Genomic DNA, 57671 nt, shown 5'->3' on the forward strand with positions numbered 1-57671 from the left:
CTGCTACGTAAACCTGTCTTTATCGCTTTTACGCCGCGCCATGTTCACCATGAAAAATGCGGCTGCGGACATCAGCATTTACCGACGCAGGAACAATTGCATAGCGGCGATGACTGGCGCGCGCGACTCATGATCGTACTGTCTATGGGGATGCGGCCCTGTTCCGGCGCGATAATGGTGCTGTTATTCAGTAAAGTGATTGGCGTTTTTAGCTGGGGAATGGCGTCGGTACTGGCGATGGCGGCGGGAACCTCGCTAACGATTACCTCGCTGGCGCTGCTGGTACACACTTTTCGTGCTCTGGCGGTGAAGCTCAGTGGAAACAAAGCGCCGGCGTTATGGCGGCAGGTAGGCTGGTCAACGCTGGCGCTGGCCGGAGGGGTCATACTGCTTGTCGCGGCGCTGGTCATGTGGTTTAGCGTGCCGCAGCCTGTGGGCGGGCTGCGGCCATGGCGTGGTTGATTAGTGCCCGGCGGGTTTGAGATGCATCCGCGCGACGGATTCGTCTTCGGCCCAGTAAATGCGTTCGGCGACCATCGCTTCCGGATTGAGCTGAACGCCGCGCAGTACCCGTTCTTTAAAACGCAGGTAGCCGCCTTTGTCGATCAGATGGCCCATATGGAGATAGATCGGTTTTCCGCCGAGCATCTCTTTTTCAAATTCATACAGGTTAACGATCACCTGCTTTATCACATCTTCAGTCACCCAGTTGAGGAAGAGCTTGCCGACGCGCGGCGTCTTTTTACTGGTGCGTCCGCCCAGACGGACTTGCCAGAGCTGATCCGGCTTACGTTGCCAGGCCAGCGTCGGACAGGCCAGCACGCACTCGCCGCAGCCGATACAGGCGGACTCTTCTTTGACCGCTTTGCCGTTCTTCAGCGCCAGGCAGCCTACCGCGTGGTGACTACAGGCCTTCACGCAGGCGCCGCAACCGATACAGCGATCGGCAGTGAAGCGCATTTTCGCCACGCCAATAATTCCCAGATCTGCCATTGACGCCTTCGCGCAATCATTCGGGCAGCCAACGATGACCGTTTTGAGATGATAAGGGCTGGGATAGACCAGTTTTTCAAGACGACGGGACAGGCCGGTCGTGTCAGTGTTGGCTTTCTGGCAAATGCGGTTCCCCTGACAGGCGACAATATTTCGCCCGCCAATAGCGAGGTAGCCCGCTTTGGTATCCTCAACCTGGACGTCGCACAGTTCTATTTCAATCTCGCGAAGAAACGGCTCCAGCGCAGCGTTCACGTTGTCGATATCTTCGTAACGGATACCCGGCATCGCCAGCTTCTGGCGGGTAGTGAGGTGAATTTGTCCGTTGCCCCAGGTTTCGGCGATGTCACGCGCCACCGTTAGCAAATGCGCGGGCAAAATACCGCCGGGAATGCGGACGCTGATCATGGCTTCGCCGCGCACTTTTGACAGGCGATATTCGTTTTTCGCACGGGCTTTAATGATATCAATATCAATGCTCATGATGTTCTCCTTAATCGGCAAAACGTTGCGCGACGGCGTAGTTAAATATCGGGCCGTCGGTGCAGACATACACTTCGCCCATACGGCAGTGGCCGCACTTCCCGACGGAGCAGGCCATCCGGCGTTCGTAGTCCACCCAGATTTGCTCCGGCTTGAGCCCTTTTTGCAGCAGCATTTTTACGGTAAAGGTAATCATTATTGGCGGCCCAACGACGATGGCCTGCATGGTGTCGATATCGCTAAGCGTCATGTCGGCAAGCCGATCGGTCACCCGACCAATCTGGTAACGGTCATCAGCCTCGCCTTCATCCAGCGTGAGCACCAGATTATGTTTGCCGCGCCACGTTGCCATTTCTTCTTTGTACAGCACGCAATCGCGATTTTTATAGCCGAGAATCATATCCAGTTGACCAATTTCCTGCGGATTCTCAACGAAATAGCGCATTAAGCCTTTCACCGGCGCGACGCCCGTGCCGCCTGCGACAACCAGTAAGGGTTTATGGCGCAGCGTATCGACCGGATAGCCATTGCCATAGCAGCCGCGTAGCCACACGTTGTCGCCTTCTTTCAGCGTAAAGAGGGCGCTGGTCACTTTTCCGACATTACGAATCAGCAGATCTATCCAGCCGTCGCCGTAGTCGGAAACGGAGATGGGCGCTTCGCCGACGCGCGGCAGCGACACCTCAACAAATTGCCCCCAGTGCGCGGGAAAATCGACGGCCACGCGGAAATTCCACTCCAGCGGCGTGTGGCGAGTAATACTGAGGATGCGGTACGCCGCAGGCAGCAAACTGTGCTGCGGTTTATCATGACAGGAACAATGTGTCATGCGTTATGCCTCCTCTGCCAGCGCCTGCCGAACGGCAGCAGTCATTTTATTGATAATCAAAGAAAATTTGATGTATTGTGGGCAGCGATCGTCGCAGCGGCCGCAGCCGACGCACATATGTTCAATGCCGTTGCGCGCTTTGTAGTCATTGACCTTATGCAGGGCGCGGTAGCGCAGACGCTCGCCGGGTTTTTCGCGAAAACCATGACCGCCGGCCATGTCGCTAAAGCCTGGCACCATGCAGCTTGCCCACTGGCGGCGGCGTTCGCCGCGCTGCGGATTTTCATCATAGGCGACGTCAAAGACGCTATAGCAGGTACAGGTTGGGCACCCGGTAGTGCAGCGGCCACAACTGATGCAGCGGCTGTCGTAAGCGTCCCATAGCGGATGGCGGGTGAGAATGTCGCGAATTTTTTGCGGATCGCGGCAAACGCTGTCCGGCGTGACGACGGTTTCCCGGTTTTCGCTGACGAAAGAGGGGGTATAGTCAGCCTCCTGCCCCAGCCCTTGTATCGCCGCCTCGATAAAGGGATCGCGGATGCTGACAAGCGCGCCTTCATCGCTAAAACGCATAGCGGCGCTATAACAGTCAGTTTTATTAGTACCCATTGAGACGCAGAAACAATTTTCGAAGCTTTCTTCACACTCAATAAGGACGAAACGAATATGCTCCCGTAGCAGTTGATAACTGTAATCGGAATTATTCCCATTTGATAAATACATATAATCCAGCCGCGACATGGCGTTAATGTCGCAGGCGCGGGCAAAGACGATTATCGGGGAGGTGTCTGTCTCGGCAATTTGAATGGTGTCTTTATCGAAATAAAAGAGCGTTTCGGTGATAGGGGCAATAATGGTATTCGGCGACATGTGCGATTTCTCGTGCCAGATGAGATCGCGCCAGCCGCTAATTCGTTGATAAATAATGTTGTCAGTGTCGGAAAAACGTCCGCCGCGAAACTCTGCGGACGGGGCAAACACGCGCCATTTTTTGTTTAATCGCTGGATAAGCAAACTAAACTCGTCAGGCGTAATTTTGATAGCCATCACATACTCCACAGTAATATTCAGGAAAAACAAATGAAAATAAATTGTTATAAAAATCAGTTGAATATTACTGTTACGCTAGCGCTAATCCACCGCCTTCGCTAACGGGAAAAAATGGTTTTTACTATCGGTATAATAAATATATTCTTAGTCATAAAATATGCATATATACAGCGTCGCGCTATTTAGCGGATAGCGCGGTCTGAATAAAATTAATCATTGCATCGCGGTAAAGGTTTTCATAACGCCCGGAAAGAGCATCAATGTGATCGCCGCCAGGAATGAAGATTTTTTGTTTGGGCTCTTGGGCGAGGGCATACAATTTCTCACTGTCCTGCCAGGGAATAACATGGTCTGCCGTGCCATGAAGAATCAATACCGGAATGGGGCTGACGCTGGCGATATTGCGATCCGCGCTATAGCGGTCATCAAGCAAATAGCCGCTGCCCGGGATCATCTGGTTGGCGATGGAGGAATAGGATAAAAACGTTGAGTCGAGGATAATCGCACGTATGCCCGCCTGGTCGGCGTAGCGCATATTTGCGCAGCCTACGCAGTGGCCTACGGCGGCCAGTACATTATTGCCGCCCAGGCTCTGCCCCAGCAGTACCAGGCGCTCGGGATTAACGTCGTCGCGATGCCGCACATAATCTATCGCGCTTTTCGTATCGTCCTGTAACCCCTCTTGTGATGGGGTGCCCTCAGATTCGCCAAAACCACGGTAATCAAACATAAACAGGTTTACGTTGCGTTCTGGCAGCCAACTGACTAACGGCCAGTGCGCCGACATATTTCCGGCGTTGCCATGGACATGAATCACCGTCGCGACGGCGTTTTCCGGCCTGCCGAAAGCAGTGGGAATAAACCAGCCGTGCAGATGCGTGCCATCTTTGGCGGTAAAGGTAATGGATTCAGCTTCGGCAGGGGTTGGCCCATAGACTTTATTGTCCGGGTAATAAAAGGCATTGATCGCTACGCGGGGTAGCAGGTAAATACAGACCACAATGATAAACAGAATAAAAAGGGATTTGACGATGCGTCGGGTATGTTGAAGGGTCATGTTCGCTTCCTTGCCGCTTTATGCCAATAGCGGAGCAGGGAGCGATCGTACAAAAACATGCAGGCAAGTAAAGCGATGAGGCTGTGTTTAGGAAAAACGCCTGAAAAGGCACGGCGGATGAGTGGCCCCATCCGCCGAAGAGACTTAGCGCTTCAGCGCATCGCTCAGTTCGTCGCGCATATTCGCCAGCATGGCTTTAACGACGCGCGGATTCCCCGCCACGATATTACCGGTCATCATGTAGTTATGACCGCCGGTGAAATCGCTGACGATACCGCCCGCTTCACGAACCAGCAGTTCACCCGCGGCGAAATCCCATGGACGAAGGCCAATTTCAAAGAAACCATCGACACGACCTGCAGCCACATAGGCCAGATCCAGCGCGGCGGAACCGGTGCGGCGGAAATCGGCGCATTCGGTGAACAGCTTGCCGATAATATTAATGTAGGTGGTCGCGTATTGTTTGGCTTTGAACGGGAAGCCGGTAGCGAGGATAGTGCCGTCCAGATCGCGAGCGGTACTGCCGCGCAGACGGTAGCCGTTCAGTTGCGCGCCCTGACCGCGGGTGGCGGTGAACAGTTCGTTACGCATCGGATCGTAAACGACAGCCACTTCAGTACGGCCTTTAATGCGTACAGCAATGGAAACAGAGAAGTGTGGCAGACGTTTGATGAAGTTGGTGGTGCCATCCAGCGGATCGATAACCCATTGAACATCCTGATCTGTGCCAACGTGCTCACCGCTTTCTTCGGTGATAATAGTGTGTTGCGGGTAAGATTTGCGAATGGTGTCGATAATTACCGCTTCAGCGGCCTTATCCACATTGGTCACAAAATCGTTACTGCCTTTTTGGCTCGCTTCTACAGCGTCCGGAGTTTCATAGTTTTTGGCAATTACATTACCCGCCTTGCGCGCTGCGCGCACGGCGATGGTCAGCATCGGATGCATCGGTCTCTCTCACTGGATGTTAAAGAACGGGAAAACGGCGCAGAGTATAGCAGCGAGATCGGAATCTGTCTTGGTTTTATGGTAAGATGTCAGAATAATCTTTAGCTGAAGAAAGACAATGCTGCAAAACATTCGAATTGTGCTGGTGGAAACCTCCCACACCGGCAATATGGGCTCTGTGGCTCGCGCTATGAAAACCATGGGCTTAACTAACCTGTGGCTGGTAAACCCGCTGGTGAAACCGGACTCCCAGGCCATCGCCCTGGCGGCAGGCGCCAGCGATGTGATCGGTAATGCGCAGATCGTCGATACGCTGGATGAAGCGTTAGCTGGCTGTAGCCTGGTGGTCGGCACCAGCGCCCGTTCCCGCACTCTGCCGTGGCCGATGCTTGATCCGCGCGAGTGCGGCTTAAAAAGCGTGGCGGAAGCGGCAAATACGCCGGTTGCGCTGGTTTTTGGTCGTGAGCGTGTCGGGCTGACTAACGATGAGTTGCAAAAATGCCATTATCACGTCGCGATTGCCGCTAACCCGGAGTACAGCTCGTTGAATCTGGCGATGGCGGTACAGGTCATCGCATATGAAGTCCGTATGGCCTGGCTGGCGACGCAGGAAAACGGCGACGCGGCAGATCATGAAGAGACGCCGTATCCGCTGGTGGACGATCTTGAACGTTTCTACGGCCATCTGGAGCAGACGTTGCTCTCCACTGGCTTTATTCGCGAAAGCCATCCGGGGCAGGTGATGAATAAATTGCGCCGTCTGTTTACCCGCGCCCGCCCGGAAAGCCAGGAGTTGAATATTCTGCGTGGGATTCTGGCGTCTATTGAGCAGCAGAATAAAGGCAAGTAACCGCGTCAATACCGCACGGAACGCTAAATACCTGACTAATTTACTCAAGTAAATAGTTGACCAAATTACTCGGGAATGTCAGACTTGTCCCTGCTATGCAATACCCCCATTTTACAATAAAAAACCCCGGGCAGGGGCGAGTTTGAGGTTAAGTAAGACATGAGACTGACATCTAAAGGGCGTTATGCCGTGACCGCAATGTTAGACGTTGCGCTCAACTCCGAAGCGGGCCCGGTACCGTTGGCTGATATTTCTGAACGTCAGGGGATTTCCCTTTCTTATCTGGAACAGCTATTTTCCCGTTTACGTAAAAACGGTCTGGTTTCCAGCGTACGCGGGCCGGGCGGCGGCTATCTGCTGGGTAAAGATGCTGGCAGTATCGCGGTCGGCGAAGTGATCAGCGCGGTTGATGAATCCGTTGACGCGACCCGTTGCCAGGGCAAAGGCGGCTGCCAGGGCGGCGATAAATGCCTGACCCATGCGCTGTGGCGTGATTTAAGCGATCGCCTGACCGGTTTTCTCAACAATATTACCTTAGGCGAGCTGGTGAATAACCAGGAAGTTCTGGATGTGTCTGGTCGCCAGCACACGCATGACGCGCCGCGCGCCAGTGGTCGTGCGCAGGACGCTATCGACGTTAAATTACGTGCTTAATTAAAATATTACGCCATCTCTTCTGGCGGCCTCATGCGGTGAATGCCGCGGTCGTCTGAAGGATGAAGCGTAAAAAAGAATTCAGAATCAGGCCGGGACGCGGACGTCCCGTCAACACGGTCGTACATCCAGCCGGTTGCCTGATTCCTTGCATTGAGTGATGTACGGAGTTTAAGAGCAATGAAATTACCGATTTATCTCGACTACTCCGCAACCACGCCGGTGGACCCGCGTGTTGCCGAGAAAATGATGCAGTTTCTGACCCTGGACGGAACCTTTGGGAACCCGGCGTCTCGTTCACACCGTTTCGGCTGGCAGGCTGAAGAAGCCGTCGATATCGCCCGCAACCAGATTGCTGAACTGGTCGGCGCCGACCCGCGTGAAATCGTCTTTACCTCAGGGGCGACGGAGTCTGATAACCTGGCGATTAAAGGCGCTGCCAACTTTTATCAGAAAAAAGGCAAGCACATCATCACCAGCAAGACCGAGCACAAAGCGGTGCTGGACACCTGCCGTCAGCTTGAGCGCGAAGGGTTTGAAGTGACCTACCTGGCGCCGCAGCGCAACGGCATCATCGATCTCAACGAGCTCGAAGCAGCGATGCGTGACGACACCATTCTGGTTTCCATCATGCACGTGAACAACGAAATCGGCGTGGTGCAGGATATCGCAACCATCGGCGAAATGTGCCGCGCGCGCGGTATCATCTACCACGTTGATGCCACCCAGAGCGTGGGCAAACTGCCTATCGACCTGAGCCAACTGAAAGTGGATCTGATGTCCTTCTCCGGTCATAAAATTTATGGTCCGAAAGGCATTGGCGCGCTGTATGTGCGTCGTAAGCCGCGTATTCGCATTGAAGCGCAGATGCATGGCGGCGGGCACGAGCGCGGTATGCGCTCTGGTACTCTGCCTGTTCACCAGATCGTCGGCATGGGCGAAGCTTACCGTATCGCGAAAGAAGAGATGGAGACCGAAATGGCCCGTCTGCGCGGTCTGCGTAACCGTCTGTGGAACGGCATCAAAGATATTGAAGAAGTTTACCTGAACGGCGACCTTGAGCAGGGCGCGCCAAACATTCTCAACGTGAGCTTTAACTACGTTGAAGGCGAGTCGCTGATCATGGCGCTGAAAGACCTGGCGGTCTCTTCCGGTTCCGCCTGCACCTCCGCCAGTCTGGAACCGTCCTACGTGCTGCGCGCGTTGGGCATGAATGACGAGCTGGCGCATAGCTCTATCCGTTTCTCTTTAGGTCGTTTTACCACTGAAGAAGAGATCGACTACACCATTGATCTGGTTCGTAAATCCATTGGCCGTCTGCGTGACCTTTCTCCACTGTGGGAAATGTACAAGCAGGGTGTGGATCTGAACAGCATCGAATGGGCACATCATTAATCGGTATCGGAATCAGGAGAATTTATAATGGCTTACAGCGAAAAAGTAATCGATCACTATGAGAACCCGCGTAACGTAGGGTCGTTTGACAACAACGACGATAACGTGGGAAGCGGCATGGTTGGCGCGCCGGCCTGCGGCGACGTCATGAAGTTGCAGATTAAAGTTAACGATGAAGGTATCATTGAAGACGCGCGCTTCAAGACTTATGGCTGCGGTTCCGCTATCGCCTCCAGTTCTCTGGTAACGGAGTGGGTGAAAGGGAAATCCCTGGACGAAGCGCAGGCGATTAAAAACACCGACATTGCAGACGAACTGGAACTGCCGCCGGTGAAAATTCACTGCTCTATTCTGGCGGAAGACGCGATTAAAGCCGCTATTGCGGATTACAAAAGCAAACGCGAAGCGAAATAAAATAGAACGTTAACATTGAGGTTTTGTTATGTCGATTACACTTAGCGACAGTGCAGCAGCGCGAGTTAATACCTTCCTGGCCAACCGTGGTAAAGGGTTTGGTCTGCGTCTGGGCGTGAGAACCTCCGGCTGCTCAGGTATGGCTTATGTACTGGAATTTGTTGACGAGCCAACGGCGGAAGACACCGTGTTTGAAGACAAAGGCGTTAAGGTAGTGGTTGACGGCAAGAGCCTGCAATTTCTGGACGGTACACAGCTGGACTTCGTAAAAGAAGGTCTGAACGAAGGGTTTAAATTCTCCAACCCGAATGTGAAAGATGAGTGTGGTTGCGGCGAAAGCTTCCACGTGTAACCGTGTTCCGCTGTTATACCGAGCATTCGTGCTGCAGAAAAGCGGCAAGCGAGTGAATCCCCAGGCGCTTACTTGAGTAAATGACTGGGGGAACCCGCGCAGACAACGCATCTGCGGCGCGAAGTAAGAAGGTATAACCCCACCGTGGTCGCCTGCGTGTGGGGTTTGTTCTGACAGGCTATCCCTGAGAATGTTATGGATTACTTCACCCTCTTTGGCTTACCAGCCCGTTATCAGATTGACACCCAGGCGCTGAGCCTTCGTTTTCAGGATCTGCAACGCCAGTATCACCCTGACAAATTTGCCAACGGCACTCAGGCGCAGCAGCTTGCCGCCGTCCAGCAATCCGCCACGATCAACCAGGCCTGGCAAACGCTGCGTCACCCTTTGACGCGCGCGGAGTATCTGCTTTCCTTACACGGGTTCGATCTGGCCAGCGAGCAGCATACGGTACGCGACACCGCGTTTCTGATGGAACAACTCACGCTTCGCGAAGAGCTGGACGATATCGAACAATCAAAAGACGACGTGCGGCTGGAAAGCTTCATCAAACGCGTACAAAAGATGTTTGATGCTCGTCTTCAGCAAATGGTGGAACAGTTGGACAACGCCGCGTGGGACGCGGCGGCGGATACGGTGCGCAAACTGCGGTTTCTCGATAAACTGCGAAGCAGCGCAGAACAACTCGAAGAAAAGCTGCTCGATTTTTAACTGGAATCTAACATGGCCTTATTACAAATTAGTGAGCCTGGTCTGAGCGCCGCGCCGCATCAGCGTCGTCTGGCGGCGGGTATCGACTTAGGCACTACCAACTCTCTGGTTGCGACGGTTCGCAGCGGCCAGGCGGAAACTCTGCCTGACCACGAAGGGCGCCACCTGTTGCCTTCAGTGGTTCACTATCAGCAGCAGGGCCATACGGTCGGTTACGCTGCGCGTGACAATGCCGCGCAGGATACGGCCAACACTATCAGCTCTGTGAAACGCATGATGGGACGCTCGCTGGCGGATATCCAGGCGCGCTATCCGCATCTGCCTTACCGGTTTAAGGCAAGCGTTAATGGGCTGCCGATGATTGACACGGCGGCTGGATTGCTCAATCCGGTACGCGTATCGGCTGATATTCTCAAAGCGCTGGCCGCGCGGGCTAGCGAATCGCTCTCCGGCGAGCTGGATGGTGTGGTGATTACCGTTCCCGCCTATTTCGATGATGCCCAACGTCAGGGAACGAAAGACGCCGCGCGGCTGGCAGGCCTGCATGTGTTGCGCCTGCTCAACGAACCGACGGCGGCGGCGATTGCCTACGGTCTGGACTCAGGCAAAGAAGGCGTTATTGCTGTTTACGATCTCGGCGGCGGTACCTTCGATATCTCTATTTTACGCCTGAGCCGCGGGGTGTTTGAAGTGCTGGCGACGGGCGGTGATTCTGCGCTCGGCGGCGACGACTTTGACCATCTGCTGGCGGACTATATTCGCGAGCAGTCGGGAATTGCCGATCGTAGCGACAATCGCGTTCAGCGCGAACTGCTGGATGCCGCGATTGCGGCGAAAATCGCCTTAAGCGATGCCGATACCGTTCGCGTTAATGTTGCGGGCTGGCAGGGGGAGATCACTCGCGAGCAGTTTAACGATCTCATTTCCGCGTTGGTTAAGCGCACGCTATTGGCCTGCCGTCGCGCATTGAAAGATGCCGGCGTTGAGCCCCAGGACGTTCTGGAAGTGGTCATGGTCGGCGGTTCGACCCGTGTACCGCTGGTTCGTGAGCGGGTGGGCGAATTTTTTGGCCGCACGCCGTTAACCGCTATCGACCCGGATAAAGTGGTCGCTATCGGCGCAGCGATTCAGGCCGATATTCTGGTCGGCAACAAGCCGGACAGCGAAATGCTGCTGTTGGACGTGATTCCACTCTCTCTTGGGCTGGAAACGATGGGCGGCCTGGTGGAAAAAGTCATTCCGCGCAACACCACTATACCGGTGGCGCGCGCGCAGGATTTCACCACCTTCAAAGACGGTCAGACCGCGATGTCTATCCATGTGATGCAGGGCGAACGCGAACTGGTGCAGGACTGCCGCTCGCTGGCGCGCTTTGCGCTGCGCGGGATTCCGCCGCTGCCGGCGGGCGGGGCGCATATTCGCGTGACCTTCCAGGTAGACGCCGATGGCCTGTTGAGCGTCACCGCAATGGAAAAATCCACTGGCGTCGAGGCCTCCATTCAGGTCAAACCCTCCTATGGCCTGACCGATGGTGAAATCGCCTCAATGATCAAGGATTCCATGAGTTTTGCCGAGCAGGACGTGAAAGCGCGTATGCTGGCGGAGCAAAAAGTCGAAGCCGCGCGCGTGCTGGAAAGTTTGACCGGCGCGCTAACTGCCGACGCCGCGCTGTTAAGCGCCGCAGAACGTCAATGCATTGATGATGCCGCCGCACATTTAAGCGCGGTCGCACAAGGCGATGATGTTGACGCCATAGAACAAGCCATTAAAAACGTAGATAAACAAACCCAGGAATTTGCCGCTCGCCGCATGGACCAGTCGGTTCGTCGCGCGTTGAAAGGCCATTCCGTAGACGAGGTTTAACATGCCGAAGATTGTTATTCTGCCTCATCAGGATCTTTGTCCGGATGGCGCAGTTCTGGAAGCTGAGACCGGTGAAACCATTCTTGACGTTGCGCTGCGCAACGGCATCGAGATTGAACACGCCTGTGAGAAATCGTGCGCCTGCACCACCTGTCACTGTATTGTACGTGAAGGCTTCGACTCCTTGCCGGAAAGTTCGGAAGAAGAAGACGATATGCTGGATAAAGCGTGGGGGCTGGAGCCGGAAAGTCGACTGAGCTGCCAGGCCCGCGTTACCGACGACGATCTGGTTATCGAAATTCCACGTTACACAATCAACCATGCGCGTGAGCATTAACAGAGGGTAGTATGGGACTCAAGTGGACCGATAGCCGCGAGATCGGCGAAGCGTTATACGACGCATATCCTGATGTCGATCCTAAAACCGTTCGTTTCACCGATCTGCATCAGTGGATCTGCGAACTGGACGATTTTGACGACGACCCTAACGCATCCAATGAAAAAATTCTGGAGGCGATTCTGCTAGTCTGGTTGGATGAAGCAGAGTAAGTCAAATAACGGGCTGCCCTACGGCGGCCCGTTTGCTAATAAGGAAAATAACAATGACAGAAGCCATGAAAATTACGCTTTCCACGCAGCCTGCCGATGCGCGCTGGGGCGATAAAGCCACTTACAGTATTAATAACGACGGTATTACCTTGCATCTTAACGGTAAAGACGATCTGGGGTTGATCCAGCGTGCGGCGCGTAAAATCGACGGCCTGGGAATAAAACAGGTCGCGCTGACAGGCGAAGGATGGGATACCGAGCGTTGTTGGGCATTCTGGGCGGGTTACAAAGGACCAAAAGGCGTCCGTACCGTAATGTGGCCGGATTTAGACGATGCCCAACGTCAGGAGCTGGATAACCGCCTGACTATTATTGACTGGGTGCGCGACACCATTAATGCTCCGGCGGAAGAGCTTGGGCCGGAGCAACTGGCGCAGCGCTCGGTGGATCTGCTGTGTAGCGTCGCGTGCGATAGCGTCACTTACCGTATCACCAAAGGCGAAGATCTGCGCGAGCAGAACTATATGGGGTTGCATACCGTAGGCCGTGGTTCTGAGCGTCCGCCGGTGCTGCTGGCGTTGGATTACAACCCGACGGGAGACAAAGATGCGCCGGTTTATGCCTGCCTGGTCGGTAAAGGTATTACCTTTGACTCCGGCGGCTACAGTATCAAACAAAGCGCTTTTATGGACTCAATGAAATCCGATATGGGCGGCGCGGCGACAGTAACAGGCGCGCTGGCGTTCGCCATTACCCGTGGGCTGAATAAACGCGTAAAACTGTTCCTGTGCTGCGCCGATAATCTGATCAGCGGCAATGCGTTTAAACTGGGCGACATTATTCGCTACCGTAATGGTAAGAATGTCGAAGTCATGAATACCGATGCGGAAGGGCGACTGGTGCTGGCGGATGGCCTGATTGACGCCAGCGCACAACACCCGCAGCTAATCATTGATATGGCGACGTTAACCGGCGCGGCGAAAACGGCGCTGGGTAACGACTACCATGCGCTATTCAGTTTTGACGATACGCTGGCGGGGCGCTTGCTGACCAGCGCGGCGCAAGAGAATGAACCGTTCTGGCGTCTGCCGCTGGCAGAGTTCCACCGTAACCAACTGCCGTCTAACTTTGCGGAACTGAACAACACCGGCAGCGCGGCGTATCCCGCTGGGGCAAGCACCGCCGCGGGTTTTCTGTCGCACTTTGTTGAAAATTACCGCGAAGGCTGGCTGCACATTGACTGTTCCGCCACTTATCGCAAAGCGCCGGTTGAGCAGTGGGCTGCCGGGGCAACCGGTCTGGGTGTGCGCACCATCGCGAATTTGCTGACCGCCTGAACGGTGTTTTTGTAGGCCGGGTAAGCGAAGCGCCACCCGGCATTTTGCCTGATGGCGACGCCGTGCGTCTTATCAGGCCTACAACCCATATACATAATTTGTGATTCCTATGTCCGAAACTAAAAATGAATTAGAAATCTTGCTGGAGAAAGCGGCGACTGAGCCCGCGCATCGTCCGGCATTTTTCCGTACCTTACTGGAGTCCACCGTCTGGGTGCCGGGCAGCGCTGCCGAAGGCGAGGCGATTGTGGAAGACAGCGCTCTGGATTTGCAGCACTGGGAAAAAGAAGACGGCACGACCGTCATTCCCTTCTTTACTTCTCTGGAGGCGCTGCAGCAGGCCGTGGAAGACGAACAGGCGTTTGTGGTGATGCCGGCGCGCACGCTGTTTGAAATGACGCTTGGCGAAACGTTATTCCTCAACGCTAAATTGCCGACCGGCAAAGAGTTTATGCCGCGTGAAATCAGCCTGCTTCTCGCTGAGGAAGGCAGTCCGTTAAGTACGCAGGAAGTGCTGGAAGGCGGCGAGTCGCTTATTTTATCCGAAGTGGCCGAGCCGCCGTCGCAGATGATTGATTCCCTCACTACGCTGTTTAAAACCATCAAACCGGTGAAACGCGCATTTCTCTGCGCGATTAAAGAACATGCGGACGCTCAACCCAATCTGCTGATTGGCATTGAGGCTGACGGCGATATTGAAGAGATCATTCACGCAGCGGGCAATGTGGCGACCGACACGTTACCGGGTGACGAACCGATCGATATTTGTCAGGTGAGGAAGGGCGAGCAGGGTATCAGCCACTTTATCACTGAGCATATCGCGCCGTTCTACGAGCGCCGCTGGGGCGGGTTCCTGCGCGATTTTAAACAGAACCGCATCATCTGAAGAAAAGAAAGCCGCCCAACAGGGCGGCCTCCTGGCTTACCTGCTCTGGACGTTGAGCGTTACGGGAACAGAATTACCTGGGTGGCTTCTGTCTGCGTGAAGACACAACGTGCCAGAAACAAGAAGCACGACACAAAAGCATCGTACCTTCATGTTGCGGTCCTTGCGAAGACCGCATCACGGCAGCACCGCTGGCGATAATGCCGTGATAGCAGGCACTACGGTGTGCCTGCGCTTACGGCCATGGGTTATCCTCTCCTGAAGCCAGCGCCCGTTTGCGAGACGGCGGAAAGGGCCGGGAAAGATAATACCTCAAATGTTGAATAGTTTCCTGGTAAATTATATTGACATTTGCTCCCTTAAAAGGGAGTATTAATCCCCTACGGTGTGCCTGCGTTGCTATGGCAACAAAGCCTGCTGGAAAGGCCGCGAACCGGACCAGCACAAAAAAACCGCTCAATTGAGCGGTTTTTTTGTGGCCTGCTTAAACAGTATTTATGTAGATTCGTTTTAAATCAGCCTGAACGGTAGGCCGGATAAGCGTGAGCGCCATCCGGCATGGCAGATATTAAGTGGGTTCAACCGGTAAATCGGTACGCGCGCCCCATTCGCTCCACGCGCCGTCGTAAAGCGTGACGTCAGGCACATCCAGCGTGGCGAGCGCCAGCACCACGACCGCGGCCGTCACGCCGGAACCGCAACTGGCGATAATCGGTCTGTCGAAACTCACGCCGTGGCTGAAAAAAACCTCATTCAGTTCGTCAGTGGTTTTTAATTCGCCCTCATACACCAGTTCCGTCCACGGGACGTTTAGCGCGCCAGGAATGTGTCCGCGCCTCAGCCCCGGACGCGGTTCATCAGCCTGAGCGTTAAAACGCGCCGCCGGACGCGCATCAACGATTTGCGCGGTTTTTTCATGACTTGCCAGCAATACGTCGGTGAGACGCACCACGGCTTGCGGCGCGAATTTCGCCTCAAACTCGCCTCCTTCATGCGCTTCTTCGCCTTCGCGCAATAGCCATTCGTCACGCTGCCAGCCCGCCAGTCCGCCCGCCAGAATGGACACTTTCTCGGCACCGAACGTGCGTAGCATCCACCATGCCCGCGGAGCGGAGAACAGATTGCCTTCATCGTATATGACCAGGTGTTTATCCTGGCGAACACCCAGTTCACGCATGGCCACCGCAAACGCTTCCGGGCGCGGCATCATATGCGGCAGCGGCGATGCGCGATCGGAAAGAGCTTCAATATCAAAAAACAGCGCGCCGGGAATATGTCCGGCGCGATATTCGCCCGCCATATCACGATGTTCCTGTCCTGGCGGCGCCATACGGGCGTCAAGAATCTGTATTTCCGGATCATCAATATGTTCGGCAAGCCAGTCGGCGGCGACAAAAAAGGCGGTGGTCATGGGCATCTCCATTGTTACCTGATTATGGTCAAATTGTCGGACGTTTCCCGAAAAGGGACAAGTAGAAGAGGCTGTTTTGGCTGGCGAAACCACATTTCTGCGTAAAATTTTCGCATCATCACAGTAATACGGACTTACACAATAAAATTTCTCGCGCATAATATCTCATCAACCGTTGCTGACAGGCCGTTAAGGCCAGGGATGAAAGATGAAACATTTACGCGTGGTGGCCTGCATGATCATGCTGGCGCTGGCGGGATGCGATAACAACGATAAAACCGCCCCGACGACTAAAAGCGAAGCTCCAGCCGTAGCGCAGCCCTCGCCCGCGCAAGACCCGGCACAGCTACAGAAGTTGGCGCAGCAAAGCCAGGGCAAAGCGCTCACGCTATTAGACGCCTCCGAAGCGCAGCTCGACGGCGCGGCGACGCTGGTGCTGACGTTTTCAATTCCTTTAGATCCTGAACAGGATTTCTCCCGTGTGGTTCACGTGGTTGATAAGAAAAGCGGCAGCGTTGACGGCGCATGGGAGCTGGCGCCAAATTTAAAAGAGCTAAGGTTACGTCATCTGGAACCTGAACGCGTGCTGGTGGTCACGGTTGATCCCGCCGTTAAAGCGCTGAATAACGCCACCTTCGGCAAGTCTTATGAAAAAACGATTACCACGCGTGATGTCCAGCCCAGCGTCGGCTTTGCCAGCCGGGGATCGCTGCTACCGGGGAAAATCGCGGAAGGACTGCCGGTCATGGCGCTTAACGTCAACCACGTTGATGTGAACTTTTTCCGCGTTAAGCCCGGATCGCTGGCGTCATTTGTCAGCCAGTGGGAGTACCGTAGTTCTCTCTCTAACTGGGAGTCCGACAATCTGCTGAAAATGGCGGATTTGGTTTATACCGGTCGTTTTGATCTTAATCCGGCGCGCAATACGCGTGAGAAACTGCTGCTGCCATTAAGCGATATTAAGCCGCTGCAACAGGCGGGCGTATATGTGGCGGTAATGAATCAGGCTGGACACTACAACTATAGTAATGCCGCTACGTTGTTTACCCTTAGCGATATCGGCGTGTCCGCGCACCGTTACCATAATCGGCTGGATATCTTTACGCAAAGCCTGGAAAACGGCGCGGCGCAGTCGGGAATTGAGATCGTTCTTCTGAATGATAAAGGTCAGACGCTGGCGCAGGCGACGAGCGACGCGCAGGGACATGTGCAACTGGAAGCTGATAAAGCGGCGGCGCTATTACTGGCGCGTAAAGAGGAGCAGACCACGCTGCTCGATCTCACGCTTCCGGCTCTGGATCTGTCGGAATTTAATGTCGCTGGCGCGCCCGGCTACAGCAAGCAGTTCTTTATGTTCGGCCCGCGCGATCTCTACCGACCGGGCGAAACGGTTATCCTCAACGGATTACTGCGCGATAGCGACGGTAAAACGCTGCCCGATCAACCCGTTAAGCTGGAAGTGGTAAAACCAGATGGACAGGTGATGAGTACCATCGTCAGCCAGCCGGAAAACGGGCTATACCGTTTGAATTATCCGCTGGATATCAACGCGCCGACCGGCTTGTGGCATGTCCGCGCCAACACCGGCGATAATTTGCTGCGGAGTTGGGATTTCCATGTGGAAGACTTTATGCCGGAGCGGATGGCGCTCAACCTGACGGCGCAAAAAACACCGCTGGCACCTGCGGATGAGGTGAAATTCTCCGTTGTCGGCTATTACTTGTATGGCGCGCCTGCTATCGGCAATACCCTGCAAGGGCAACTTTTCCTGCGTCCGCTGCGCGACGCTGTCGCGGCGTTGCCTGGTTTCCAGTTCGGCAATATTGCCGAAGAGAATCTTTCGCGCAGCCTGGACGAAGTTCAGCTTACGTTGGATAAAGGCGGGCGTGGTGAAGTGAGTGCTGCCAGCCAGTGGCAAGAAGCGCATTCGCCGCTGCAGGTGATTCTACAGGCCAGCCTGCTGGAGTCTGGCGGTCGTCCGGTCACTCGTCGCGTAGAGCAGGCGATTTGGCCTGCCGATACGTTACCGGGAATTCGTCCACAGTTCGCCGCCAAAGCGGTATACGACTACCGTACGGATACCACCGTTAATCAACCGATTGTCGACGAAGACAGCAACGCCGCATTCGATATTGTTTACGCCAACGCGCAGGGCGAGAAAAAAGCGGTGTCTGGTTTACAGGTGCGGCTCATCCGCGAGCGTCGCGACTATTACTGGAACTGGTCGGAAAGCGAAGGCTGGCAGTCGCAGTTTGATCAAAAAGATCTGGTAGAGGGCGAGCAGACGCTGGATCTGAACGCGGATGAAACCGGAAAAGTCAGCTTCCCGGTGGAATGGGGCGCGTACCGTCTGGAGGTCAAAGCGCCGAATGAGACGGTCAGCAGCGTTCGTTTCTGGGCCGGCTATAGCCGGCAGGATAACAGCGACGGTAGCGGCGCGGCGCGTCCGGATCGCGTCACCCTCAAACTGGATAAAGCGAATTATCGTCCAGGCGATACCATGAAATTGCATATCGCCGCGCCGGTCGCCGGTAAAGGTTATGCCATGGTGGAGTCCAGCGATGGTCCGCTGTGGTGGCAGGCAATCGATGTGCCGGCACAAGGTCTGGAGCTCACGATTCCGGTGGATAAAACCTGGAATCGCCACGATCTCTATCTCAGTACGCTGGTGGTGCGTCCCGGCGATAAATCTCGTTCCGCGACGCCAAAACGCGCCGTGGGGTTACTACACCTACCGCTGGGGGATGAAAACCGCCGCCTCGATCTGGCGCTGGAAAGCCCGGCTAAAATGCGCCCGAATCAGCCGCTCACCGTCAGGGTGAAAGCCAGTGTTAAACACGGCGAAATGCCAAAACAGATCAACGTGCTGGTCTCCGCAGTCGATAGCGGCGTATTGAATATCACCGATTACGCGACGCCGGACCCGTGGCAGGCGTTCTTCGGTCAAAAACGCTACGGTGCGGATATCTACGATATTTACGGCCAGGTCATTGAAGGGCAGGGGCGGCTGGCGGCGTTGCGTTTTGGCGGCGATGGCGACGACCTTAAGCGCGGCGGAAAACCGCCGGTAAACCATGTCAATATCATCGCGCAGCAGGCGCAGCCGATCACGCTCAATGAGCAGGGCGAAGGCGTCGTAACGCTGCCGATTGGCGACTTTAACGGCGAACTGCGGGTTATGGCGCAGGCATGGACAGCGGACGATTTTGGTCGTGGCGAAAGCAAAGTTGTTGTCGCCGCGCCAGTGATTGCCGAGCTGAATATGCCGCGTTTTCTGGCGGGAGGGGATGTTTCGCGACTGGTGCTGGACGTCACCAATCTGACCGACCGCCCGCAGACGCTGAATATTGCGCTCGCCGCCAGTGGGTTACTGGAACTGCTTAGCCAGCAGCCGCAACCGGTCAACCTGGCGCCGGGCGTGCGCACCACCTTATTCGTTCCGGTACGCGCGCTGGAAGGTTTGGGCGAAGGCGAAATCCAGGCGACCATTAGCGGTCTGAATCTGCCGGGAGAAACCCTCGGCGCGCAGCATAAGCAGTGGCAAATCGGCGTGCGTCCGGCCTGGCCTGCCCAAACGGTAAATAGCGGCATTGCGCTGGCGCCGGGAGAGAGCTGGCATGTACCAGAGCAGCATCTGGCAAACGTCTCGCCAGCCACGTTACAGGGACAACTGCTGTTAAGCGGAAAACCGCCGCTCAATCTGGCGCGCTACATTCGCGAGCTGAAAGCATATCCGTACGGGTGCCTGGAACAAACCACCAGCGGGTTATTCCCGGCGCTGTATACCAATGCCGCTCAATTGCAGTCGCTCGGTATTACCGGCGATAGCGATGAAAAACGGCGCGCCGCAGTGGATATCGGCATCTCACGGGTACTACAGATGCAGCGTGATAACGGCGGTTTTGCGCTATGGGATGAAGATGGGGCGGAAGAGCCCTGGCTAACGGCCTACGCGATGGATTTCCTCATTCGCGCGGGCGAGCAGGGATATAGCGTCCCGCCGGAAGCCATTAACCGGGGCAATGAGCGACTGCTGCGTTATCTGCAGGATCCCGGCACGATGCTGATTCGTTATAGCGATAATACCCAGGCCAGTACTTTTGCCGCTCAGGCTTACGCCGCGCTGGTACTGGCGCGTCAGCAGAAAGCGCCGCTCGGCGCGCTGCGCGAAATCTGGGAGCGCCGTAGTCAGGCGGCTTCAGGACTGCCGCTGATGCAATTGGGCATCGCGTTAAACACGATGGGTGATGCCAGACGCGGCGAAGAGGCCATTACGCTGGCGCTGAATACGCCGCGTCAGGACGAACGGCAATGGATAGCGGATTACGGCAGTTCTCTGCGCGATAACGCTCTGATGTTGTCGCTACTGGAAGAGAACAACCTCAGACCGGACGCGCAAAACGCGCTATTAAGCTCGCTTTCTGAGCAGGCCTTCGGTCAGCGCTGGCTCTCTACCCAGGAGAACAATGCCTTGTTCCTCGCCGCGCATTCGCGACAGGCCAGCGCGGGCGCCTGGCAGGCGCAGACCTCGTTAGAGGCGCAGCCGCTGTCGGGCGACAAGGCGCTGACCCGTAATCTGGATGCTGACCAGTTGGCCGCCCTTGAGGTGACGAACACCGGTAGCCAGCCGCTATGGTTGCGTCTGGATAGCAGCGGCTATCCCTCATCTGCGCCTGAGCCTGCCAGCAACGTTTTGCAGATTGAACGACAAATACTGGGGACCGATGGTCAGCGCAAATCGCTGTCCTCGTTGCGTAGCGGCGAACTGGTGCTGGTCTGGTTAACGGTAGTGGCCGATCGCAATGTGCCGGATGCGCTGGTGGTGGACCTGCTCCCGGCCGGACTGGAGCTGGAAAACCAGAATCTGGCTGACAGCAGCGCCAGCCTGCCGGAGAGCGGTAGCGAAGTGCAAAATCTGCTTAATCAGATGCAGCAGGCGGATATTCAGTATATGGAATTCCGCGACGATCGGTTTGTGGCTGCCGTCGTTGTCAATGAGGGCCAGCCCGTGACGCTGGTCTACCTGGCGCGCGCGGTAACGCCGGGGACGTACCAGCTTGCGCAACCGCAGGTGGAATCGATGTACGTGCCTCAGTGGCGGGCAACCGGCGCGAGCGAGGGGCTGCTGATTGTGACGCCTTAAATGAACGGTTGGCGTGGTAAACGTGGCCGCTGGCTGTGGCTGGCGGGCGCGCCGCTTTTTATTTTCCTGGCGTTATGGGCGGCGGATAAACTCTGGCCGCTGCCGCTCAATGAGGTCCATCCTGCGCGGGTCGTGGTAGCCCATGACGGTACGCCGCTGTGGCGCTTTGCCGACGCCGGGGGGATCTGGCGTTATCCGGTGACGATTGAAGAGGTCTCTCCCCGTTACCTGGAGGCCTTAATCAATTACGAAGATCGCTGGTTCTGGCGGCACCCTGGCGTTAACCCTTTCTCCGTCGCGCGCGCGGCGTGGCAGGATCTTACCGCCGGGCGCGTTATTTCCGGCGGCAGTACGCTGACTATGCAGGTGGCGAGACTGCTGGACCCGCATTCGCGCACGTTCGGCGGTAAAATCCGCCAGCTTTGGCGCGCCCTCCAGCTTGAATGGCATTTGTCCAAGCGCGATATCCTGACGCTGTACCTGAACCGCGCGCCGTTCGGCGGCACGCTACAGGGTATTGGCGCTGCAAGCTGGGCCTACTTCGGCAAGCCGCCCGCGCGCCTGAGTTACGCTGACGCGGCGCTGCTGGCCGTATTGCCGCAGGCGCCGAGCCGGTTACGCCCCGACCGCTGGCCTGCGAGAGCCGAAGCGGCACGAAATAAAGTGCTGGATCGGATGGCGGCTCAGGGCGTCTGGCCTGCCGAAACGGTACGCGAGTCGCGTGAAGAACCGGTCTGGCTGGCGCCGCGTCAAATGCCGCAACTGGCGCCGCTTTTTGCCCGAATGATGTTGAGTAAAAGCCAGAACGACAAAATTGTGACCACGCTGGACGCCGGATTGCAGCGGCAACTGGAAGATCTGGCGCGGGCATGGAAAGGGCGGCTGCCGGCACGCAGTTCGTTGGCGATGATCGTCGTCGATCATACCGATATGAGCGTGCGCGGCTGGGTAGGATCGGTAGACCTTAATGACGACAGCCGTTTTGGTCATGTCGACATGGTAACGGCGATCCGATCGCCGGGATCGGTACTCAAACCCTTTGTGTACGGTCTGGCGCTGGATGACGGCTTGATCCATCCCGCATCATTATTACAGGACGTTCCGCGCCGCACCGGAGATTACCGCCCGGGAAACTTCGACAGCGGATTTCACGGCCCGGTCAGCATGAGCGACGCGCTGGTACGCTCGCTGAATCTGCCTGCCGTTCAGGTGCTTGAAGCCTATGGGCCGAAACGATTTGCGGCAAAACTGCGTAACGTCGGCCTGCCGCTATATTTGCCTGCTGGCGCGGCGCCCAATCTTTCGCTGATTCTGGGCGGCGCGGGCGCGCGGCTTGACGAGATGGCGGCGGCATACAGCGCGTTCGCTCGTCATGGGAAAGCGGCGAAATTACGGTTACAGCCGGACGATCCGCTGTCGGAAAGACCATTAATGTCGCCGGGAGCGGCGTGGATCATTCGACGGATTATGGCGGATGAAGCGCAACCCTTGCCGGATAACGCGCTGCCGCGCATTGTGCCGTTGGCGTGGAAAACCGGCACCAGTTACGGCTATCGCGATGCGTGGGCTATTGGCGTTAACGCGCGCTATATCATCGGCATCTGGACAGGCAGACCCGACGGCACGCCTGTGGTGGGGCAATTTGGTTTTGCCAGCGCGGTGCCATTGCTTAACCAGGTCAATAATCTGTTACTGGCGCATACGGGACGCCTGCCGGAAGATCCGCGTCCGCAGACGGTAAGCCGCGGCGTCATTTGCTGGCCGGGCGGACAGACTCTGCCTGCCGGAGACAGCAACTGTCGCCGCCGACTGGCGACATGGCTGCTCGATGACAGCCAGCCGCCCACGCTGCTGTTACCTGAGCAGGAAGACATCAACGGTATTCGTTTCCCGGTCTGGCTGGATGATACGGGGCGGCGTGTCGCTGCCGACTGTCCGCAGGCGCGTGCGCATACGTTTATCGTCTGGCCGCGGCCGCTGGAGCCGTGGCTGCCGCCTGCGGAAAGACGTAGCGCCCGCTTGCCAGCGGCGTCCGACCACTGTCCGCCGCTGCAGGGCAATGATGCCGCGCCGTTAATGCTGTCAGGAGTGAGGGATGGCGCGGTGATCAGGCAATTGCCAGGCCAGGAAAACGTCACGCTGCCCGTCTCGACTACCGGCGGTAAAGGGCGTCGCTGGTGGTTTTTAAATGGCGAACCTGTTAATGGCGAAAATAATCGTCTTTCTTTATTACTCAATATCGCTGGACGTTATCAACTTGTCGTAATGGATGAGTCCGGTCAGGTTGCAGCGGTTAATTTTGAATTAATACGTTAACAACTCTTCAGAATAAATTATGAATTTCATTTAATTTAAAGTTAATGAGAATTATTAATTTTCCGGAATTACCCTTAATGAGGGAGCTTGATAAATATCAAGAGATCTAACACTTAAAAACGTGAGAATGGGTTTTTATTTGACGAGTCGGATCATGAAAAATATAAAAAGCCAGGGAAATGGCGAACAGCCCGCTATTTCTCGCCGCCATTTTATCCAGGCCAGCTCCGCGCTTATTGCGTTACCGTTTGTCTCCTCGCCAGCTACCGCTCAGGCGCGCGCTGTGACGGCAACTGAAAACAGGCCTGCGGAAAAAGTCGTCCAGACATGCAGTACTTTTGACTGCGGGGGCAAATGCGATATTCGGGCGCATGTCAGTGAAGGTATCGTGACGCGAATTTCAACGCGACCGGATAATGCGCTGGATGCGCAAATGCCGGTGATGCGTGCCTGTGTTCGTGGACGCGCATACCGTAAATTTGTTTATCATCCTGACAGACTTAAATATCCCATGAAGCGCGTAGGAAAACGCGGTGAAGGAAAATTCGAGCGAATTTCCTGGGATGAAGCGACAACCTTAATCGCCGATAATTTAAAATCGATTACTGAAAAATATGGCCCGGCTTCGCGCTATGTTCATGTTGGCACTGCCGTTTCCGGCGGCACCTTTTCCGGCGATAAAATGGCGCGTCGCCTGCTGAATCTGACCGGCGGCTATCTCGAAAGCTACCATTCTGTGAGTATGGGCAACACGGCGGCCGCAACGCCTTATACTTACGGCATTGCCGCCAGCGGCAGTTCGCTGGATACGCTTTTGGAGACCAAACTGGTGATTCTGTGGGGCCATAACCCGACGGAGACCATTTTTGGTCATACCAACTATTTCTTGCAGAAGATGAAGCAGAACGGTACGCGGTTTATCGTGGTCGATCCGCGCTATTCCGACACCGTTTCGTCGCTGGCGGATCAGTGGATCCCGCTACTGCCCACCACCGACAATGCGCTGATGGACGCGATGATGTACGTCATCATCAGCGAGAATCTGCACGATCGTGCATTTATTGCGCGCTACGCTATCGGTTTTGACGAAGACTCAATGCCGGAAGGCGTACCGGCTAACGAATCGCTGGTGGCGTATCTGACCGGCGCCAAAGACGGTGTCGTTAAGTCCCCCGAGTGGGCGGAAAAGATCACCCATGTGCCGGCGCAAACCATTCGCCAGTTAGCGCGTGATTACGCGAATACCAAACCCGCCGCGTTGATTCAGGGTTGGGGACCACAGCGCCACAACTGCGGCGAGCGCACCGCGCGCGGCTCGACCCTACTGGCGACCATTACCGGTAATGTCGGCATCAAAGGCGGTTGGGCTGCGGGTTACGGCGGCTGCGCTAACCGTAAATTTGCCGCGGGTCCGGAGATGCCGGATAACCCGGTAAAAGCCAAAATTTCGGTGATGAACTGGGTACAGGCCGCAGACGACGCCAGCAAAGTGACGCCGGATATGGGGCTGAAAGATGCCGATAAGCTGGACAGTAACATCCGTATTCTGTTCTCGCTGGCCGGGAACTATCTGGCGAATCAGAACCCCGATCTGCACCAGGCGGTACGCGTACTGGAGGATGAATCAAAGATCCAGTTTATTGTCGCCAGCGATCTGTTTATGACGCCGAGCGCGAAATACGCTGATCTACTGCTGCCGGAAACCAGCTTTATGGAACGCTGGAACATCGGTGAAACCTGGGGCACGGCAAGCTACCTGATACTCTCTGAAAAGCTGATCGAGCCTGAATTTGAGCGGCGCTCCGACTACGACTGGCTACGTGAGGTGGCGGCGAAATTAGGCATTGAGAATGAATTTAGCCAGGGGCGCGATGAGAAAGCGTGGATTGAACACATCTGGGAACAGACGCGCCTGGCGATGCCGGACGAAAATCTGCCGGATTTCGCCACGCTGCAAAAGACCCGTCAGCATCTGTTCAAAAGCGCGCCATTTGTCGCCTTTGAAGACAATATTCGCGATCCGGACAATCATCCGTTCCCGACGCCGTCAGGGAAAATAGAGATCTTCTCGAAGCGCCTGTACGACATGCAGCATCCGGAAATCCCGGCGTTATCGCACTACGTTCCTGCACATGAAGGCCCGGAGGATGCGCTGGCAAAAGATTTTCCGCTCCAGTTAATTACGTGGAAAGGAAAAAACCGCGCCAACTCAACGCAATACGCTAACCCGTGGCTGATTGAAGTGCAGCAGCAGACATTGTGGATCAACCCGCAGGATGCGCAAAAGCGCGGCATTACGCATGGCGACATGGTGCGCATTCATAACTCACGCGGGATTTGCGAAATCCCGGCGGAAGTGACGCCGCGCATTATTCCTGGCGTTGTCGCGATGCAGGCCGGCGCCTGGTGGCAGCCGGATGAGAACGGTATTGATAAAGGCGGCTGTGCGAACGTCCTCAGCTCGGCCCGTATTACCGCGCTGGCGAAGGGAAATTCACATCAAACCATGCTGGTGGAGGTGGCTAAAGCATGAGTCAGTTTACACATTACCCGCCGGTGAGCGATAAACAACTGGGGTTTTTCATCGACTCCTCACGCTGCTCCGGTTGTAAAGCCTGCCAGGTGGCCTGCAAAGACAAAAACAATCTGGAAGTAGGCCGTCGTTTCCGCCGCGTCTATGAAGTCAAGGGCGGAAGTTTCATCCCGACCGGGCAGGGCGGGGTCAGCAATAATGTATTTGCTTATACGCTTTCCATTTCCTGCAACCACTGTGCGGACCCTGTCTGCACCAAAAATTGCCCGACTACCGCTATGCATAAACGTCCGGGCGACGGCATCGTGCGCGTTGATACCGACAAATGCGTCGGCTGTGGCTATTGCGCCTGGTCCTGCCCTTACGGCGCGCCGCAGCTTAACGAGCAGACCGGCCAAATGTCCAAGTGCGACATGTGCGTTGATTTACTGGCGAAAGGTGAACCGCCCGTCTGTGTCGCGACCTGTCCGCTGGAGGCCATCAAGTTTGGCCCGATTGATGAACTGCGCGCGAAGTACGGTAGCGTATGCGACGTTTACGGGCTGCCAGATTCATCCATAACCAAACCTAATCTGGTTGTCAAAGCGCATCAGGGCGCAGAAAAAGAGGGTAAACGCCATGCATGAGTTACCGCTGCTGATTTTTACGCTCTGTTTGCAAGGGTCTGTGGGTGTGACAGTGTGGCTGGCGTTGGGCCGCCAGTACGCCGTAGAGGGACGCGTGCCTGCACGCGGCGCGCTTCCCGCGATGGCGGGGGCGTTTGTACTGGCCTGCGTGGGGCTGCTTGCTTCAGCGCTGCACATGGGCTATCCCCTGAATGCGCTAAATGCGTTACGTCATGTCGCCAGTTCGTGGCTGAGTCGCGAAATCGTCTTTGCCAGCCTTTATCTGGCGGCGCTGGGACTGGGGGTTGTGCTGCTGTTTTTCCGAAAGCCAGGCTGGCAGCCGCTGCTGGCGCTGGCGGCAGCGTTCGGGCTGGTGGATGTATTCTGCATGGCGCAGGTTTATATCCATGCCTCGGTGGCGACCTGGCAGCATAGCAACACGCTGGCGCTGTTCTTTGGCACGTCAGGCATTATCGGCTCGGTAGTCATTGCGCTGGCTTATCTGCGCAACGCTGGCGCCGCAATGCGCTGCGCTGTGGTGGTGGTCGCACTGATGGTGCTGATTCGCCTGATCATGCAGCCGCTATGGCTGGCGGATATTAATGCGGTGGATACGACGGTCGTCACTTTCCCGCATCATCCGCTACAGGCGCTGGCGCAGTTGCGTGACGTCTATCTTCTCGGCTGGTGTGTCTCAGCGGCGGGAATGCTCTGCTTTGCCGCAGGCGGTCTGCGAAACGCCAGAGGGACACTGGTGGCGGGCAGCGTATTGCTGCTTATCGGCGAGATTATGCTGCGCTACGTCTTCTTTAGTATTGGCTGATGGTTAACCTGACGATCGATCCGGCGGTAGACGTGACGCAGGCCTGCGTCCGTCGTCGCTTTCGTTTTTCTTCCTGCCGCGCTTGCGCCGATGTTTGTCCGGCGCAGGCGTTTTCGCTGGCACAGGGGCAGGCCAGCATAGATACGACGCGCTGCATAGCCTGTGGCGACTGTCTGTTTGTCTGTCCTGTTGACGCCATTACCGGTATCAAACCGGTTAAACGCTTTGTGCAGGGGGATACGTTGGTGGGGCCGTTTTCGCTACAGGCACCAACGGTCGATGAACTGCTTCTCTGGCACAGCCAGTACGGTATTCGCTTTATTGATATTGCGGTGGAGCGATCGGCGCAGTGGCTGATGGCGCTGGCGGGGCTAAATTTAGCGCTGCGCCGCTATGGCGAGCCGGGCTGGTCTTTCAAACACGTTGTCGGCGCGGAGATTAACGCCTCGCGGCGCACTCTGTTTCATGTCCCGCGCGACGCCATTACCCCGTGCGCCGTCGAGCCGGGGAAACGGCGTCTCAGACAGGCGTTTTCCGCGTTCAGCGAATGCGTACCCGAAATCAGTCCGCAAGAGTGCAGGATGTGCGGCGCCTGCTGGCGAAGCTGCCCGGAGAACGCTATCCAGTTTGACGACAATACCCTGACGATAGCGGCGGCGCGTTGTACGGGATGCGGCGGCTGTGCGGCGGTATGTCCGCATCAGGCGCTGCGGCTACGGTTTGACGTGGAACCCGCCTCAACGCGGCATAGTGCGGTGCATACGCTCACCTGCGAAAGCTGCAAACGTACTTTCCATGCTCTTACGTCTGAACACACGCACTGCGTGCTGTGTCAGTCCCATGAGTTTGCTGTGCGCCTTTAACTTTTGTTGCTAATGCTCATTTTATTTTAAAAAAATGTTACCTGCATCCATAGGCAATTGATGGGATGCTCTTTATAATCCGCGCCTGACATAACAACAGAACATATTTTAGAGGTAAACATGGCTATTGAACGGACTTTTTCCATCATTAAACCCAACGCGGTGGCAAAAAACGTTATTGGCAGCATCTTTGCGCGCTTTGAAGCTGCAGGGTTCAAAATTGTTGGCACTAAAATGCTGCACCTGACTGTTGAGCAGGCGCGCGGCTTCTATGCTGAGCACGACGGCAAGCCGTTCTTTGACGGTCTGGTGGAGTTCATGACCTCTGGCCCTATCGTGGTATCCGTGCTGGAAAGTGAAAATGCGGTACAGCGTCACCGCGATCTGCTTGGCGCCACCAATCCGGCGAACGCGTTGGCGGGTACGCTGCGCGCCGACTACGCTGATAGCTTAACTGAAAACGGCACCCATGGTTCGGATTCGCTGGAATCCGCGCAGCGCGAAATCGCCTTTTTCTTCGGTGAAGGCGAAGTGTGCCCGCGCACCCGTTAATCTCCTTCGTCTTTCACACTGTAAATGCGTTGGCGATAAATTATCGGTTCAAATATTATTTTTGCTAATGCCGCGTGCAGACGTGGCATCCTTACGCCAGAATTTGTACAATGCAGCGCCCCCGGACGAGCAGTAAGCTTACCGGGGCGTTTCTTTTTTCAACCCTCCAGGGGCCATAACGTGTAATAACGAGGCCGGAATAGCATATGTCTGAACAAATTGTCACACCTGAAAGCAGTACCCCGGTAGTTCCTAACAACGAAACAAAAATCAACCTGCTGGATCTCAACCGCCAGCAGATGCGCGAGTTTTTTAAAAACTTAGGTGAAAAGCCTTTCCGCGCCGATCAGGTGATGAAATGGATGTATCACTATTGCTGCGATAATTTTGATGAGATGACCGACATCAACAAAGTGTTGCGCGGCAAATTAAAAGAGGTCGCGGAAATCCGCGCGCCGGAGGTCGTTGAAGAGCAGCGTTCCTCAGACGGCACCATTAAGTGGGCGATTGCTGTCGGCGATCAGCGCGTTGAAACGGTCTACATCCCGGAGGACGACCGCGCTACGCTGTGTGTCTCTTCACAGGTAGGGTGCGCGCTGGAGTGCAAGTTTTGTTCAACTGCGCAGCAGGGCTTTAACCGCAACCTGCGCGTATCGGAAATTATCGGTCAGGTCTGGCGTGCGGCGAAAATCGTCGGCGCGGCCAAAGTCACCGGCCAGCGTCCGATCACCAACGTGGTCATGATGGGGATGGGCGAGCCATTGCTTAACCTGACCAATGTTGTACCGGCGATGGAAATTATGCTCGATGACTTTGGTTTCGGCCTGTCCAAACGTCGTGTCACGCTCTCAACGTCCGGCGTGGTGCCTGCGCTGGATAAGCTGGGCGATATGATAGATGTCGCGCTGGCTATCTCCTTACATGCGCCGAATGACACTATTCGCGACGAAATCGTCCCGATCAACAAAAAATACAATATCGAAACGTTCCTGGGCGCGGTTCGCCGCTATCTGGAGAAATCCAACGCCAATCAGGGGCGCGTGACGATTGAATACGTGATGCTTGACCACGTCAACGACGGCACTGAACACGCGCATCAACTGGCGGAGCTACTAAAAGAGACGCCTTGTAAGATTAATCTGATTCCGTGGAACCCGTTCCCTGGCGCGCCGTATGGCCGCAGCTCTAACAGCCGTATCGATCGCTTTTCTAAAGTTTTGATGAGTTATGGTTTCACGACCATCGTACGCAAGACGCGTGGCGATGACATTGATGCGGCATGCGGACAGTTGGCAGGCGATGTGATTGACCGTACTAAACGTACCCTGCGTAAGCGTATGCAGGGAGAGGTGATTGACATCAAGGCTATTTGATAGCAGTTGCGCCACTGTGCATTCATTATACCGTGGCGCAATGTCAGTTGAATAATGTCTGGCGTTGTACTTGTCTGGTCAATAATAACGGTGCGTTTTTGTCGACTTTAAGGCAGTATGTAACGGTGCAACAAGAGTTTAGCCTTGTGTCTTACGCGGTTTTGTCATCTGCGGCCTGACAGGCTTATACTGTCTGACTAAGGTTAACTAACCTGATGTTTCGCGGTGTGGGCGGGCATTACGGCTCGTCGGCGCCTGAATCCTAATTTACACGTACCTGTAGCTGTAGCGAATGAATACTGAAGCCACGCACGACCAAAATGAAGCACAAACCACCGGCGTTCGTCTGCGCAATGCCCGTGAACAACTCGGACTCAGCCAGCAGGCTGTCGCTGAGCGACTTTGCCTGAAGGTTTCTACGGTACGCGATATTGAAGAAGATAAGGCGCCGTCCGATCTTGCTTCAACCTTCCTGCGCGGATATATCCGCTCATATGCGCGTCTGGTGCATGTTCCAGAAGAGGAACTGCTGCCGGGGCTGGAAAAACAGGCCCCGCTGCGCGCCGCCAAAGTCGCTCCGATGCAGAGTTTCTCATTAGGAAAGCGTCGCAAAAAACGCGACGGCTGGTTAATGTCTTTTACCTGGCTGGTACTGTTTGTGGTCGTAGGGCTGACCGGCGCCTGGTGGTGGCAGAACCATAAGGCGCAGCAGGAAGAGATCACGACAATGGCCGATCAAAGCACGGCTGAACTGAACGCAGATAAAGACAGCGGCCAAAGCGTACCGCTGGACACCCGTGACGCGACAAGTCAGGATACGACGCCAGCGCAAACGGCTCCGGCTCCTGCGACGCCGGTTGATTCGACAGCGGCGACGCAAACGCCAGCGTCAACGGCAACGGCAACGCAAAATACGGTAGTCGCGCCTTCGCAGGCGAATGTCGATACGGCTGCGACATCTGCCGCGCCAGCGGCAACGGAAACGCCGTCCGCGTTGCCGACCAGTCAGGCTGGCGTAGCGGCGCCTGCTGCCGATCCGAACGCGCTGGTGATGAATTTTACCGCTGACTGCTGGCTCGAAGTCACTGACGCCACGGGTAAGAAGCTGTTTAGCGGTATGCAGCGTAAAGATGGTAATTTAAACCTAACAGGCCAGGCGCCTTATAAACTTAAAATTGGCGCGCCGGCCGCGGTGCAGATCCAGTATCAAGGAAAACCTGTCGATCTGAGCCGCTTTATCAGAACTAATCAGGTTGCGCGTCTGACCCTTAATGCCGAACCGACACCGGCGCAGTAACAGACGGGTAACGCGGGAGATTTTTCATGCATAACCAGGCTCCGATTCAACGTAGAAAATCGACACGTATTTACGTTGGGAATGTGCCGATTGGCGATGGCGCCCCCATCGCCGTCCAGTCGATGACTAACACGCGTACCACTGACGTGGAAGCGACGGTTAATCAGATCAAAGCGCTGGAACGCGTTGGCGCAGATATTGTTCGTGTTTCTGTACCGACCATGGACGCCGCCGAAGCGTTTAAACTTATCAAACAGCAGGTTTCAGTTCCGCTGGTTGCCGATATTCACTTCGACTACCGCATTGCGCTGAAGGTGGCGGAATACGGCGTTGACTGCTTGCGTATCAACCCCGGCAATATCGGTAACGAAGAACGTATTCGTATGGTGGTGGACTGCGCGCGCGACAAAAACATCCCTATTCGTATCGGCGTAAATGCCGGATCGCTGGAAAAAGATCTGCAGGAAAAATACGGTGAGCCGACGCCGCAGGCGCTGCTGGAATCAGCCATGCGCCATGTCGATCATCTCGATCGTCTCAACTTTGATCAGTTCAAAGTGAGCGTAAAAGCGTCCGATGTATTCCTTGCCGTTGAGTCTTATCGTTTGTTGGCTAAACAGATCGATCAGCCGCTGCATCTGGGGATCACCGAAGCAGGCGGCGCGCGTAGCGGGGCAGTCAAGTCGGCGATCGGTTTAGGTCTGCTGTTATCGGAAGGTATCGGCGACACGCTGCGCGTATCGTTGGCGGCCGACCCGGTGGAAGAGATCAAAGTCGGTTTCGATATCCTCAAGTCGCTGCGCATTCGCGCGCGCGGCATCAATTTCATCGCTTGCCCGACCTGTTCTCGCCAGGAGTTCGACGTTATCGGCACGGTGAACGCGCTGGAGCAGCGTCTGGAAGATATCATCACCCCGATGGACGTCTCGATCATCGGTTGCGTAGTGAACGGACCGGGCGAAGCGCTGGTATCGACGCTGGGCGTGACGGGCGGCAATAAGAAAAGCGGCCTGTATGAAGACGGCGTGCGTAAGGACAGACTCGATAACGACGATATGATCGCGCAGCTTGAATCCCGTATTCGCGCGAAAGCAAGTCAACTTGATGAAGCGCGTCGGATTGACGTGCTGCAGGTTGAAAAATAAGAACGTGATGGGAAGCGGCGCGCTTCCCGTGTATGATTGAACCCGCATGGCTCCCGGTTCGTTCGGGGAAGCGCTGAGGGTTCATTTTTATATTCAGAAAGAGAATAAACGTGGCAAAAAACATTCAAGCCATTCGCGGCATGAACGATTATCTGCCTGGCGAAACCGCCATCTGGCAGCGCATTGAAGGCACACTCAAAAACGTGCTCGGCAGCTACGGTTACAGTGAAATCCGCTTGCCGATTGTAGAGCAGACCCCGTTATTCAAACGCGCGATCGGTGAAGTTACTGACGTGGTTGAAAAAGAGATGTACACCTTTGAGGATCGCAACGGCGATAGCCTGACATTGCGCCCTGAAGGTACGGCGGGCTGTGTACGCGCCGGCATCGAACATGGTCTCCTGTACAATCAGGAACAGCGTTTGTGGTATATCGGCCCGATGTTCCGTCATGAGCGTCCGCAAAAAGGCCGCTACCGTCAGTTCCACCAGCTAGGCGCCGAAGTCTTCGGCTTACAAGGCCCGGATATTGACGCGGAGCTGATTATGCTGACCGCCCGCTGGTGGCGCGCGCTGGGCATCGCTGAACACGTTAGCCTGGAGCTAAACTCTATTGGTTCATTAGAGGCGCGTGCGAACTATCGCGATGCGCTGGTCGCGTTCCTCGAACAGCATCAAGAGACGCTGGACGAAGACTGCAAACGCCGCATGTATACCAATCCGCTGCGCGTGCTGGATTCAAAAAATCCGGACGTGCAGGCGCTGCTCAACGACGCGCCCGCTCTCGGCGACTATCTTGATGACGATTCACGCGAGCACTTTGCCGGCCTGTGTAAATTGCTGGACGCGGCGGGGATTGCCTACACCGTCAACCAGCGTCTGGTACGCGGTCTGGATTACTACAACCGCACCGTATTTGAATGGGTAACAAACAGTCTGGGGTCACAAGGCACCGTCTGTGCGGGTGGTCGTTATGACGGTCTGGTGGAACAACTGGGCGGTCGCGCTACCCCGGCAGTGGGCTTTGCGATGGGCCTGGAACGACTTGTTTTGTTAGTTCAGGCAGTTAATCCGGAATTTATTGCTTCTCCTGTTGTCGATATATACCTGGTAGCTGCCGGCGCACAAACGCAGTCTGCGGCAATGACGCTGGCGGAGCGGCTGCGCGATGAAATGCCAGGCGTGAAGCTAATGACAAACCACGGCGGCGGCAACTTTAAGAAACAGTTTGCCCGCGCCGATAAGTGGGGCGCCCGTATTGCACTGGTTCTTGGCGAATCTGAAGTCGCCGATGGGACTGTTGTAGTGAAGGATTTGCGCTCCGGTGAGCAAACGGCAGTGGCGCAGGACAGCGTCGCCGCGCATTTGCGCACTTTATTGGGCTAAGGAGAAGGACAGCGTGGAAATTTACGAGAACGAACACGACCAGGTGGATGCGATTAAACGCTTCTTTGCCGAAAACGGCAAAGCGCTGGCTGTCGGAGTGATTTTAGGGGTTGGCGCGCTGGTTGGCTGGCGTTACTGGAGCAGCCATCAGACGGAGTCCGCGCGTGCTGCTTCTCTGGCGTATCAAAATGCGGTGACGGCGGTAAGCGCCGATAAGCCGGATAGCATTCCGGCCGCTGAAAAATTCGCGGCTGAGAATAAAAATACCTATGGTGCGCTGGCGTCTATGGAACTGGCGCAGCAGTTTGTGGATAAGAATGAACTTAAAAAAGCCGAAGCCCAGTTGCAGCAGGGGTTGGCGGCCACCAGCGATGAAAATCTCAAAGCGGTGATTAATCTGCGTCTCGCTCGCGTTCAGTTGCAGCTTAAGCAAGCTGATGCCGCGCTGAAAACTCTGGATGCCGTTAAAGGCGAAGGATGGACGGCCATTGTCGCTGATTTGCGCGGCGAAGCGTTGCTGAGTAAGGGTGATAAAAAAGGCGCGCGCAGCGCATGGGAAGCGGGCGTCAATAGCGATGCTTCTCCGGCGTTGAGCGAAATGATGCAGATGAAAATCAATAATTTGTCCATCTGAGAGGGACCCGATGCAATTGCGTAAATTACTTCTGCCAGGGTTGCTTTCCGTTACCCTGCTCAGCGGCTGTTCACTGTTTAGCGGCGAAGAAGATGTCGTCAAGATGTCTCCATTACCGCAGGTTGAAAACCAGTTTACCCCGACCACTGTCTGGAGTACCTCTGTCGGTAACGGAATTGGCGAATTTTATTCTAACCTTCATCCGGTAATGGCAGATAACGTGGTCTATGCAGCCGATCGCGCGGGCGTGGTAAAAGCGCTCAATGCGGATGATGGCAAAGAGATCTGGTCTGTGAATCTGGGCGAGAAAGACGGCTGGTTCTCTCGTTCGTCCGCGCTGTTGTCCGGCGGCGTCACGGTCGCGGGCGGTCACGTCTATATCGGCAGTGAAAAGGCCGAGGTTTATGCGCTGAATACCAGCGACGGTACCACAGCATGGCAGACGAAGGTCGCAGGCGAAGCGTTGTCTCGCCCGGTTGTCAGTGATGGAATCGTCCTTATCCATACCAGCAACGGTCAGTTGCAGGCGCTAAATCAGGCGGATGGCGCCATTAAATGGACGGTGAACCTGGATATGCCTTCGCTATCACTGCGCGGCGAATCTGCGCCGGCAACCGCGTTCGGCGCGGCTATCGTTGGTGGTGATAATGGCCGCGTCAGCGCCGTGTTGATGCAACAAGGCCAGATGATTTGGCAACAGCGTATCTCCCAGGCCACTGGCCCAACGGAAATTGACCGTCTGAGCGACGTTGATACCACGCCGGTTGTGGTAAACGGCGTCGTTTACGCGTTGGCGTATAATGGTAACTTAACGGCGCTGGATCTGCGCAGTGGTCAGATTATGTGGAAACGCGAGCTGGGTTCGGTCAATGACTTTATCGTCGACGGCGACCGTATCTACCTGGTCGATCAGAACGATCGCGTGCTGGCGCTGACCACTGACGGCGGCGTAACGCTGTGGACGCAAAGCGATCTGCTGCACCGTTTGCTGACCTCCCCGGTACTGTATAATGGTGATTTAGTCGTCGGCGATAGCGAAGGTTATCTGCACTGGATTGATGTTGATGACGGGCGTTTTGTGGCCCAACAAAAAGTAGACAGTTCCGGTTTTCTGACCGAACCGACGGTGGCGGATGGTAAACTGCTCATCCAGGCCAAAGACGGTACGGTCTACGCGATTACGCGTTAATCGTCACGGTTGTGCGTTTTAAAAAACGGCTCCTGGTGTAGGGGCCGTTTTCCTGTTTTTAACAATGGCGCAAAATGCGCGCGTTGTCTGATGATTTTTTTAATGAGGCTTTAAACATGGTACCTGTGGTCGCGCTTGTCGGGCGCCCTAACGTCGGAAAATCCACGCTATTTAACCGTCTGACCCGCACCCGAGATGCGCTGGTTGCGGATTTCCCGGGTCTGACTCGTGACCGTAAGTACGGTCGTGCGGAGGTTGAAGGCCGCGAGTTTATCTGTATCGACACCGGCGGTATTGACGGCACCGAAGATGGCGTCGAAACGCGGATGGCTGAACAGTCGCTGCTGGCGATTGAAGAAGCGGATGTGGTGTTATTCATGGTAGATGCGCGCGCTGGCCTGATGCCGGCGGATGAAGCGATTGCCAAACATCTGCGTTCCCGTGAAAAACCGACCTTCCTGGTGGCGAATAAAACGGATGGTCTCGATCCCGATCAGGCGGTTGTCGATTTTTACTCGCTGGGATTAGGCGAAATTTACCCTATCGCCGCCTCACATGGTCGCGGCGTATTGAGCCTGCTGGAACATGTGCTTCTGCCGTGGATGGATGATGTCGCGCCGCAGGAAGAGGTGGATGAAGACGCGGAATACTGGGCGCAGTTCGAGGCGGAACAAAATGGCGAAGAAGCGCCGGAAGATGATTTTGACCCGCAAAGCCTGCCGATAAAGCTGGCGATTGTTGGTCGCCCGAACGTAGGTAAGTCCACACTCACTAACCGTATTCTCGGCGAAGAGCGCGTGGTGGTATACGACATGCCGGGCACTACTCGCGACAGCATTTATATCCCGATGGAACGCGACGAACGGGAATATGTGCTGATTGACACGGCGGGGGTGCGTAAGCGCGGAAAAATCACCGATGCGGTAGAAAAGTTCTCGGTGATTAAAACGTTGCAGGCGATTGAAGACGCTAACGTCGTACTGTTGGTCATCGATGCGCGCGAGGGGATCTCCGACCAGGATTTGTCTCTGCTGGGCTTTATCCTCAATAGTGGGCGCTCACTCGTTATCGTAGTCAACAAATGGGATGGCCTGAGTCAGGAAGTCAAAGAGCAGGTGAAAGAGACGCTGGATTTCCGTCTGGGCTTTATTGATTTTGCCCGCGTTCATTTTATCTCTGCGCTGCACGGCAGCGGCGTCGGCAACCTGTTTGAGTCCGTACGCGAGGCTTACGACAGTTCCACTCGCCGGGTGAGCACTGCGATGCTGACCCGTATCATGACGATGGCGGTGGAAGATCATCAGCCGCCGCTGGTGCGCGGTCGCCGTGTGAAACTGAAATATGCCCACGCTGGCGGCTATAACCCGCCGATTGTGGTTATTCACGGCAACCAGGTAAAAGATCTGCCAGACTCCTATAAGCGCTATCTGATGAACTACTTCCGCAAGTCGTTGGAAGTGATGGGGACGCCGATTCGCATTCAGTTTAAAGAAGGGGAGAACCCGTATGCGAACAAGCGTAACACACTGACGCCAACGCAAATGCGCAAACGTAAGCGTCTGATGAAACATATCAAGAAAAGCAAGTAATGCTTTTTCAGTAATATTCCAGGCCTGACAAGCGCTGCGCTATCAGGCCTTTCAAGTAAAAGTGAGTCACGCGCCTGAGGAGAATGTTATGGAAATAACCTGTCCCGTTTGCCATCACGCGCTGGAGCGCAATGGCGATACAGCGCATTGCGAGACATGCGCTAACGATTTCTCGTTACAGGCAATTTGTCCTGACTGCCGCCAGCCGTTACAGGTTTTGAAAGCCTGCGGCGCAGTGGACTATTTTTGCCAGAACGGTCATGGTTTAATTTCAAAAAAACGGGTTAACTTCGTCATTTCCGATCAATAAAACCGCTGTCGACGTTGCGCCGCAGAGCAGAGGCGCCGACGTCTTATCCGGCTAAGGACAAAAGCGTTATTCGATACTCCCGTAATATCAGCATCGTATCCTGCCCGGTAGCTATTTTATTCTTTTTATTTATTCAACTATTTATAGGGAATATTATTTCCGAAAATTAATATTAGAAATAAATAATAGCTTTCTTTTTTATTTATTATATCAATATTATAAATCTGTTTCATATTAATATTTTCTTTTTAGGAATATATTTAGGTCTGTTAGTTATGATTCCATCTGAATCATCCATATAATATCTTTTCATAGCGGCGTGTTTATTTAACGACAGGGATATCATATGGTGCGAAGGATTCGCATTCTGGTTTTGCTATTAGTGTCTGGAGTATCAGTTGCGGCTTCCGGCGCAGATAACTCTGTATCTGCAAATGATGAAAGCCACTCCTCCCTGCCTGATTTAGCCAGCGAATCCGCGAAAAAAGAAGAACAGGAAAATAAAGGAAAGACCTTTAAAGAACAGGGCGCTAACTACTTTATTAATTCCGCCACCCAGGGCTTTGATAATCTCACTCCGGAAGCGCTGGAATCCCAGGCGCGCGGTTATATTCAAGGGCAAGTCACGTCTTCTGCGCAATCCTATCTCGAAGGTATGCTTTCGCCTTATGGTAAAGTGCGCACCAGTTTATCTATTGGCGAAGGCGGCGATCTGGACGGCAGTTCGCTGGATTATTTTATTCCCTGGTATGATAACCAGAGCACGCTTTTCTTTAGCCAGATTTCGGCTCAGCGTAAGGAAGACCGCACCATTGGTAACGTTGGGCTTGGCGTGCGCCAGAACGTCGGCAACTGGCTGCTTGGCGGCAACGCATTCTATGACTACGATTTTACGCGCGGTCACCGTCGATTAGGTCTGGGAACCGAAGCCTGGACGGATTACCTGAAATTCTCCGGCAACTATTACCATCCTCTTTCTGACTGGAAAGATTCCAAAGATTTCGACTTTTATGAAGAACGACCCGCGCGCGGCTGGGATATCCGCATGGAAAGCTGGCTGCCGTTTTATCCGCAGCTTGGCGCTAAATTAGTTTATGAACAGTACTACGGCGATGAAGTGGCGCTGTTTGGCACCGATAACCTGCAAAAAGATCCTCATGCCGTTACCGTCGGACTAAATTACACGCCGGTACCGCTGGTCACGGTTGGTACGGATTACAAAGCCGGTACTGGCGATAGTAACGATTTTAGCGTTAACGCGACCGTGAACTACCAGATAGGCACGCCGCTGGCGGCGCAGCTCGATCCGGAAAACGTTAAAATTCAGCACTCCTTAATGGGCAGCCGCACCGATTTTGTCGATCGTAACAATTTCATCGTTCTCGAATATCGCGAGAAAGATCCGCTGGACGTCACGTTGTGGCTGAAGGCCGACGCCACCAACGAACACCCGGAATGCGTGATTGAAGATACGCCTGAGGCCGCGGTGGGTCTGGAAAAATGCAAATGGACTGTCAACGCGCTGATTAACCACCATTACAAAATTATTTCTGCTTCCTGGCAGGCGAAAAATAACGCCGCCCGTACGCTGGTGATGCCGGTGGTGAAAGCGGATGCGTTAACCGAAGGTAACAACAACCGCTGGAATCTGGTGCTTCCTGCCTGGGTTAACGCCGATACCGAAGAGCAGCGCACCGCCCTGAACACCTGGAAAGTACGCATGACGCTGGAAGACGAAAAGGGCAATAAGCAGAATTCCGGCGTGGTGGAAATCACTGTCCAGCAGGATCGCAAAATTGAGCTGATCGTCGACAACATTGCCGATACCGATCGCAGCGATCATAGCCATGAAGCCAGCGCGTTGGCCGATGGCGAAGACGGCGTGGTGATGGATCTCCTGATCACCGATTCCTTTGGCGACGCCACGGATCGCAATGGTAACGAACTGGTGGACGATGCCATGACGCCCGTGTTGTACGACAGCAATGATAAAAAAGTCACCCTGGCCCAGACGCCCTGCACTACGGAAACCCCCTGCGTGTTTATTGCCAGCCGTGATAAAGAAGCGGGGACGGTGACGCTTTCCAGCACCCTGCCGGGCACTTTCCGCTGGAAGGCGAAAGCAGACGCCTATGGCGACAGTAACTACGTTGATGTCACTTTTATCGGCGACAACCTGAGCGCGCTGAATGCGGTGATTTATCAGGTCAAAGCCGCCAACCCTGTCAACCTTATCGGCAAAGAAGATAAGCACCCTACGGTCAATAATACCTACCGTTTCCTGCTGTGGCGCGACAAGAATAAAGACAATGTTTTTCAGATGTCCGAGCAGCTCACGGAAGAAGAGATGGCGCTGTACGACTACCAGTGGGAGTTTACCGGGCAGAGTACAAACGGACATACCGGCGCGCTGGCCAACACCATGAATGAAGATCTTGTCCTGCCAGTAACCAATAAAGAGGCGGCACAGAAGTTTGCCGCCAATGAGGAAGATGGCGTTCAGGGTTACGGCATACGCGTTACGTATAGCCAGAAATAGCGTCAGCGTTATGGCTGACCAGCCAGCCGCTGAATTTTGAGAAAAAGGAGAGTCTGAATGCAAGCAACAGTAAAACGGCGGCTGACGAAGGTCGCTTTAGCATTAGTAGTTGCCGGGTATTGCGCCGCGCCAGCGGTGGCGGCAAACGGTAATCTGAAATCGGGGCAGTGGCAGATTGTCTCTGAACAGACGGGCACCATTCAGGGTTCGGTGCCGTGGATTACCCGTGCAGCGGATAAAACCGCAGATACCGACAAAGATCACGTGACGGTAACTATCGATCGCGGTGAACGTAAAATTGTGACCGAAGGCGATAAGCAATTCCACGTTGGCGATAAGGTCACGGTGAACTGGGCGATTGGCGATACGGAAGGCGACCTGGATACCGACAACGCCGCTACGAAATTGACGGTACAGTGGATGAGATACAGCGACCAGAATGGTAGCAATCCCGAAGAGATTGGCACCAAAGGTAGCGATACCTATGAAATTCAGGCGGGTGACGCAGACCATTATATCGGTATCAAAATCACGCCAACCACCACCACCGGTGACCCTGCCGTGGCAACCGAACTGCTGTTGAAAGACCTGTCGACCGATGCGGGCGGTGGTGCGGATGGCGACGATATTCCGGAAGGTCCGGTGGTGGATGAAAACGTCCATGTGGTTATCTACGAGTCTGGCTCAACCACCAACCTGCTGGGTACCTCTACTCCGCTCAAAACCAACACAACTTATAAAGTTCTGTTGTGGAAAGATAAAGAGGGTGGTACGGCAGGTAAATACGATACCGGTGAAGAGGTTACCAGCCAGTACGACTACCGCTGGAAATTCGTCGGCACCAGTAAAATTGCAGGTACCGGTACTGGCGGTATCGTCAACGAAAGCTGGAACGATAAAGACCTTGTCATCCCTGTCACCAACGCCGAAGCGAAAACGGCGTTCGAGGGAGCAGACGGCGGCGTTACCGTGGGCTCCGACGGTGTCCAGGGCTTTGGTTTGTCCATCGACTACAGACGCAAATAAGTTGTCCTCAACATACCACTCCCTGCGGGGAGTGGTATTTTCCGCGCACTTTGCTTAGCTGCACGCTAAGCAAAGTGGGTTGAATCACGACAGAGAATGAAAACGGGTGGCTATCGCTCATGAACAGGAATCGGCAAGTGAATAAAGTGGTACATTTCTTACTGACATTACTGATCATGTTTGCAGTGTCGATCGCGCCTGCGCAGGCGTTATTGAAGGGCGGGACCTGGCAAGAGCTGAACTCGACGACCGGCGCGGTTAACGGCACCGCGCCGCTGGCCGACGGTGCCACTATTCCCCTGTATCAGGGAAGTATGCTGCTTGACCCTACCAAGACCTACGATATCGAGTTTACCGCCATGCCGCGCGATTTTAGCGCTGATGCCTCCTCAACCTCGATGCGTGCGGTCAACTCCACCGATACGGAAGGCGATCTCTTTACCGATCCGCCCTCCATCGCCTGGGAAAATCAAGAACCGCCGACCATGAGCCTGGTATGGGCCGATGCCGCCACGCCGGATACGCCGCTCTCGCCGCAGCCGATTCTTAACCAGACCTTTTGCGCCCAAAATCTCGCCGGGCGGCAACTGGTTGCCTGGGCGCAGGTGGAAGATGAGAACAGCGTTCCCGCGCTGTGGCTTTATACCCGTACCGGGGTGCCGAACAGTGCGGTCATTCCGCTACTTAGCCCGAAAGTGACGCTGAATATCAAACCGGCGGTGAGCGATCCTGTTTCTGTGAGCGGCGATCATATTGACGCCAACTTTGCAGCCTCGAAAGTCAAAGCGGGGGAGAGCATTACCCTCACTGTCTCTACCAAAGCCTGTAATGGCGACGTGGCGCCGAATGCCGCCTTCGTGATCCGTCGCGAGGATGCAATCAATCGCCAGGGCGTGGTCAATAACGCTAACCCGGTGCGCGTTGGCGATACCGAGTTAACGACTACGCAAACAGAATATCACGGTGTAACGGACGAGCAGGGCAACGCCACGGTGGTGGTGACGCAAGAGCAAGGTCCGGGGGTAAAAACACGACTCATCGTCTCTTCGCAAAGCTATCCCACGCTGACCGACAATGTCGACGTCATTTTCACTACCATCACCAGTCCTGACAGTGATAAGGCCAACATGTACGGTCATATGCTTGAGAACGCCACGGCGACGCTGAACGGTACGACCTACACTTTCACCCGCCCGAAACTGGCGGCGGAAACCAGCGGAAATGGCGGCACCGTTGTGGACACCAACGAAACCTGGGCGCAGTTTACCTGGAGTGGCGCGGATAACCATTGCGACATTCTGCCGGATGCCGAACAACTGGTGGCGCTAAGGCATGAGCATAGTGCGTTGGCAACGTACACCGGCTGGCCGGTGACGGGCGATGCGGAATACTGGTCGTCAACCAAAGATCAGATAAACGACTACCACGCTGCCGTGCATATGAACAGCGCGTCGGTCGTCAGGGCCGCCAACAGCGACACGCTACTGGTCAGTTGTGTGGATAAGGCCCAGCCTGCGGCGCATCCGCAGATAACGCTCTCTCCAGAGGGGCCGTATAAAGCACAGGTGGGGGAATCGATTGATTTAGTGATGACCGTTGTGGATCGCGACACGCAAAAGCCGCTGCCTTATCGCTATATGGAGCTGTTCATTGACCCAGCGAAAAACCGCAAAGGAGAGCATCAGGACGCGTGGGATAACCAACGGGTTACAATCAACACCGAAGATATGCGCGCCTCGTCGCCGGAACACTATACCGGTGTGACCGACGCCAACGGCCAGGTACACCTGACGTTAAAACACGACAGCGGCCTGGGCGTAGAAACGCCCATCCGCATCGTGATGCCGGATGATGAAGGCGGCAGCATCGAGTTGCCCTTTAGCGTCATTTTCACCGTGATAACCAGCCCGGATGTGGACGGCGCCAACATGTGGGGCCACATGCAGGGCGTGGTGGACGCGGGCAACCTGTATAAACGCCCGCTGCTGGCGGTGGAAACCAGCCACAAAGACGGTCAGTTCAGCGAAAACAACGAAGAGTGGGCGACGTTTAATTCAGTGGAAAAAGCCACCGCGCAGTGCGGCATCGGCCAGGTGCCGGATCAGTCATCGCTGGCACATTTATACAGCGAACATGCTGGCGGCAAGATGGAAAGCGAACATGGCTGGCCAACCGAAGACTATTACATCGCCGCGGACAGCGACGCCTCGGGAACGGCGCACGTCAACCTTGAAAACGGCGATAGCGGTAAATTTACCAATCAACCGAATTACCTGACCTGCTCGGCCAACGAAATGGTGGCGCAGCTTGAGGTCTACTTCAATGATGACCCGGCGACCAAAAACAGCGATGCGGTCGCCAAAGTGGGTGAGCAGATTAAGCTGAACATTCATTCGCGCAACGCCCTCAACGGCATGGCGATCGCCTATACCGACTTCACCGTCACCATGGCGAACGGCAAACGGCGCGACGGGCTGACGACCGGTTTTACCGACACCAGCAATGGCCAGATGCTGTTTGATGACGTGGGCTACCTTGCCGGGCAGGCTTATCATGGGATCACCGACGCCAACGGCGATGCGACCATTATCCTCACCCAGCCGAAGGGAGTAGGGCTGCTGACGCCGTTAAGCATTGCGCCCGTCGATTCATTAATCAGCACGCCCGTTTCCCGCAGCGTGAAGTTTACCGTCGCCACCAGCCCGGATACGCCAAAAGCCAAAATGTGGGGCCATATGGCTGATACCATCACCGTCGGCAATCTGACCTTTGAGCGGCCTAAGCTGGCGGATGAAGTGACGCCGGAACGTACTCAGGCTGAGGCTAACGAAACCTGGGCGCGCGTTCTGCATCCTGACGCGGCGGGCAACCCGGATAAGGGCGGCTGCGCGGCGAACCGCCTGCCGCGCATCGATCAGCTTGAGGCGTTGTACAACGCCAACAGCGACGGCGTGATGAAAAGCACCCAGGGCTGGCCGACGCTGCTTAACTACTGGTCTTCGACCTTCCAGAGCGCTACCACGTGGAAACTGATCTCGCTGTTTAGCGGCAGTGAGTTCGCCAACGCCAACGTCTCGATTTACGCCAGCTGTCTGGCCAGCGATAACCCGGCGGCGGCCTCGATTACCATTGAACCGGTGGATGCGTCGCAGTGGTACGATGGCAGCGGCGTTCACGCGGTCAAAGCGAAAAAAGGCGACACGATGCAACTGAAGGTGACGGTGAAGGACGCCAGCGGCAACCCGATCCCGGAAGCGCCGTTTGTGCTCACCCGCGGCGACGGTTACGATCGCAAGGGCGAGAAGTACACCGCCAGTGAAGGCGACGATCTGCAAGGCATCGTCACGCCCGTGGTGATCGATGGCGAATCGCTGGCCTGGACCACCACCAAAATGGGGATGCTGACCGGCGCTGACGGCACCCGCATCATCAGCGTTACCCGCCCGGATACCCACGGCACCCGAACGGCCATTATCGCCACGCTGTATGAAAACGCTGCCGTGAGCGCCAGCATCGACACCATCTTTACCGTCATCACCAGCCCGGATGTCGACGTCGCCCGCATGTGGGGGCATATGTTGCCGTCGCTCACGGCGGCGGATGGCGCGGAGTATCAGCGTCCACAGCTCTATGCTGAATTAGCCAATCAGGCAAGTGCCGCGCAATATACCGAAGACAACGAAATCTGGGCGGGGCTTTATGGGCCAGGCAGTTCAAAAACCGACCCCGCTGTTAACTGCGCTGCGGGCTATTTCCCTTCCATCGAGGCGCTGGATTCGCTCTACAGCAAATACCCAAACCGCACGATAAAAACCGCCCAGGGCTGGCCGATCAACCGTTCTTACTGGAGCGGTTCCAGTTCCTGGTCGTTAACCGGCGGAAAGCCCCGATCCTATTACACTGTCGATCTGGATGATGATTCGCGTCGAAGCGTCGTTAATGACGGTGTGAACGACAGGCAATACCAAATTTGCGCAACGACGCCGAAGACGCAGGCTACGCAAATTACGCTCACCTCCACGCTGGCGACGGATGACACTATTCAGGCGGTGAAGGCTAAAAACAGTGAGTCGATCCCACTGCTCGTCACCACCACCGATGCGGCGGGCAATCCGGTGCCTTATACGACGTTTTCGCTTAAGCGCGACGCCGGGACGCCGCGTAAAGCTGACTACCCGTTTACCAACAGCTACACCATGACGATGACGCAGTCTGGTGGCGCGACGCAAGAGTTTGCCTACAGTTCATCGGTTCTTTATGGGGCGACCGGGGCGAACGGTACGTTGGCCCTTTCGCTTGACGAACCTGGCGGAGTCGGGGTGAAAAGCGTGGTGACTGCCAGCCTGTATGATACGCCGACAGTAACCTCGTCGCTGCCGGCAGTGTTTACCGTTATCACCAGCCCGAACAGCGACAGGGCCAATATGTACGGCCATATGCCGGAAACCTTCACCGCCAGCAACGGCGCGAAGTTTACGCGCCCGCTGCTGTATGGCGAACTCTCATCGCAGAATCATACGTCGAGTTACTTCGAAACCAATGAAACCTGGTTTACGGTGAATAATTTTAATACCGGGAATTATGGCGCGTGCCCGATAAATCAGATGGCCACGCTGGACGATCTCAATTCTCTGTACGGCGATCATCCCAAAGGCAAAGTCACGACCGACATTGGATTACCCATCAAGAAAAAATGGTGGGCAGGCGACAGCCTGGTAAAAAATCAATCCATTTACTGGCAATTTACCGATCTCAATACGGGTAATGGCGGCACCACGTTGGAAACTCCGGGGAATTTCTATTACCAGCTCTGTCTGACGGAACCGCGACAGATGAAGATTGCGTTATCTACGGACGTGTGGAACGCGGATAAATCGGCGGCGGTGGCGAAAACAGGCGAGGCGATACCGATGACGGTAACGGTGACTAACGGAGCCGGGCAGCCGCAGGCGGGGGCGACGGTTATGCTGACGCGTGATTACTCTTATTCGCGTGGCACGGTGGATAGCAAATACATTCAGGCCGGTGTGATTGGCGAGCCGGTTGTGTCCAAAGGCGCGTTATCAGACATGACCCTGACGCCGGTATCGCCTGCGGGTGCGGCAGTGGTGTTTAATAACCAGAGGGGAACCAGCACGAAATGGTATGGCGTCACCGGCGATGACGGTAAGTTGCGGTTCACGTTAAACCAGGATAAATCGCTGGGTTTGAGAACATCCATCACGGCGACGCTTTCGGAGCTGGCTGGCGAGACGGCGAGCGTCGATGCGATCTTTACGGTACCAACCAGCCCGGATACGCCGTATGCGTCATACTGGGGCCATATGCCGGATACCGTTGAGGTTAACGGCGTTACGCTGCGCCGCCCATTCCTGAAAACAGAGATGTCCAAAATGCCGCCAGGCACCTGGCCGCTTAATAATGAAACCTGGGCGGCGAACTATATTGATTATGGTGAAACATCCATTCATGCTACGACATCGCTGCCTTATCTTTGCGGCTCGCTGGAAAACGCCGCGACGCTGGACGATCTGAAGGCGCTGAAGAACATCATTGGCGACCTGCACTGGCCTACGGCTGCGCCGGCGTCGTCGTATACATATGACTATGCATCGCAAACGATGGTTGGCGGTAAGTATTGCTCATTTAACGAAACGACCAATACGGAAAACTGTACGCTTTCAAGTCAAGGTTTTGCTTATGCCTCGTGCCGGGTGCAGTAGGTTGGGTGAGGCGCGCCCAACCTGAGTATCCCTTGCGGCTGGCGTTGTGCCGGTCGCGATGCATTTTTAATTCCTTGTATTAATGGAATGAGCTGCAACGAAATGGACTTTTCTCAGGTACGTCAGTGAAATCGAAAAAGTGTGTCGGTTTTTTATCCTGGTTGCTGTTATGCGCCTTTATTTTAACGCCTTTCTTCGCGCAGGCCGTGCGAAGCAGCGGCGCATGGCAGGAACTCACTGAGCAAACTGCGGCTATTAACGGTACTCCCCCTCAGGCCGATAGTGTGACGATCCCGGTCTATCAGGGCAGCGTGCAGTTGCGCTCTGATGCGGCTAATTCTGTTGATTACTCCGCGAAACCCAGCCAGTTCAGCACCAGCGATGCCGGCAGCGCGATGACCTTAACCAACCCGCACGACACCGAAGGCGATATTTTCGCCGATCCGCCGCTGGCCTGGCAGGCTGAACGCGCGCCCACCGTCACGCTGGTCTGGGCCGACGCCGCCACGCCGGATACGCCGCTGTCTCCGCAGCCATCGGCAAACCTGACGTTCTGTGAGCAAAATATGGCGGGCCGCCACCTGGTGGTCTGGCCGCAACTGGATACCTCAACCGCCGTACCGCCGCTGTGGCTGCTTACCCGCACCGGCGTGCCTTATGACAGCGCGGTAGAGATACTCAATCAAAAGATTGCGGTGGATATTGCCCCCGCCGTGGGCGACCCGGTAACGCTCGCCGCCGATCATCTGGACGAGTCGCTCAACGCCGCGAAGGTCAAAGCCGGTGAAAGCATCACGCTGACGGTGAATACCAAAGGCTGTAACGGCGAGCCTGCGGGCAATATCGCGTTCGTGATTACCCGCGGCGATGCGCTGAATCGCCAGGGCGTGGTGAACAATACCGCGCCGGTACGCGTCGGCAATACCGAACTAACCACCACCGCCACAGAGTATCACGGCACCACCAATGCGGAAGGCGTGGCGACGGTGACCGTCACCCAGGCTAACGGTCCGGGGGTAAAAACCCCGCTGGTGGCGCACCCGTCAGGCGCGCCTGGGCTGAAAGCCGACGTGGACGTGATTTTTACCACCCTTACCAGCCCGGACAGCGGCAGCGCCAATATGTACGGCCATATGGCGGACAATTCCACCGCCACGGTGGATGGCGAAAGCTACACCTTTAGCCGCCCCAAACTGGCGGCGGAAACCGACGGCGAAGACCGCGCCGTCAGTATCAACAATGAAAGCTGGGCGCAGTTCAACTGGGCTAATGCGGATAAACACTGCGATATTCTGCCGGATGCGCGCCAACTGGAAGGGTTAAAAATTGAGCGCGGCGATTTATCCACCACCCTCGGCTGGCCGGTGGGGCTGACATCCGGAGATGAAGAGTACTGGTCCTCCTCCCAGGGGGCGATCGCCGCCGACCATATCAGCATTGATATGCGCAGCCGCAGCCTTACGCAAATGCCGGACTCCACGCAATCGCTGGTAAGCTGCGTGGATAAAGCCTCGCCGGGGGTTACGCCGAAGTTAGTGATTAGCGCCGATAGTTTTGATTCAACGGTCAATGCCGCGAAAGTCGAGGTTGGCGATGAGATCAATATGAAGATCAGCGTGACCGACAGCGCCACCAACAAACCGCTGCCCTATCGCTACTTTAATGTCTATCTGGGCGACGAACAGAATCGCCAGAATCAAAAGAACGCCGATATTGACGCGGCGCATCAGTGGTCGGATGAACCGGTCGTCATCACCAATCTGGAAGGCAGCGACGGTCACTATCACGGCGTCACCGACGCCAACGGCCAGTTCTCGCTGGCGCTGACCCAGGATCGGGGCGCGGGCGTGTTAACCCCGGTGCGCGTGGTGCTGTTCGACGGGACAGAAGCGACGCAGAACGTCATTTTTACCGTAGTCACCAGCCCGGACGTGGCGCAGGCGCGCATGTGGGGCCATATGCAGGGCGTGGTGGAGGCGGGCAATATCTACAAACGTCCGCTGCTGGCGGACGAAGCCGCGCAGGACACCGGCTCTGAATTTGAGAATAACGAATACTGGGCCACGTTTAACTCGGTAACGGCGGCGACAAACCAGTGCGGCGCGGGCCAGGTGCCGGGGCAACTGCTGCTGGATACGCTGTATGCGGCCCATTCCGGCAACGCGATGGAAACGACCTACGGCTGGCCGACGCAGAAACACAGCTATATCGCGGCGGATACCGATGGCTCCACCACCACGCACGTCAACCTGGCGACCGGCGCGGACAGCATGTTCAGCGGCGCTGAACCGAACTATCTTTCCTGTTCCGGCAACGAACTGGTGACCATCCTGAACGTTTACTTCGATGGCAACGAGTCGTTACGCAATGCGGTCGCCAAAGTGGGCGAACAGGTAACGATGAACGTGCACTCCGTCAACGCGCTGAACGGACTGACTGTGCCTAACGCCGCGTTTACCGTGACCATGTCGCATGGCAAAAATCGCGACAACGCGACGACCGGTTTTACCGACTCCAGCGACGGAACGTTGGTCATGGGGGGAACCTCGTTTGGCTCCTCCCAGGCGTCGATGACGTATCAGGGCATCACCGATGCCGAGGGGAACGCCACGCTGGTGATTGAACAGCCGCAGGGCGTCGGCTTGCTGACGCCGCTGACCGTACTGCCGCTCCACTCGCTGATCACCGCCCCCGTCAACCGCAGCGTGAAATTCACCGTACCCACCAGCCCCGACACGCCAAAAGCGCATATGTGGGGACATATGGCGGATACGCTCACCGTGGGTGATATGGAATTCCAGCGGCCAAAGCTGGCGGCGGAAGCGACTGCCGCGACCAGGACCGAAGATCAGAATAACGAAACCTGGGCGCGCGTTACCCATGCCGATGCGCTGAACAACCCCGACGCCGGAGGCTGCGAGGTTAATCATCTGCCGCAAGATCACCAGCTTAGCGCACTCTATACCGCGAACGATGGCAATAAAATTCACACCGTATCCGGCTGGCCGACGTCGTATAACTACTGGTCTTCCACCTTCGCCAGCGCCAGTTCGTGGCAGACGGTATCGCTGGCCTCCGGCGACAAAACCGCTTCCGGCGACGCTTCCGATTTTGTGAGTTGCCTGGTTGGCGTCAATCCCACGGCCGCCTCAATTACCATCGAACCGGTAGATACGTCGCTGTGGTATGACGTCGGCGGCGAGCACGCGGTGAAAGTGAAAAAAGGTGACACCCTTCAGCTCAAGGTGACGGCGAAAGACGCCAGCGGCAATCCGGTCCCGGATGCGCCGTTTGTGCTCAGTCGCGGCGACGGCTATACCCGCCAGGGGGAAAAACATATCGCCGGTAGCGGCGACGGCATCGTTTCTGCGGTGGTCATCGACGGTGAATCGCTCAACGATACCGCCACCAAAATCGGCGAACTGACCGGCGAGGACGGCAGCAAAATTATCACCGTCACCCGCCCGGATACCCACGGTACGAAGGTCGCGATTACGGCAGCGCTGTACGATAACGCCAGCGCGACGGCCAGTATCGACACCATTTTTACCGTGGTCACCAGCCCCGACAGCGATAAGGCTAAAATGTGGGGCCATATGCCGGAAACGGTAGCGGCGGCCAACGGCGAGGTATTTAAGCGCCCGCTGTTATCGGCTGAAATCGCCAGCGGTATTACCCACGGCAGCAATACGGAAAATAACGAAACCTGGGGCAGCGTGAATTTTGAGGTGGCGAAAGATGCCTGCGGCGCGGGATTTGTGCCCTCGCTTGCCGATCTCCAGTCGCTGTACGACACCTGGCCAGGCGGCGCCATGAATACCCAGCAGGGCTGGCCGCTGGACGGTAAAAACTACCAGGACAGCACCGCCGATTTGAGCAGGAGTACGGAAAACCGCTACGTTAAGTCGATTAATCTGCGCGACGGCGGCATTGGTTCGCTGCTGTGGGATGAAAAACTCTATTTTGTCTGCCTGCAAAACGCCCATCCGGTGGCGACGCAGATAACGCTGACTTCGCCGCAGTATAACGACAGCGATGGTTTCGCTAAAGCGAAGGTCGGCGAGACGATTCCGGTCACCATCACCACGCTGGATGCCCAGGGCAAGCCGGTGGCGGACACGCCGGTTATCTTTACGCGCGGCGACAGCATTGGGCGGGCGAATCAGGAGGTTAACGGTTCGCAGGCGGCAGCCATACAGATTAACCACAGCGACGCGCGCAACAGCGGCGTTGAGTATTACACCGCTACCGGCGCGGACGGTACGCTGACGCTGGATATCAGCCAGGACGGGGGCGCTGGCTTTAAAACGCCGCTGATGGCGTCGATAGAGCACAGCAACGCCACAACGACCGCGCCATTGCCGGTTATTTTCACCGTGGTTACCAGCCCGGACACCCCGAAGGCCAGCTACTGGGGCCATATGGCGGAAACGTTAACCGACAGCAGCGGCGTTGTGTACAAACGTCCGCTGCTGGCGAGCGAGTTCAGCGCTACGCCCGGCAAAACGCTGACCATCGCCAACGGCTACTACGACAAGGGCGAAACCTGGGGCATGATAACCGTCGATAAAGCCTGGAACGGCGTCAGCGGCGGCTGCGGGCGCGATTATCTGCCCAGCGTCAGCAACCTCCAGACGCTGTACAATACCTGGCCTGATAATGCCATGCGCAGCCGTAACGGCTGGCCGATGACCAGTTCGGGCAACAACAACGTCAGCCGCTACTGGTGGGCGGGGGATTACGTGATATCGTCAGACGGAGCGCAGTCGCTGTACGCGGCGGTCAACCTGTTTAACGACGGCAATGATGTCAAAACGACGACCAGCACCACGGCTTACTACATGCAGACCTGTCTTGCCTCGCCGCGCCGCGCCGCTGCCAGCCTGACGCTGACGCTGGCAGGCCAGGATGAAGCCACCGGGATTGCGAAGGCGAAGAAGGGCGAGCAGATTGCCGCCACCGTCACGGTGAAAGACGCCGCAGGCCAGCCGATGAAAAACGTGATGGTGAAAATCAGCCGGGGAACGTCGTACAATCGCGCCAACAGCGCCGCATCGGCTTCAGGTGCCACAGACGATATTACGCTACGTAATGTGATGCCGTCTGGCCTTGCGACATCCCTGCTGGATACCTCCGCGAAATATCTGTACGTGGAAACTGATGAACTGGGTCAGGTGACATTTACCCTGGCTCAGGACAGTACCACAGGTTTAAAGACCACTATCAGCGCCGCCACGATGGACGGCAGCAACCTGACGGACAGTAAAGACGCAATCTTTACCGTTATCACCAGCCCGGATACCGACAAGGCCACATACTGGGGCCATATGCCGGAAACCTTTACCAACAGTAAAGGGGTAGAGTTTGCCCGGCCGCTGCTGCGCGCCGAGCTTTCTTCAACCACGGATACTTCTGGCTATTTGGCAAATGGTGAAAACTGGTATACCTGGAGCCGTTATCCAAACCTGTATCAGGATTCCGCCAGCCCGTGTGATCGCCTGGGGTTGCCGACGATGGATGAGTTAAAAACGCTGTATGCCGACTATCCGCAGGGCGGGCTAACGGCGGCCTTTGGGCTACCGGTGGCTGGGGGGAAATACTGGGGGGCGGGGGATTCGAAAGTCAACGATACGCACTCGACGAATAATTTCCAGTACATCAGGCTAAATACCGGCGAGACGACAACGACAAGCACCAATACTGCAACGGCGCAACTCTGCCTGGCGAAGCGCAGGGTGCTGTCGATAGCGCTGACTTCCAGCGCCATGAATGCCGAAAAATCCGCTGCGCTGGCGAAAAAGGGGGAAAAAATTCCGCTTACGGTGACCGTCACTGACGGCGCTGGTACGCCGCAGCCCAACGTCCCCATTCGTCTGGGGCGAGGGAACTATTCGCAAAACCGGGCGGGCGGCAATGAAAACGGCAGCAATAGCGACATGCTGTTAACGCCGATTGCGCCGCCAGCGGATGCCAAAGCGTTTGCCTATCATTATTCCGGCGAGCAACTCTGGTACTGGTACGGCACCACGGATGAGAGCGGCAGAGTGCAGTTTGAACTGACGCAGGATAACACCCCCGGCCTGAAAACACGGCTGGAAGCGATGCTTCCCGACAATCCGCCGACGGTCAGCGATATGGACGCGATTTTCACCGTCATCACCAGCCCGGACAGCGTGAAAGCCAAATACTGGGGCCATATGCCGGAAACGGCGACCAACAGCGCGGGCGTGGAATTCCGCCGCCCGCTACTGGCGGCGGAGATGACGTCGAACAGCGGCACCTATTCTTACAATAACGAAACCTGGCCGCTGGTGACCATCGCGAACACCCAAAAAGCGGGCGCGACCGGCTGTGATGCGCAGTACCAGCCGTTATTAAACGACCTGCAAACGCTGTATGACGATAATCCCAACAGTGCTATCGGTACGGCGTTCGGCTGGCCGGTTGGGGCGGGTAAATCCTGGCTGGCGGTAGACCAGGAAACAGGCACCGGGTATTACCAGTATCTGCGGCTGGATACTGGCGCCAAAGGCCGTTCCAGTTCCACGAGCGTGACTGGCGCTCAGGTGTGTCTGGTCGAGCCGCGTACTTCTACTCCTGCCAGTATTACGCTGACCTCGACGGCGATGGACGGCGCGAAAAACGCGGCGGTAGTGGAGAAGGGAAGCGCGATGCCGTTAACGGTGACGGTAAAAGATAGCAGCGGTAACCCGGTCGCCAACGTCGGTTTTACGTTGTCACGTGGCGATTCGAAAAATCGGGCAGGTACGGTGGTAACGGATGGCGACGTGGCAGCGGATGCCGGAGCAGACGATCTCATGCTTAAAGCGCTGACACCCGCAAGCGCCAGCCAAAGTATGACCACCACCGGGATTGTCTTTACCGGCACTACCGGCAGCGACGGTACGGCAATGTTTACGCTTAATCAGGATAAAAGCCTGGGGTTGAAAACGCCACTCACGGTGAAACTGACGGACAATACGACTCTTCACGCATCACTGGATGTGATTTTTATGGTACTTACCAGTCCGGATACGGATAAAGCGTTGTTCTGGGGAAATATGGCGGATACGACATCCGTTAACGGAAAAACGCTGCATCGTCCGTGGCTTCAGGCTGAGCTGCTGTCAGGCGTGACGCCAGTATTTACCAACGGAGTGCATACAAATAACGAGTACTGGGCGATGGCGCATACGGTGGACAACACTAAATGGGATATTGCCAAGCAGTGCGGTAGCCTTAGCAAAGCACCAGATAATAACGACCTGTTGACGCTGTATCATTCCATTAGCTCGTTAGGCTGGCCGACGCAGGGCTATCCCTATTTATCTCAATCAACCTCGAGCGGCGGCATGTATTGCGGCGTGGATGAGAATACCAGGAATCAAAACTGCGCCATTAAGCCGGCAAGTTCAGCAGGTTATGCGACGTGCGTGGATTAACGTATTAAGCGTCTGGCACGAAAAAAATCTGCTTTTCATGTTCCATTGAGCTTCATGAAAAAGTAATCGACACATTCATTGAAAAGTATATGTTCTGCTAATTGGAGTCACCACCGTTTGCCGCGAGTGTGTAAAAGCGCCGTCTCGCTTCTGCAACCCGGCATCTGGCGCTACCCATATACTCTAAATAATTCGAGTTGCAGGAAGGCGACATAAAGTAAGTGACTGGGGTGAGGGAACGCAGCCGCAGTACATGCAACTTGAAGTATGACGAGTATATTTACAATAACACCAGGTGTCGCATGATAATCACACCTTTTTCCTCACGCATCTATTTATCTCAATATATGAAACCATTAAATATCATTCATAATATAAATATTTATAAAATGGATGGATGTATTTATATCAATTATGAATTAATCAAAGGTTGACCTGGCATTGAAATAGGCCTTGAAATTAGTTAATAATCTGTCTTTGATAATATATTGTTACAGATGATTGTAATCATTCATAGAACTATATTTTTGTTATTTATTATTTATCTCATTTATATACACCATTTAAAAGCTATTTACAGCCAATCAAAATCAAGTTTGCTTCGTGAACGTTATTAAAAGGAAATTTAAAAATTGAACAGGACCTACAGTATCGTCTGGAGCGCCGTGCGAAATATGTATGTCGTGGCTTCAGAACTGGCGCGAGGCCACAGCAAAGTTAAAATACAGGCGCACGCTAATGAAGTCGCCCTTTCTATTGAAAAGCCTGAGTCAGGATGGATAATTAGTGCAAAACACAATGCGCTGGCCTTCGCAATTGTTGCCGCGCTTGGGTTCGCCAGTCCGCTGGCTATGGCCGATAATTCGGTGTCCTACATTGACGGAGTCGACCACGACCTGAACGCAGAAACGTCGCCAATTTCTTATTCAGGTACCGGCCAGGGTACGGCACTGTACCTCGAAGGTTTGGCAACGGCTAAGGGGGGATGGCAGCCAACCTCAGGCACAGGCACGGGCGTTGTGATTGAAACGGACGGCGGCGGCGCTCTCCTCCCGGACGGTAGCAGCCATGCAGCCGCCACGGCGGTTAAGCTTACTAACGGCGCGATGCTTAATCTTACCGACGCGGTAATCACGACGTCGGGAGAATATGCTATGGGTATCGAGCTATCAGGACAGAGCAGCATAATGCTAACGGGAGGGACTCTCCTGGCCGGAGGCAATTATGGCATCATGACGCTCAGCGGCGAGTCGCAAGCGACATTGAGCGACATCAAGGTAACAGCAACAGCGGAAACCGGCAGCGATGTAGTTTCGCAAGAAGGCAGCACGCTGAACATCACGGACGGGAGTGAAATCACGCTCACGAGGGGACAACTGCGCGTGGTTGGCAGCACAACAGGCAACGCTTTCCTGAATGTGAGCGATAGTACAGTGAGTTCCACGGGTACAGACAGTACTGTTATCGCGTCCAACAAGGGCGTTCTTGATATTACGAACTCTACCGTCATGCACGATAATGCCAAAGGCGCAGCCATTGAGGCTGGTAATGCCTCAACGGTGACTATTTCCGGCGATAATAAAAGTTCGATGGTCATCAACTCCAAAGATATAGGCATTAAAAGCGCCAAATCTTCCGTCAACATTGACGGCGCCACCATCATCGCCAAAGGCGATGGCATTTTGATGACCACGGGGGGCAGCAGTTTTTACAGCAATAACTCCGGGCTGACGGTCAACAATGCGGACGTGACCTCAGACGACGCCGCCGCGCTGCACGTTGATAAAAACACGGTGATAGAAAAGCCCATTACATTAACCGACAGCACATTGACTGGCCCAACGGCTATTAAACTGGATAATGCGGCAACCGTAGAGGCCAACAACACAACGCTGAATGGCAACATTGACGCGGGGAGCACAGTATCGTCCTTGTCGCTGGCCGAAAAATCCTCACTGCAAGGGAGCGTCAACGGCCTGAACAGTTCATTGACGCTTGACGAAACCAGCCAGTGGAACATGACCGACCCGTCAACCGTCGGCAACCTGACCAACGACGGCGGCATTACGCTGGGCAACGCGAGCGGTTCGACAGGTACGCTGCTGACGGTGGACAATACCCTGACCTTGCAGGACGGCAGCCAGATAAACGCGACGCTGGATACCGCCAACAGCTCGCCAATTATCAAAGCCACCAACGTCACGTTGGACGGGACGCTGAACCTTAGCTCAACGGCCACCTTTGTCGCGCCCGAAACCGACGAGCACTTAGGATCGTTCACGCTGATTGATTCGCAAACTGCGATCACTACCGATTTTGACAGCGTAACGCTGGATGCCGATATCTCTGCTATGCCGGATTACCTTACGATCAACGCGGGCGTTGATGCGAATGATAATACCAACTACGAGTTGTCTACGGGCTTGAGTTGGTACGCGGGCGCAAATTCTACGCGCGCTGCGCATGGCACTTTTACCGTTGATGCAGGCAGTACCTTTACCGTCACCAGCGAACTGGATGAAACCACGGCGACCTCCAACTGGGATGGCAGCAAGCTAACCAAACAGGGCGACGGCACGCTGATCCTCAGCAACACTGGCAACGACTACGGCGACACTGAAATTGACGGCGGCATTCTGGCCGCCAAAGACGCCGCCTCGCTCGGCACTGGCGATGTGACGATTGCAGAAAGCGCAACGCTTGCGCTGAGCCAGGGCACGCTGGATAACAACGTGACCGGCGGGGGCCAAATTGTCAAAACCGGTAACGATGAGCTGATCGTGACCGGCGATAACACTTACAGCGGCGGCACCACCATAACCGGCGGTACGCTGACGGCTGACTATGCGGATTCACTGGGCACTGGCGTTATTGCCAACAGCGGCGTGCTTCAGGTCGGCGAAGGCGAGCTGGAAAATACGCTTTCTGGCAGCGGCTCGCTGGTGAAAACCGGTACGGGCGAGCTGACGTTAAGCGGCGATAACACTTACTCCGGCGGCACCACTATTGACGACGGTGTGCTGATTGCCGCCAACGTTAACGCGCTGGGCGGCGGTGATGTCGATAACGCGGGTACGCTGAAGCTGGACGCGGAGGGCGAATTCAACCTTGCGAATGTCACAACCCAGTCTGGAGCAACGACTGAGCTGGCCAAAGGTACGACGCTCAACGTCGACTCGCTGACTCAGCAAGCCGATAGTACGCTGAATATTGACCTCAGTAAGGCCAACGGTGAAAGCGCCATTACCGCCGACAGCGTCACGCTGGGCGGCACGCTGAACGTCACCGGCATCGGCAGCGTTACAGACAGCTGGACGCCTGAGGCATACACCTACACGCTGATTGACAGCGACAGCGCCATTACCAGCGATTTCGACAATCTGACCGTCGCGGGAATGAATA

The 57671-nt window shown here is 55.5% G+C and carries 39 protein-coding genes and 1 pseudogene (2 of these 40 cut by a window edge); 33 read left to right on the plus strand and 7 right to left on the minus strand.

Going from position 1 to position 57671, the window contains the following annotated elements; all coding sequences use genetic code 11:
* Positions 1–462 carry the 3' portion of a nickel/cobalt transporter gene (locus tag OLG56_RS06075; protein WP_000111031.1) on the plus strand. It extends 525 nt beyond the left edge of the window, so only the last 462 of its 987 coding nucleotides appear in the window; the start codon falls outside the window, past its left edge; its stop codon occupies positions 460–462.
* Here OLG56_RS06075 and asrC read toward each other — a convergent pair whose 3' ends face one another.
* The 5 genes from asrC to suhB all read right to left on the minus strand — a co-directional run bounded on the left by asrC (position 463) and on the right by suhB (position 5360).
* A complete protein-coding gene (asrC, locus tag OLG56_RS06080) occupies positions 463–1476 on the minus strand; it encodes a sulfite reductase subunit C (protein ID WP_000020685.1) in 1014 nt (337 codons plus the stop codon).
* A gap of 10 nt (positions 1477–1486) precedes the next feature.
* Positions 1487–2305 carry an anaerobic sulfite reductase subunit AsrB gene (gene asrB, locus OLG56_RS06085; protein WP_061377273.1) on the minus strand — a complete coding sequence of 273 codons (819 nt, stop codon included), beginning with the start codon at positions 2303–2305 and terminating at the stop codon, positions 1487–1489.
* A gap of 3 nt (positions 2306–2308) precedes the next feature.
* Entirely contained in the window at positions 2309–3352 is a 1044-nt protein-coding gene (asrA, locus tag OLG56_RS06090) for an anaerobic sulfite reductase subunit AsrA (protein WP_000985214.1), read from the minus strand.
* A 181-nt stretch (positions 3353–3533) separates the two neighbouring features.
* Positions 3534–4412: an alpha/beta hydrolase gene (locus OLG56_RS06095; RefSeq protein ID WP_000174950.1), complete on the minus strand. Its 879-nt coding sequence runs from the start codon at positions 4410–4412 to the stop codon at positions 3534–3536.
* Positions 4413–4556: 144 nt separating this feature from the next.
* Complete coding sequence (gene suhB, locus OLG56_RS06100; RefSeq protein ID WP_000553473.1) at positions 4557–5360, minus strand: inositol-1-monophosphatase; 804 nt, start codon at positions 5358–5360, stop codon at positions 4557–4559.
* A gap of 118 nt (positions 5361–5478) precedes the next feature.
* On the opposite strand from suhB, the gene trmJ reads away from it, so the two are divergent.
* From trmJ to sseB, 11 genes are all read left to right on the plus strand, one after another.
* A complete protein-coding gene (gene trmJ, locus OLG56_RS06105; RefSeq protein ID WP_000940033.1) occupies positions 5479–6210 on the plus strand; it encodes a tRNA (cytosine(32)/uridine(32)-2'-O)-methyltransferase TrmJ in 732 nt (243 codons plus the stop codon).
* Positions 6211–6369: 159 nt separating this feature from the next.
* Positions 6370–6864 (plus strand): Fe-S cluster assembly transcriptional regulator IscR, encoded by a 495-nt coding sequence (iscR, locus tag OLG56_RS06110; protein WP_001241346.1) that lies wholly within the window; start codon positions 6370–6372, stop codon positions 6862–6864.
* A 180-nt stretch (positions 6865–7044) separates the two neighbouring features.
* Entirely contained in the window at positions 7045–8259 is a 1215-nt protein-coding gene (gene iscS / locus OLG56_RS06115; RefSeq protein ID WP_000775263.1) for a cysteine desulfurase, read from the plus strand.
* Between the two features lie 27 nt (positions 8260–8286).
* Entirely contained in the window at positions 8287–8673 is a 387-nt protein-coding gene (gene iscU / locus OLG56_RS06120; protein ID WP_000331704.1) for a Fe-S cluster assembly scaffold IscU, read from the plus strand.
* A gap of 28 nt (positions 8674–8701) precedes the next feature.
* Complete coding sequence (iscA, locus tag OLG56_RS06125) at positions 8702–9025, plus strand: iron-sulfur cluster assembly protein IscA (RefSeq protein ID WP_000028952.1); 324 nt, start codon at positions 8702–8704, stop codon at positions 9023–9025.
* 195 nt (positions 9026–9220) lie between these two features.
* Entirely contained in the window at positions 9221–9736 is a 516-nt protein-coding gene (gene hscB, locus OLG56_RS06130) for a co-chaperone HscB (protein ID WP_000384398.1), read from the plus strand.
* Positions 9737–9748: 12 nt separating this feature from the next.
* Complete coding sequence (gene hscA, locus OLG56_RS06135; RefSeq protein WP_039514333.1) at positions 9749–11599, plus strand: Fe-S protein assembly chaperone HscA; 1851 nt, start codon at positions 9749–9751, stop codon at positions 11597–11599.
* A 1-nt stretch (position 11600) separates the two neighbouring features.
* On the plus strand, positions 11601–11936 hold the full coding sequence (fdx, locus tag OLG56_RS06140) for an ISC system 2Fe-2S type ferredoxin (RefSeq protein ID WP_001124466.1): 336 nt from the start codon (positions 11601–11603) through the stop codon (positions 11934–11936).
* 11 nt (positions 11937–11947) lie between these two features.
* A complete protein-coding gene (gene iscX, locus OLG56_RS06145; RefSeq protein ID WP_000523621.1) occupies positions 11948–12148 on the plus strand; it encodes a Fe-S cluster assembly protein IscX in 201 nt (66 codons plus the stop codon).
* A 53-nt stretch (positions 12149–12201) separates the two neighbouring features.
* Positions 12202–13485, plus strand: coding sequence for an aminopeptidase PepB (gene pepB / locus OLG56_RS06150; protein ID WP_000133546.1), 1284 nt, complete (start codon positions 12202–12204; stop codon positions 13483–13485).
* A 109-nt stretch (positions 13486–13594) separates the two neighbouring features.
* Entirely contained in the window at positions 13595–14371 is a 777-nt protein-coding gene (gene sseB, locus OLG56_RS06155; RefSeq protein ID WP_001522413.1) for an enhanced serine sensitivity protein SseB, read from the plus strand.
* Positions 14372–14407: 36 nt separating this feature from the next.
* Here sseB and timP read toward each other — a convergent pair whose 3' ends face one another.
* Together timP and sseA are read right to left on the minus strand one after the other, a co-directional pair.
* A complete protein-coding gene (timP, locus tag OLG56_RS06160) occupies positions 14408–14524 on the minus strand; it encodes a small toxic inner membrane protein TimP (RefSeq protein WP_249264471.1) in 117 nt (38 codons plus the stop codon).
* A gap of 415 nt (positions 14525–14939) precedes the next feature.
* Entirely contained in the window at positions 14940–15782 is an 843-nt protein-coding gene (gene sseA, locus OLG56_RS06165; protein WP_000205242.1) for a 3-mercaptopyruvate sulfurtransferase, read from the minus strand.
* Between the two features lie 208 nt (positions 15783–15990).
* Between sseA and OLG56_RS06170 the strand changes: the two genes are divergently transcribed.
* The 21 genes and pseudogenes from OLG56_RS06170 to shdA form a co-directional block, all read left to right on the plus strand.
* The gene (locus OLG56_RS06170) at positions 15991–20925 is read left to right on the plus strand and encodes an alpha-2-macroglobulin family protein (protein WP_061377275.1); all 4935 of its coding nucleotides are present in this window, start codon (positions 15991–15993) and stop codon (positions 20923–20925) included.
* Entirely contained in the window at positions 20926–23241 is a 2316-nt protein-coding gene (gene pbpC / locus OLG56_RS06175) for a peptidoglycan glycosyltransferase PbpC (RefSeq protein ID WP_023201541.1), read from the plus strand.
* Between the two features lie 154 nt (positions 23242–23395).
* Positions 23396–25774 (plus strand): DMSO/selenate family reductase complex A subunit, encoded by a 2379-nt coding sequence (locus tag OLG56_RS06180; RefSeq protein WP_061377276.1) that lies wholly within the window; start codon positions 23396–23398, stop codon positions 25772–25774.
* Positions 25771–26400 (plus strand): DMSO/selenate family reductase complex B subunit, encoded by a 630-nt coding sequence (locus tag OLG56_RS06185; protein WP_023214300.1) that lies wholly within the window; start codon positions 25771–25773, stop codon positions 26398–26400. Before OLG56_RS06180 ends, OLG56_RS06185 begins: the two co-directional genes overlap by 4 nt.
* Entirely contained in the window at positions 26393–27202 is an 810-nt protein-coding gene (locus OLG56_RS06190; RefSeq protein ID WP_000544895.1) for a dimethyl sulfoxide reductase anchor subunit family protein, read from the plus strand. Before OLG56_RS06185 ends, OLG56_RS06190 begins: the two co-directional genes overlap by 8 nt.
* A complete protein-coding gene (locus OLG56_RS06195) occupies positions 27202–28065 on the plus strand; it encodes a 4Fe-4S dicluster domain-containing protein (protein ID WP_061377277.1) in 864 nt (287 codons plus the stop codon). Before OLG56_RS06190 ends, OLG56_RS06195 begins: the two co-directional genes overlap by 1 nt.
* A gap of 120 nt (positions 28066–28185) precedes the next feature.
* Complete coding sequence (gene ndk / locus OLG56_RS06200) at positions 28186–28617, plus strand: nucleoside-diphosphate kinase (RefSeq protein WP_000963846.1); 432 nt, start codon at positions 28186–28188, stop codon at positions 28615–28617.
* Positions 28618–28823: 206 nt separating this feature from the next.
* A complete protein-coding gene (rlmN, locus tag OLG56_RS06205) occupies positions 28824–29990 on the plus strand; it encodes a dual-specificity RNA methyltransferase RlmN (protein ID WP_000003213.1) in 1167 nt (388 codons plus the stop codon).
* A 292-nt stretch (positions 29991–30282) separates the two neighbouring features.
* On the plus strand, positions 30283–31287 hold the full coding sequence (rodZ, locus tag OLG56_RS06210) for a cytoskeleton protein RodZ (protein ID WP_061377278.1): 1005 nt from the start codon (positions 30283–30285) through the stop codon (positions 31285–31287).
* 26 nt (positions 31288–31313) lie between these two features.
* Positions 31314–32432, plus strand: coding sequence for a flavodoxin-dependent (E)-4-hydroxy-3-methylbut-2-enyl-diphosphate synthase (gene ispG / locus OLG56_RS06215; RefSeq protein ID WP_000551815.1), 1119 nt, complete (start codon positions 31314–31316; stop codon positions 32430–32432).
* 110 nt (positions 32433–32542) lie between these two features.
* Entirely contained in the window at positions 32543–33817 is a 1275-nt protein-coding gene (gene hisS, locus OLG56_RS06220; protein ID WP_001107141.1) for a histidine--tRNA ligase, read from the plus strand.
* A 13-nt stretch (positions 33818–33830) separates the two neighbouring features.
* Positions 33831–34451 carry a YfgM family protein gene (locus OLG56_RS06225; protein ID WP_000409190.1) on the plus strand — a complete coding sequence of 207 codons (621 nt, stop codon included), beginning with the start codon at positions 33831–33833 and terminating at the stop codon, positions 34449–34451.
* A 10-nt stretch (positions 34452–34461) separates the two neighbouring features.
* Positions 34462–35640, plus strand: coding sequence for an outer membrane protein assembly factor BamB (bamB, locus tag OLG56_RS06230; protein WP_001177071.1), 1179 nt, complete (start codon positions 34462–34464; stop codon positions 35638–35640).
* 116 nt (positions 35641–35756) lie between these two features.
* Entirely contained in the window at positions 35757–37229 is a 1473-nt protein-coding gene (gene der, locus OLG56_RS06235) for a ribosome biogenesis GTPase Der (protein WP_000249411.1), read from the plus strand.
* A gap of 88 nt (positions 37230–37317) precedes the next feature.
* Positions 37318–37539, plus strand: coding sequence for a zinc ribbon domain-containing protein (locus tag OLG56_RS06240; protein WP_000406472.1), 222 nt, complete (start codon positions 37318–37320; stop codon positions 37537–37539).
* 346 nt (positions 37540–37885) lie between these two features.
* Positions 37886–40078, plus strand: a complete 2193-nt coding sequence (gene sinH / locus OLG56_RS06245) for an intimin-like inverse autotransporter SinH (RefSeq protein ID WP_000252237.1) — start codon at positions 37886–37888, stop codon at positions 40076–40078.
* Between the two features lie 57 nt (positions 40079–40135).
* On the plus strand, positions 40136–41104 hold the full coding sequence (locus tag OLG56_RS06250) for a SinI family autotransporter-associated protein (protein WP_061377279.1): 969 nt from the start codon (positions 40136–40138) through the stop codon (positions 41102–41104).
* Between the two features lie 119 nt (positions 41105–41223).
* Positions 41224–46827: a DUF823/DUF824 repeat adhesin RatA gene (ratA, locus tag OLG56_RS06255; protein ID WP_079900367.1), complete on the plus strand. Its 5604-nt coding sequence runs from the start codon at positions 41224–41226 to the stop codon at positions 46825–46827.
* 125 nt (positions 46828–46952) lie between these two features.
* Positions 46953–54269, plus strand: coding sequence for a DUF823/DUF824 repeat adhesin RatB (gene ratB, locus OLG56_RS06260; protein ID WP_079980932.1), 7317 nt, complete (start codon positions 46953–46955; stop codon positions 54267–54269).
* Positions 54270–54370 (plus strand): annotated as a pseudogene (locus OLG56_RS22275) (IS1 family transposase); the annotation flags it as partial.
* 531 nt (positions 54371–54901) lie between these two features.
* Positions 54902–57671 carry the 5' portion of a fibronectin-binding autotransporter adhesin ShdA gene (shdA, locus tag OLG56_RS06265; RefSeq protein WP_079900365.1) on the plus strand. It continues 2600 nt past the right edge of the window, so 2770 of the gene's 5370 nt are visible here — the first part of the coding sequence; it begins with the start codon at positions 54902–54904; the stop codon falls past the right edge of the window.

Source organism: Salmonella sp. 2018103, from assembly GCF_026247685.1.
GTDB lineage: Bacteria > Pseudomonadota > Gammaproteobacteria > Enterobacterales > Enterobacteriaceae > Salmonella > Salmonella enterica.

What these genes read in the sequence shown, in the direction of transcription:
- asrC (WP_000020685.1), bottom strand. Translation starts at nt 1,476, where the DNA reads ATGAGCATTGATATTGATATCATTAAAGCCCGTGCGAAAAACGAATAT.
- asrB (WP_061377273.1), bottom strand. Translation starts at nt 2,305, where the DNA reads ATGACACATTGTTCCTGTCATGATAAACCGCAGCACAGTTTGCTGCCT.
- asrA (WP_000985214.1), bottom strand. Translation starts at nt 3,352, where the DNA reads ATGGCTATCAAAATTACGCCTGACGAGTTTAGTTTGCTTATCCAGCGA.
- OLG56_RS06095 (WP_000174950.1), bottom strand. Translation starts at nt 4,412, where the DNA reads ATGACCCTTCAACATACCCGACGCATCGTCAAATCCCTTTTTATTCTG.
- suhB (WP_000553473.1), bottom strand. Translation starts at nt 5,360, where the DNA reads ATGCATCCGATGCTGACCATCGCCGTGCGCGCAGCGCGCAAGGCGGGT.
- trmJ (WP_000940033.1), top strand. Translation starts at nt 5,479, where the DNA reads ATGCTGCAAAACATTCGAATTGTGCTGGTGGAAACCTCCCACACCGGC.
- iscR (WP_001241346.1), top strand. Translation starts at nt 6,370, where the DNA reads ATGAGACTGACATCTAAAGGGCGTTATGCCGTGACCGCAATGTTAGAC.
- iscS (WP_000775263.1), top strand. Translation starts at nt 7,045, where the DNA reads ATGAAATTACCGATTTATCTCGACTACTCCGCAACCACGCCGGTGGAC.
- iscU (WP_000331704.1), top strand. Translation starts at nt 8,287, where the DNA reads ATGGCTTACAGCGAAAAAGTAATCGATCACTATGAGAACCCGCGTAAC.
- iscA (WP_000028952.1), top strand. Translation starts at nt 8,702, where the DNA reads ATGTCGATTACACTTAGCGACAGTGCAGCAGCGCGAGTTAATACCTTC.
- hscB (WP_000384398.1), top strand. Translation starts at nt 9,221, where the DNA reads ATGGATTACTTCACCCTCTTTGGCTTACCAGCCCGTTATCAGATTGAC.
- hscA (WP_039514333.1), top strand. Translation starts at nt 9,749, where the DNA reads ATGGCCTTATTACAAATTAGTGAGCCTGGTCTGAGCGCCGCGCCGCAT.
- fdx (WP_001124466.1), top strand. Translation starts at nt 11,601, where the DNA reads ATGCCGAAGATTGTTATTCTGCCTCATCAGGATCTTTGTCCGGATGGC.
- iscX (WP_000523621.1), top strand. Translation starts at nt 11,948, where the DNA reads ATGGGACTCAAGTGGACCGATAGCCGCGAGATCGGCGAAGCGTTATAC.
- pepB (WP_000133546.1), top strand. Translation starts at nt 12,202, where the DNA reads ATGACAGAAGCCATGAAAATTACGCTTTCCACGCAGCCTGCCGATGCG.
- sseB (WP_001522413.1), top strand. Translation starts at nt 13,595, where the DNA reads ATGTCCGAAACTAAAAATGAATTAGAAATCTTGCTGGAGAAAGCGGCG.
- timP (WP_249264471.1), bottom strand. Translation starts at nt 14,524, where the DNA reads ATGAAGGTACGATGCTTTTGTGTCGTGCTTCTTGTTTCTGGCACGTTG.
- sseA (WP_000205242.1), bottom strand. Translation starts at nt 15,782, where the DNA reads ATGACCACCGCCTTTTTTGTCGCCGCCGACTGGCTTGCCGAACATATT.
- OLG56_RS06170 (WP_061377275.1), top strand. Translation starts at nt 15,991, where the DNA reads ATGAAACATTTACGCGTGGTGGCCTGCATGATCATGCTGGCGCTGGCG.
- pbpC (WP_023201541.1), top strand. Translation starts at nt 20,926, where the DNA reads ATGAACGGTTGGCGTGGTAAACGTGGCCGCTGGCTGTGGCTGGCGGGC.
- OLG56_RS06180 (WP_061377276.1), top strand. Translation starts at nt 23,396, where the DNA reads ATGAAAAATATAAAAAGCCAGGGAAATGGCGAACAGCCCGCTATTTCT.
- OLG56_RS06185 (WP_023214300.1), top strand. Translation starts at nt 25,771, where the DNA reads ATGAGTCAGTTTACACATTACCCGCCGGTGAGCGATAAACAACTGGGG.
- OLG56_RS06190 (WP_000544895.1), top strand. Translation starts at nt 26,393, where the DNA reads ATGCATGAGTTACCGCTGCTGATTTTTACGCTCTGTTTGCAAGGGTCT.
- OLG56_RS06195 (WP_061377277.1), top strand. Translation starts at nt 27,202, where the DNA reads ATGGTTAACCTGACGATCGATCCGGCGGTAGACGTGACGCAGGCCTGC.
- ndk (WP_000963846.1), top strand. Translation starts at nt 28,186, where the DNA reads ATGGCTATTGAACGGACTTTTTCCATCATTAAACCCAACGCGGTGGCA.
- rlmN (WP_000003213.1), top strand. Translation starts at nt 28,824, where the DNA reads ATGTCTGAACAAATTGTCACACCTGAAAGCAGTACCCCGGTAGTTCCT.
- rodZ (WP_061377278.1), top strand. Translation starts at nt 30,283, where the DNA reads ATGAATACTGAAGCCACGCACGACCAAAATGAAGCACAAACCACCGGC.
- ispG (WP_000551815.1), top strand. Translation starts at nt 31,314, where the DNA reads ATGCATAACCAGGCTCCGATTCAACGTAGAAAATCGACACGTATTTAC.
- bamB (WP_001177071.1), top strand. Translation starts at nt 34,462, where the DNA reads ATGCAATTGCGTAAATTACTTCTGCCAGGGTTGCTTTCCGTTACCCTG.
- der (WP_000249411.1), top strand. Translation starts at nt 35,757, where the DNA reads ATGGTACCTGTGGTCGCGCTTGTCGGGCGCCCTAACGTCGGAAAATCC.
- OLG56_RS06240 (WP_000406472.1), top strand. Translation starts at nt 37,318, where the DNA reads ATGGAAATAACCTGTCCCGTTTGCCATCACGCGCTGGAGCGCAATGGC.
- sinH (WP_000252237.1), top strand. Translation starts at nt 37,886, where the DNA reads ATGGTGCGAAGGATTCGCATTCTGGTTTTGCTATTAGTGTCTGGAGTA.
- OLG56_RS06250 (WP_061377279.1), top strand. Translation starts at nt 40,136, where the DNA reads ATGCAAGCAACAGTAAAACGGCGGCTGACGAAGGTCGCTTTAGCATTA.
- ratA (WP_079900367.1), top strand. Translation starts at nt 41,224, where the DNA reads ATGAACAGGAATCGGCAAGTGAATAAAGTGGTACATTTCTTACTGACA.